Below are 47372 nucleotides of genomic sequence, written 5' to 3' on the forward strand. Positions count from 1 at the left end.
ACTACCTGCGCGTAGCGAAACGGGTCTGTAATCTCGCGGGGGTGAGCAGCGACATCACCGCGACGGCGGCCTGGCGGAAACTGCACGATCACTATTCGGCCGTGGCCGACCGGCATCTGCGCGAGTTCTTCGCCGAGGATCCGGAGCGGGGACGCGAGCTGACCGTCGAGGTCGGCGATCTGCACATCGACTACAGCAAGCACCGCATCACCCGCGAAACCCTGGATCTGCTGCTCGATCTGGCGGAGACGGCGGGTGTGACCCAGCGCCGGGACGCGATGTTCGCGGGCGAGCACATCAACACCTCCGAGGACCGCGCGGTGGGCCATGTCGCGCTGCGCCTGCCGCCCGGTGCCTCGATGACGATCGACGGCGCCGACGCGGGCGCGCAGGTGCACGAAGTGCTGCGCCGGATGGGCGATTTCACCGATGCGGTGCGCTCGGGACAGTGGCGCGGCGCGAGCGGTGAACGCATCACCACGGTGGTGAACATCGGCATCGGCGGCTCGGATCTGGGGCCCGCCATGCTGTATCAAGCCTTGCGGCACTATGCGGATGCCGGTATTTCGGCGCGATTCGTCTCCAATATCGACCCGGCGGATCTGATCGCGAAGCTCGACGGCCTCGATCCGGCGCACACCCTGTTCGTCGTTGCCTCCAAGACGTTTTCGACGCTGGAGACGCTCACCAATGCCACCGCGGCGCGGCGCTGGCTGGTGGCGGCGCTCGGCGAGGACGCGGTAGCCAAACATTTCGTGGCGGTGTCCACCCATGCGCAGCGGGTGGCCGATTTCGGCATCGACACCGCGAACATGTTCGAGTTCTGGGATTGGGTCGGCGGCCGCTATTCGGTGGATTCCGCGATCGGGCTGTCGATGATGGCGGTGATCGGCAAGGAGCGTTTCGCCGAATTCCTGGCCGGAATGCACAGTGTCGACCAACATTTCGTCTCCGCGCCGCCGGAGCGCAATGCGCCGATTCTGCTGGGTCTGCTCGGCGTCTGGTATTCGAATTTCTTCGGCGCCCAGTCGCGCGCGGTGCTGCCGTACTCCAACGACCTGGCGCGCTTCCCGGCCTATCTGCAACAACTGACCATGGAGTCGAACGGCAAATCGGTGCGCCTGGACGGCAGTCCGGTGACGACCTCGACCGGCGAGATCTTCTGGGGTGAACCCGGCACGAACGGACAGCACGCCTTCTATCAGCTGCTGCATCAGGGCACCCGGCTGGTGCCGGCCGATTTCATCGGATTCGCCCGTCCCACCGACGATCTCGCGACGCGCGACGGATCGGGCAGCATGCACGACATCCTGATGAGCAATCTGTTCGCGCAGACGAAGGTGCTGGCCTTCGGGCGCACCGCGGCGGAGATCGAGGCCGAGGACGGCGGCACTCCGGATTTCGATCCGGCCCTGGTGCCGCATCGGGTGATGCCCGGTAACCGGCCTTCCACCGCGATCCTGGCTCCGCAGCTCACCCCGTCGGTGGTCGGACAGCTGATCGCGCTCTACGAACATCAGGTCTTCGTCGAGGGCACCATCTGGGGGATCGACAGTTTCGATCAGTGGGGCGTGGAACTGGGCAAACAGCAGGCGCTCGCGTTGGAGCCGCTGCTCACCTCCGCCGAGGATCCGGCACCGCAATCGGATTCGTCGACCGATGCGCTGATCCGGTGGTATCGCGGCCACCGCTGACTCGCCACCCCCACGGACCGCGCTCGACGGCGCACTACTGGTACATCGGGCTGGAGCTGCTCAAGGTGGTGGGCCTGATCGGCCTGGCCCTCGCCGCCGCCCCGTGAGGCCGGCCGCGGTGCAGAACCGAGTGCTTGCGATCACCGCGGCAACAGGTCGGTGAGCGCGTCGTCCAGTGTCGGATAGCGGAAGGGTGTGCTTGCTCACCCGGCCTCGTTGACTTATGCAGGTAAATACCTGCATAATTTTCCCGTGCGACCCGAACCGGATATGGACGTGGTTTTCAAGGCATTGGCCGACCCGACTCGGCGACTGCTACTGGACCGGCTTCGTGAGCAGAACGGGCAGACCCTGCGCGAACTGTGCGAGCGGGTGGAGATGGCGCGCCAGTCGGTGACGCAGCATCTCGACATCCTGGTGCGAGCCGGCCTGGTCACCGTGCTGCGACGCGGGCGGGAACGGGTGCACTACATCAATCCGGCACCAATCCACGACATCGAACAACGATGGATCTCCGTCTTCGACAGGCCGCGACTGGATGCGATCCGGGCCATCAGAAATCAGGCTGAGGAGTACGCCATGAGCACGACCGTGCCCACCTACGTCTACGTCACCTACATTCACGCCGGCGCCGAACAGGTGTGGAAGGCACTGACCGACGCCGATCTCACCGCCCGCTACTGGGGACATGCGAATGTGTCCGACTGGCAACCGGGTTCGAGCTGGGAACACCGCCGCGTCGACGGCTCGGGCGCCGTCGACGTCGTCGGCGAGGTGATCGAATTGGATCCGCCGCACCGCCTCGTGGTGACCTTCGAGGACATGCCGGATGCCGACCGGTCGCCGTCGCTGGTCACCTTCCTCATCGAACCGCACCGCGATATCGTCCGGCTCACCGTCACCCACGAGAATCTGCCGAATCAGGAGATGCTGCAGGGCATTTCGAGCGGGTGGCCGGCGGTGCTGGCCAATCTCAAATCCCTCCTCGAGACCGGCGACGTATTGCCGCAGGCCCCGTGGGAGATGTCGAGCGAGCCGGTCGGCTGAGCCGGATCAGACGAAGGCGCGCTGCAGGATCGCCTCGGTATCCACCCCCACCGGGAGGGTGCCGAAGGCGATCCCCCAGTCGCCACCGAATCGGCTGGCGCAGAACGCATCCGCGACCGCGGCATGACCGTGGCGCACCAGCTGCGCGCCCTGCAGCACCAACGCCATCAGTTCGACCACGCGCCGGGCGCGGAACTCGATATCGCCGAGGTCGGTGAGCTCCTTGCCGATCCGGTCGATCGCGTCGTCGAGGTGGTGGTTCGCGCCGCGGGCCAGCGACACCTCGTTGAAGTACGCCTCGACCGTCTCCGGCTGACGGCCCATGGCGCGCAGCGCGTCCAGCGCCGCCACATTGCCCGAGCCCTCCCAGATCGACATCAGCGGCGCCTCGCGGTACAGCCGCGGCATACCCGATTCCTCGACGTAGCCGTTGCCGCCGAAGCATTCCAGCGCCTCGGCCGCATGCGTGGGGGCCCGCTTGCAGACCCAATATTTGGTGACCGCCAACGCGATTCGGCGCAGCGCCGCCTCGGCGGGGTCGGTCGCGGCGCGGTCGGTGGCACCGGCCAGCCGCATCATCACCGTCGTCGCGGCGTCGGATTCGATCACCAGATCGGCCAGCACATTGCGCATGGCGGGCTGGTCGATCAGCTCGGCGCCGAACGCTTCCCGATGACGGGCGTGATGGGCGGCGTAGACCACGCCGGTGCGCATACCGGTCGCGGAACCGATCACACAGTCGAGCCGGGTCATGTTCACCATCTCGATGATGGTCTTCACGCCCGCGCCCTCGGCGCCGACCAGCCAGCCGGTCGCGTTCTCGTACTCGATCTCCGAGGACGCGTTGGACTTGTTGCCCAGCTTGTCCTTCAGGCGCTGGAGCCGCAGCGCATTGCGGGTGCCGTCGGGCAGCACCCGCGGCAGCAGGAAGCAGGACAGGCCGCCGGGCGCCTGCGCCAGCGTCAGGAACATATCCGACATCGGCGCGGAGGTGAACCACTTGTGCCCGACGATGCGATAGGTGCCGTCGGATTGCGGTGTGGCCGTAGTGGTATTGGCGCGAACGTCGGAGCCGCCCTGCTTCTCGGTCATCGACATCCCGGCGATCAGCCCGGCCTTCGAGGAGGGCTCACGCAGGCCGAAATCGTAGGTGCGCGAACCGAGTAGCGGCTCGAAGCGGGCGGCCAGTTCGGGGTTGTGGCGCAGTGCCGGAACCGCGGCGTAGGTCATGGAGATGGGGCACATATGTCCGGCGTCGGCGATGCCCCAGGTGTAGAACTTCGCGGCGCGGGCGACGTGCGCGCCGGGCCGGTCGTCGAGCCAGGGGCTGCCGTGCAGGCCGTGCCGGACGGCGACGTCCATCAGGTTGTGCCAGTAGGGGTGGAACTCCACCTCGTCCACCCGATTGCCGTAGCGATCGTGGGTGTGCAGCACCGGCGGGTACTCGTTGGCCAGCCGGCCCCACTCCTGCGCCTCGACACTGCCTGCCAGCGCGCCCAATTCGCGCACCTCGGCTTCCGCCCAGCCGGCGCCCTCGCGGTGCAGGCCCTCGATCAGGGCCGGATTGCGGGAGAAGTCGAACGGGGTGATCGGCGGGACCTGGTTGAACACTTCGTGGGTGGCCATATGAGTTCTCCTATTCGTGCGCGCCGAGGGCCCGCAGGGCGAAGGCGACGAGTTCGGGCACCACGGATTCGCTCTGCAACTGCTCGGCCAGCGGGCCGACGAGCACCTCGCCGATGGCGCCGACCAGGGCGGTGGCGGTGGTGCGCGGATCCTGGGGCGGCAGCTGCCCGGCGCCGACACCGTCGGCGATCGCGGTCTCGAAGGTTTCGGCGAACGCCCGGCGGAAGCGCAGGCGTTCGGTGTCGACGCTCGCGTCCACAGGTTCGGCGAGCAGGACGTAGGCGAGTTTGGGATTCTTCAGCGCGCGCCCGGCGAAGGTCTCCACCGCGGCGGTGACGCGCTCGACCACGCCGCCCTCCGCCCCGGCCTGCGCGACCGCGGCGACCTCCCGGGTGACGACGTCGCGGAACACGGCGGTGACCAGTTCGGCCTTACCGCTGAAGCTCTTGTAGACGGTTCCGGTGGCGACCCCGGCCTCCGCGGCGACGGTGGCCATCGACAGCCCACCGAAGCCCTGCTCCGAGAGCACCTTCATGGCCGCGTGCACGATGGCGCGCGACTGGGCGTCCAGTCGCGCCTGCACGGCGGGGGTTCTGCGGTACGCCACGCAAGAAGTGAATCACACATTCATTTCTTGACGCAAGGGCCGGGGCGGGCCGTATGGTCGAATTCGTGAGCGTACGAATCGAGCGCAGCGGGCCGGTCTTCACGGTGATCCTGGATCGTCCCGAGGCACGCAATGCCGTCGACGGACCGACCGCACAGGCGCTGGCGGCGGCGTTCCGCGAATTCGATGCCGACGAGACGGCGGCGGTCGCGGTGCTCTGGGGCGCGGGCGGCACCTTCTGCGCCGGGGCGGATCTGAAATCGCTGGGCACCGAGAAATCCAACCGGGCGGCCGAGGACGGCGACGGGCCGATGGGCCCCACGCGCATGACGCTGACCAAGCCGGTGATCGCCGCGGTCTCCGGCTATGCCGTAGCCGGTGGACTGGAACTGGCGCTGTGGTGCGATCTGCGAATCGCCGAGCAGGACAGCACATTCGGCGTGTACTGCCGCCGCTGGGGCGTCCCGCTGATCGACGGTGGCACGGTGCGACTGCCGCGCATCATCGGCCACGGCCGGGCGATGGACATGATCCTGACCGGCCGTGCGGTCGCCGCACCCGAGGCGCTGCAGATGGGACTGGTCAGCCAGGTCGTGGCTCCCGGTGAGTCTCGCGCCGCCGCCGAGCGGCTCGCCGCCGAACTGGCCGCGCTGCCGCAGACGTGCCTGCGCTCGGATCGGATGTCGGCGCTGGAGCAGTGGGGGCTGGACGAATCGGAGGCGATGGCGCGCGAGTTCCGCTACGGCGTCACCGCGCTGGCCGACGGCGCGCTCGAGGGTGCGCAGCGGTTCGCCGGTGGCGCGGGCCGGCACGGATCGTCGGCCTGAGCGGCGATGGGCCGGCTCACCGTCGTCGACGAGATCTTCCTGCGCGCCCATCGCGGTCTGGGCACTCCCAGTGCGCTGCAAGGATTGTGGCGCACCGCCGATCCCATCGATCGCCGGCTGCTGGAACAGATCCACGCCGCCCTGCGCGTCGGCCCGCTCGGGCGCCGCGTCGTCCGGCCGCGGGTTCCGGGTGCCAGGCCGTACTGGCGGCGCAACGACGGGGCCCATCCATTGCGCATCGCCGGCGGCGGCATCACCACCGCGGACCTGCTGAGCTGGGCCGACGAACAGGGTTACGAGCTGGATCCGGAATTCGGGCCGGGCTGGCGGCTGTCCGCGGCGGCGCTGCGTGAGGGCGGTTCGGTGGTGGCGCTGACATGTTCCCACGCCCTCGCCGACGGACGCGGTCTGGCACTGGCCGTCGACCACGCCCTGTCCGGCACGCCGGTCACGGATTACGCTGCCCCGCAGTCCGATTGGGCCGATGCCGCCCGGCAGTGGTCCACGGTGGTGTCCGGCACCGCGCGCGCCCTGCGACACGGGGTGCCCAGGGGATCCGATGGCGGGCCGGGCCGCGGCGCCGAGACGGCGACGACATCCGATGCGGTGCTGCAGTTTCCGGCGGCGGACTGGGAGCTGGCCGCGGCGGGGCGGGGCGGCACGGCCAACAGCCTGTTCCTCCACGTCGTGGCGAAGATGCTGTGGGACAGCGGCTTCCCCGATCCATCGATAACCGCCGCCGTACCCGTCGACACCCGCGACGATCGCCGGGTCAACAACGACATGGCCATGACCGAAGTGGTGGTCGAGCGCACCGATACACCCGCGATCCTGCGCGAGAAGTGCCGTGCCGCATACGAATACCGGATGTCCGGTCCCCCGGGCATGCCCCCGGAACTGCTGCAGGTGCTCCCCGCGCGCGTCGCCCACCGGCTCTCCCGCGGTGCGGGCGAACGTGACATCCTGTGCTCGAATATCGGCACCCTCCCGGCCTCGCTGGCCCAGCTGGGTCCCCATCGCTGCACCGGCGTCGCCGCCCGGGCGATTCATCCCGGACTGCAATCGACGGCGCTGCCTCGCACCCGTCTCGCCGCCTACCTGTGCAGGATCGGGCACACGTACACCCTCGCGCTGGTGGGCCTCGATCAGGAATACATCCGATCCCCCGCTGCTCTGGTCGATGTCGCGCGCAAGGAAATCGAGCGGCTCGAGGTGCCGGTCACCGTCTGGTGATCCGGTATTACCGCCGAGGGGAGATCGCTCCCTCTGTTTCGGCGAATTCGCCGGTCCGGATACGCGCCACCACGTGGTCCGGGACAGCCACCGGGCGCGCCAGGTCGGGCGCCGGGGTCGGCGTGCCGAAGGCGTAGCGGACCGGAAGCAGACCCGCCCAGGCGTCGCTGTTCAGGTCGGCGGGATCGTCGGAGGGGTCGCCGGTACGGGTCTTCACCGAGGCTTCGGTGAGGTCGAGAGCCAGAACCAGGGTGGCCGCCAGTTCCTTCTTGTCGGGCGCACGGACGGTGTCCCAGGCGCCGGGGGCGGAATGTTCGACGATGGCGCGCAACGCGCGCAGCCGCTCTTCGGGATCGGTGACCTCGACCGGGCGGCCATGGATGACGGCCGAGCGGTAGTTCATCGAAAAGTGCATGGCCGCGCGGGCATACACGATCGCGTCGACCAACGTCACCGCGACCGAGATCTCGCCGGTGAGGGCGGCGCGCATATTGCCCGCACCGGTCGATCCGTGCAGATAGAGCGTGTCGTTCACCCGTCCGTAGATGGTCGGCAGCACGACGGGCGCGCCGTGCAGTAGCACGCCGATATGGCAGATCAAGCCGGCGTCGAGAACGTCGTCCAATGCCGCGCGGTCGGTCGCCGCGCGGTCCCGGTAGCGAGTGACGGTACTGCGGCGGGTAGGAGAAAGCGCAGGTCTGGGGACTGGTGTGGCGGACATGGGAACAGCATCGCGCGGCGAATGGCATTATGAAATGGCCAATACGCCGGCTTTCGAGAAGTCCACTTCGGAGCGGATCGGAGAACAACCGTGGACGAGCTGCCGCTCGCGGTCGATCGATCGGACCGGCGTCCGCTGTCGGTACAGATCGCCGACGAGCTGCGCAACGCCGCGACCGACGGGCGATTGCGCGGCGGTGACCGTATGCCCTCCTCGCGAGCCCTCGCCGCCCGCCTCGGCGTCAGCCGCACCGTGGTCACCGCCGCCTACGACCAATTACATGCCGAGGGCTGGATTTCCGGGCGGCACGGATCGGGGACATACCTCACCGCGGCACCCGCGCCTGCCTCGAACCATGCCGGCGCCCAGGCGGATTCGGATTCCGCCGGGGAGCTGCTGGACCTCGCGCCCGGCGCCCCCTGCGCGGAGGCGATGGACAGCGCCGCATGGCGACGAGCCTGGCGGGCTGCCGGCGATCGCGGCCCAGCGGTGCGCAAGGACCGCGCCGGCGATCCCGGCTATCGGGCCATGGTCGCCGAACATCTGCTGCGCCATCGCGGACTGCGCGTCGATCAACCGGCACGGATCATCGCGACCGCCGGAACCAGTTCCGCCGTGGCCGAATTCGCCCGTGCGGTGCTGCGGCCCGGCGATGCCGTCGCCATCGAAGATCCCGGATATCTGCGCGCGGTCGGCGCCTTTCGTTCCGCCGGAGTCGAGGTGGTCCCGGTGCCGATGGACCGCGACGGGATCCTGGTCGAATCGATTCCCGCTCATGTCCGCGCGGTGTATTGCACTCCGGCACATCAATTTCCACTCGGCGTACGGATGCCCGCAGGGCGCCGGATCCAGCTCGTGGACTTCGCGCGGCGCACCGGCGCGGTGATCATCGAAGACGACTACGACGGGGAACTGCGCTACGACAGCGCACCGCTGCCCCTGCTCGCCGGGCTCGCGCCCGATCTGGTCGTCCACCTCGGCACCACCTCGAAGATCCTCTCGCCCACCCTGGGCGTCGGATGGCTGGTCGCCGCCCCATGGATCGTGGCGGCCGTACTGGAGCACCGCGAGTCGACCGGCGCCTGGCCGGCCCCGGCCGGTCAGCTGGTGCTGGCCGAACTCGCTCGCCACGGCGATCTTGCCCGCCATCTGCGCCGACTGCGCCGGGAAGTGCCGCCCCGGCGCACCCTCACCGTCACCGAACTACGCCGCCACGGCCTCGATATCCGCGGCGACGACGCCGGATCCCACCTGGTGGTTCCCCTCCCCGATGCGGCGGCCGAAGGCCGTGCCATCGCGCTCGCGCGCCGCCGCGGTGTCCTCCTCGACGGGCTGGCCCGCCACCACGCCGGACCTCGGCAGGCGTTCGGCATCGCGCTGGGATACACCGCGGTGCCCCGTGACCAACTCCCCCGCGCCCTCCGGATCGCCGCCGAATGCCTCGCCGCCGCCGCGCACGGAACGCACACCGATGTGCGCGCCACTTTCCAGGGCTGGCAATAGCAGCCCGGTTGCATGCGGGCCTCGGTTACGAAATTCTCGATCCGAATGCGGCCCTGACGAGCGATAGATCGAGGCGGTGGTGGGAATTGCTTCTGCTCCTCCCGAGGCCGAGGTACGCAGCCGCGGGAGTGGCCGCGTATCGGCGTTTCGTGGATCAGGGAGTGTGCGGTGATCGGGTCCGGGAGTAGGGATCTCGCGGACGTGGCGGACCGGATCACCACGGGCCTGCGCGAGCTCGCACCGCCCGGATGGCAGCGGCTGGAGGCGGCGTTCGCGGTGACCGTTGTCACCGAGTCGGCGTTGTTCCTGGTCGATGACGGTGACGGGCCGACCAGGTGTCAGGTGTCGGACGAGGTGTGGGCCTGGGTGCGCCGGCACCGGGAGATCTCGGCCGAGCTGGAGAGCGAGCCGTGGTGGCGGATCGTGGTGCGCGCCGACGCGGAGGAGGCCGAGGTCGTCGTCGATCACGGAGCCGAGCCGTTTCCCGGGGAGCAGCTGTTCGCACCGCAGGCCTACCTGGCCGACCTGGAACATCATCCGCGCCGGCGGCTGCCGGTGTGGTTGGCGGCCTACCTCGGGCGCGGTGAATCCCAGTCGAGGCCACCGCGCGCCGCCTGGGACGGAATGCGAGCGGACCGGAATGCGGGCGTGCGGGCGGTGCCGGTCACGGGAGAGTTGCCGGACCTGCGGATACTGTGGGCACGGTGGGCGGTGCTGGCCGCGGCCTTCGTAGCGGTCGGCTCGGAACGGGGGCCACGAATCGGCCCGTCCGTGGGCATCTTCGAAAGCGCGACCCACAGCGGGTCGACCTTGACGTTGCTTCCCGGGGATCGGGCGGTGCTGTCGGGTGGCGTGTGGGAAGCCCCCGCCTTGGACGTCGCCTACAACAGGGGCGGCGCGATGCCGAATGTGTTTGCGGGAGCCCCGGATTGGGTGGCGGACCCGGTGCTCAATCCGCGGGTGCTGACCGGCATGCTGTCGTTCTGCTACTGGTGGGAGGAGGGGCAGTGGTACCGGGGCGAATCCGCTCCGGTGTCGGAATGCGCGGCGGCGCTGCCCGCGGTGTGGACTGCCGACACGGTGGCGCGAGTAGTCGCCGATGTGGTGGAGAATCCGTCGCCGGATGCCGCCGCGTTGCTGGTGTCGGCTGCGCAGGCCGCGGCGGTGACACGTGAGGCGATCGTGCAGGTGGTCGGTGCCGACACCGGGGCCGACGTCGCCGGTGCGCTGTTCCAGTTCGTCCTCGCCGATCTGGTGGCCGGCGAGGTCGCCGGGATCGGCGAAGCGGAGGCGTTGAGGCTGGTGCGCGATCACATCCGCGAGCGCGGGTACGACACCGCGGACTACCCTCCGTCGTCCTTGCGTGCCGACCGGCTCAGCGTGGGCTGGATGGTGCGATCGCCGGTGCCGGACAACGACATCGCCCTGGACCGTGCGGTCTTCTATGTCGCCGACGACGGTGTCGTGGAACGCTCGAGTTCGTCGGTGCCGCTGTCGGTTTTCGTGACCGACTTCGAGCGACGGCTCCGCCTGCGGGTCGGCGGCCGGATCTGACGGTTCGAGGCGGAATATGAGCGGCGAACTTCGACTGGACCTGGCCGGTCTGCGCGAACGGGGGGCACGGCTGAGCGAACTCGCCGACCGCGTCGGACAGACCTACGCGGGACTGCGGGATTGCCTGGACCAGGCTCGCGGCAGCTGGGGCGACGACTATATGGGCCGTCAGTTCGCCGAGCAGTTCACACCGCATGCCGATCAGATGCTGGCCAATGTGCGGGCGATGGAGAAGGGGCTGCACAGCACGGCGTCCGGAATCGTCGGTGTCGCAGACGAATTCGACGCCCAGGATGCCGGCAACGCCGCCCGGCTGGCCGACGCGGCAGAGGATCGGACTCCGGGAGGCGGGAGCTCGCCGACGCTTCGACCGGACAATGCGGCCGGCCCGACGGCGCCGGTCGATACCGGTGCACAGGTCCCGTACGACCCCGCCGCGTCCGCTCCGGCACGCAATTCCGCGGTCGCCGACGGTCCGGCGCGGCGCGCCGGACAACCCCCGGCCGGTGGCTCGCAGTCACCGAACGGTTCTCCGGCGCGGACCGTCCCGCAGGATGGGGCGCAGTCCCGCTCGCCGTGGAATCAGGATCGGCCGACGTCCGATCCGTCCGGGCAGGACGGGCGACACCCGGCCGGTGATTCCGATCGCCGGCCCTCCTCCGTGTCGGCGCCGCCGCCGTCCTCGTCGGCACCGCCTCCCGCCGACCGCCGCAACGCGCCGCGGGCCACGGACGCCTCGTCCGGCGGCCGAGCGGCACCGCCGAAACGGGGCGATACGCCGTGGGGAGGGCAGCCGCCTCGCCCTTCCGGCACACCGGGAAGGAGCGAAACTCCCGGAAAGACCGGATCTCCCGGCCGGCCGGAGTCGAATCCCCGGCACGGTTCCCCGCCACGATCCGGCCGTCCGTCCCGCGACAAGGCACGTGCGGATGATCGGCGCCGCTCCCGCGAACAGCGGGCGTCCGATCCGATGATCGGCTGGCTGGCACGGACAGTGGCCGAGCGCCACGGGGTGGAGGTGACCGGGTTCGACACACCCGGCCTCCAGCTGCCGCCCGTACGGGACTTTCTGGCGGCGGTGGACCGTGTTCTCACCGAGTACCCGATGATCCGGCTGAATTCGGTCGCGGTGGCGGAGCTCGGCGGTGAACGGGGCACGGTGCGATGGAGTCGTGAACCGGGCGACGAGGGCTCCCTCAGCTCGATGACGCTCGACCTGCGCACCGCGCGAGAACCGGCGGCCGACCCGACCACGGAATCCGGCGGCGAGCCGGCGCGATCGGAGATCTATCCGGCGACGCTGCACGAGTTGGGCCGGGCCCTCGACGACGCCGGTGGCGGCGCAGCGCGCAAGCAGGCGCAGCGTGTCCTGATCGAGGAATACCTGCGCCGGGATCCGCAGCCGGACCGCACACTCGCCGAAGTGGTGAGCGGTTACCGGGACTGGCGAGCCGGCTTGGCCGGGAAGGCCACGGCACCAGGCGAATTCGATGTAGGCCACGCGCTCGGAATCGCGTTCGCCGAGGTGGTGCAGCACGGTGCCGAGGCGGGCATCCAGGCGAGATTGCTGCATGCGGTGCTGGTCGCCGCGGCATCTCGACCGGTGTAGGTGGTGCCGGTGGACGGTTCGTTGTTCAGCCCCGTCGTCGAGCTGCGGAACACCTTCGAAAGTCTGCCCGACATGCTCCGGCGCCCGATCGAGATGGTGGTGTTCGGCGGCGAACTCCCGCGCGCCGACATCTCCGAGATGCGCCGGATGGCCGCCGAGCTCCGAGCACGCGGGGAGGAGCTGGACGGACACGCCAGAGATATCGAAGCCGTTCTCGCGGAGGAAGATTCAGTAGGCGAGCTGGCCGACCGACTGCGCGACGCATTGCGATCGTACGGAAAAGGCGCGGCCCAGCTCGGTAACGACGCGGCCACCCTGGCCGACCAAGCGCAGGCGGCCGCCAACGACGCGGAGAAGTGGCTGTGCGTGATGTTCACGTTCGGTATCCACCTGGCGTGGCGCATCTTCGGTGTGGTGAGCAGCGCCGCGGCGGCGGGACCGGCCGGCTCGGCCGCCGCCGCGCCCACCGTGGACGCCATGCTCGTCGAGGGACGCGGCGAGGTAACGGCCATGCGGGCGAGCCTGGAACGGGCGATCCAGGCCGGTGCGGCGAAGGCGGCTACTCGGCTGGCCGCGGCGGGCCCGTTGCAGTTCGCCACCATGCTGGGCAAGGCGGCCGCGCTGCCCGTGGGCGTGGACGCGGGGGTGCAGGCGCTGCAGGTCGCCACCGGCGATCGCACCGCCGACATCATCGGATCGGACGGATCGAATCCGACCGGCATCGATCTGAAGTCGATCGAAGTCGCGGCCTTGGCGGGGATGGGTGGAGCGGCGGGCGGCATGCTCGCCGGAAAGTTCGCGCCGATGGTATTTCCCGGGATCGGCAGCAGTCGCTTGGCCATGGGCCTGGTGCACGGCACCGCCGGTGCGATATCGGGTCTGGGTGCGGCCTCGATGGTGGCCGGTTGGCCGCAGCACTACGACCAGGTGCTCGCGCCGTTGCTCAACGGCGCATTCGCCGGGGGCGTGCATTCCCGCGGCGGCGCCCCCGTAAGGACCGTCGACGGCGGCGGGACCTTCACACCACCCGACGCGTTCGCGGCAGGGCAGGACGGGAAAGCCGGCACGCCGCGGCGGCCGGTCGAGGTGTCGGCGGAATCGAAACGGGCGTGGGCGGACGCGCGGAAGGCGTGGGGCCCGACCGCGGAGCCCACGAAGACCGCAGGTGAGCGCGGCGGGCCTCGCGCCGAGGTCACAGCGGAGACCGCGGCCGCGGAACCACGCCCACGCAGCGAACGGGGTGCATCGATCGGAGCCGATGGCCGCCAGTCCGGGCAACAGGTGCGTCCGCCGTCCTCCGACGCTGCCCCGACACGGTCGGGCACGCATTCCGAGACAGCTGCTCCGGGCGAGCGGCCAGCGGCCGAGAAACCGGTCGCCGCCGCGAAGCCGACCGCGCCCCGATCGGTCGACGCGCTGGGCGAAACCTCGCCGCCGCCGAAGCTCCCCGCGAGCGCGACGCCACGCCCGGTGGGCGAGGTTCACGAAAAAGCCGCCGCCCCAGGCGAAAACAGTGCGCACGCGAAACCCAGGCCGAGCCCGGCCGGAGAACACATCGCGGTCGCGGACGGCACCGCGACATCGGCACGACCCCATCCGGTCGCCGAGGGTGAAGCCGGTTCGCCGCCGACGGCTCGCGACGCGCACGAATCGCCTGGTGGTGCGGAGCGTTCGGTCCCGCAGCGGGAGGCGACCGCCGAGCAGTCCGGCCCGGAAAGTCCCGAGCACTCGGGCCGGACCGAGACGGACGGCGCTGAAACGCCCGTCGCGGAGCAACATTCGTCCTCGGCGCACGATGAGCACAGTGGTCCGGCCACCGATCACGACAGTCTCGCCGACGACGCCGGTCTGCCACGCAGCGACCGGGACCGGGCGGTCGATCTACTGATCGACTTCCACGCGGCTTCCGCCGACCATGTTCCGGAAAGTCAACGCCTGCACAATCTTCCGGACGACGTGCTGATGGCCGGCCTGCACAGCGGCGATGAGCACCAGTCGTTGCTGGCGACGATGGAGATCATCCGGCGCGGCACGATCAGCGAGAAGGTGCCCGGCGGCATGGTGCTGCGGGTCGAACAGGCCGAAGCCGTTTACGCGATGAAATGGCGTCCGGTGGAAATGAAACCAGGCCAGGGCAAATCGCTGGTATTCATGGCCGCCGCAATGCAACGGGCGGTGCAGCACAAATCGGTTCTGCTCGTCACGACGACCGATGGGCTGGCCAATCGCGAAGTCGACACGTATCGGAAGTTGCTGACCGACGATCGAGACGTCGCCGAAGTACGACAGTTGTTGGGCGACTTCGGGATCGACGTGTTTCGCGCCGACCAGCAGAACGGCTTCGGACCGATCACGGAGGGCCGGCCGGCGATCGTGGTCGCGACCGGCGAGACGGTAGGGCATCTGTGCAATGCCGGTAACAAGCCACCGCGACATGCGTTGATCGACGAGATGGACGGAATCATCGACCGGGGCGAACGGCAGTTCCTCCGGTCGGAAGGTGCCGAGCAGGCGGCGCCGGAGGCAACCGCCAAGCAGGTATTCGATGCCCACGATTTTCTCACCGAGGCATTGGCGAAAGGGGCTCTGTCACACGAGGATTTCGGCCTCCGGCGCATCTCGGAGGAAGTAGGAGAGCATGCCGACGGGACACCGGAGGTCATGCACTGGTACGACGGTCAGCCCGAACTCACGCCCGAGGGCCGGGCGAAGGTCGAGGCACTGCCCGGCGGAAAAGACTGGCTGGACGGAATGGGCGCCTCCCGGCTGGAGACCGCGGCCCACGCCGAATTCCTCGTCCGTGCAGGCGTCCACTACGAGATGGACGCGGGCAAGATCGTCATCATCGACCAAGCCGAACACGGTCTGCAACGAAACCCGAAGACCTCGAGCGAATCACGGTGGAGCGCGGAACCGGGCAAGGCGAGTCTCGCCCAGGCGATCGAAGCCAAGGAGTTCCGGGCGGCCGAGGCCCGAGGAGAGAAGGCCGAGGCGCATCGGATCGTGGTGCGCGCGGACGCGGAGTCCGCCAAACGCATCGATTCGGTCGAAATCTACCGCGTCGGAACCGAATCCTTCTTCGATGAAGTGACCGGTGCATCCGGCACCCTCACCGACCTGAACCCGGTACTGAAGAAGATCTACGGTCTGCAGGAGGCCCACGAGGTCGCACGGTCGCAGACACATCGGCTGGTGGAGGGACAGCATGATGTGGTCGAGAGCACCCATGCCAAACTGCGCGCGATCGCCGAATACGCGAACGAGATGCGGGCCGGAGGCGAGGGCCGGTTCCAGGAGATCCTGTGTCACCGCAACGATCTGGTCGCCCGGCAGGTCGAGGCACTGGTGCGCGCAGGAGTGCCCCGAGAGGCGATCGAAGCGGTCGATGCCAAGCGGATCATCGGCTGGGGTGCGGACTGGGAAGCCCAGTTGCAGAAGGTTTTCGACGAAGCTGGTGAGCAGGGCAAGATCCTGGTGATCAACCGGCAGGGCCAGCGCGGTGTCGACATCTCGGTGTCGGAGGCGGTGAAGGCCAAGGGCGGCATGCACGTCTGGATGACCGAGGCCCCCGAGCAGTCCTACATCCACGAACAGGCCAAGAATCGCACCGCGCGCAACGGCGACCGCGGCAGCGCGCAAGTGGTGATGTCGACGCAGGACGCCCTGATCCGCAATGCCATGCACCTGCGCGGGGTCCGTGAGGCGGTCGTCGTCTACGAACAGGCCGTGGCCGCCCACCGGGCCGATCCGACGCCCCGGACCCACGACGCGGTCGTCGCGGCGAGCCATGCCATCCGTGAGATGACACCGGAACTGCAGCAGCGTGCGCTGCGGCACTCCACCGCGGAGTTCATCCGCCATCACGCGAGCGCCACATACCTTCCCGCCCTCGCCGTCGCCGAGGCCGAGACCGGGCACTACCGCGACGACACCGACTTCGGCCGCCCGGACGGGCCGGTGGACCGGACGGCCCGCTTGGCCGGGCTGCTGGGCATACCCGCGCCGGTCGTCGCCGATCATCTGACCGTTCTCGAACGCGACGGTGCCGTCGATCCGTTGCGAGAGCTGCTGGAGCAGAACGGAATTCCGTCTGCGGCGGTGGAGGCCCTCCGTCAACACGTCGATGCGACCGCGCCCGCGACGGTCCTGCAACGCGCCTTGTTCACCGACGAACAAGCGCTGGACCACCTGACGCCCCTGCGGAATCGGCTAGCCGTCGAGCTCGGTGTGCCGATCGCCGATATCGACGGTGCCGAAGGTATGCGCACCCTCGATCCGCTGCACACTCGGGCACGCGATGCCCTGGCAGCAGCCCTGGGCTACCCGGCCGCCGGCATCACCCCGATCATCGCTCGCGACATCCTCGGCGAGGCAGTCGATGACAACCTGACCGCCGCGAACGCCGGACAACTCGCCGCCCGGGACGATCCGGCTGCGATGGATTCCGGGTCTGTCGATTCCGGGGCGGCGGATTCCGGGTCGGCGGAGCTGGACGCTCGGGATCCGGAGGCCGAAACCTCGCGCGCCGATGATCGGACGGACGCCGACATCATCGCCGCCGCGTCACAGTATCTGGCCACCGCGGCCCTGCTCGATCTGGTCGTGCAGATCCACCGCCGCAGCCCCAACAGTTGCGTCAACAACGCCGTGACCGGCATGCGAGTGTTGTGCCCCGGCAACGCCCGCCGTTTCGAGATGCCCGCCGCCACACTGGGGGGCCACGGACGCGATGTGGTGCGAAAAGTGTTCGGCGCCAAGCTCCAGGAAACGGATTCGCTGGAGCAGGTCGCCGAATCATTGAAGTCCCGGCCGGGTGGGATCAGCGTCCTGGTCTACAAATGGAAGGACACCCGAGCGTCCGGCAGCACCGATGCCGACGACCATATGGTCTTGCTGGTCAACGACAACGACTCGATCGACGAACCGAACCTGGTCGTCGTCGACCTGGCGGCCTCGCGCGACGGTGACACCGCGAACGACTACGGTCCCGGGGACCTGCGAAACCGCCGCACGTTGCTGAACAAAGCCGTCGGATTCGATGAATGGCGCCGCGAGCAGAAGAAGTTCATCGACCGGTTGCCGGTGGAGAAGCGGCTGTTCGAAACCATCGAGTTCGATCGCGACGGCAACCTCGTCGCCGATCCGCGCATCGGCGCCCCGGCCGCCGAGAGCCTGCCGCGATCCGAGCAGGTCGTCGCTCCCGCCGCCATGGTGGACGCGATAAACGCGATCAGCGCGGGACTACCGGACCTGGACATGGCCGTGCCGGTCCGATCGGGTGCCCCCCGAGACGGGGCGAACGACCCACGCCGAGACGAACGGTCACCGGCCGGCAGCAGGCCGTCGGAGAACGCGGCGGATCCGCCGTCGCCGACCACCCGCAAGCAGGACCCGGTGCGGGAGGCCGACGCGGCACTCACCAACCGCCAGGAGAGTTCGGCAACGCTGCATCGAGCACGGCGCGGTGACGCTGCGGCATTCCGGGAACTGCGGGAGCGGTACGGCGAGCAGACATTTCGACGCGTGCTCGATGCTCTGACGCCGGGCACCAAACCTTCGGCCGGCCCTGAAGCCGCTCGTCTGCGGACCGTGGCTCAGTACATCAACGGGGTGGTCTTTCGAATCGCCGAGACCCGGCGCTGGCCGGTCGCTGCGGAGGAGGACATCGGAACCTGGATTCGCGACGTTGCGCAGCTTGCCGCGGGGGCATGGTCCGGCCTGACCCCAGCACAGCGCCGGATCATCACCGAAGCGATCACCTCACCGCGACGAGACCGCACACCGTTGCAGCGCGGGGCCTTCGGGGCGTTCGTTCGGTCCGTCCAGGCGCTACTGCCGAGCGAGCTGGGTCCTGAAGCGCCGGCGCACGACCTGACCGATCATGAGCTCCAGCTGATCCGGATGGTCGCCGCCGGGTTGTCGAATGACGCCATCGCACGTCGGCTGGATCGCTCGGAGAGCCGAGTCAAGTTCTACCTCAAGCAGATCGGCGACAAGCTCGGGGACAACGGCCGGGCCGGCATAGTATCGGCCGCGCGAGAGCTGGGGCTGCTCGCGGACGACGACATCGCGGAGTCGCTCGGAAAACCCTCGAACCTCGAAGTGACCGCACGAGAAGTATCGATCCTCGCAAGCGTCGCCGACGGCATGTCGAACAAGGCGGTCGCGGCGCAACTCGGATTGTCACCGCTCACGGTGAAGGCCCATCTCGCCCGCATCGGCGGCAAACTCGGCATCAGTGATCGCGCCGGGATGGTGGCGCGGGCCTTTCACGCCGGCCTTATCACCACAACCGACAGCAGCCCGGGTATCGAGTGGTCCGATGCGGAACGCGAGGTACTGGGGCTGGTTGCCGAAGGGATGAGCAACAAGGAGATTGCAGTCCTTCTCGGGCTTTCACCCGATCAGGTGAAGAGTCGGCTGAACCGGCTCGGCGTCAAGCTCGGCATTCGGGATCGGGCGGGAATGGTGGGCAAGGCGCTGCGCACAGGTGGCCTCGTGCTTGCCTCCGATCCAGCGGAAACCGATTCCCGGGCGTTCCAGGGCAGGGATTCGTTGTCCGAGACAGAGGCCATGATTCTCGGGCTCGTCAAACAGGGCAAGACGAACCGGCAAATCGCGGCGGCGCAAGGGATCTCACCCACAACCGTCAATGCCTACCTGATCCGTATCGGCCTCAAGCTGCGCACGAGCGGACGAGCGGCTGCGGTGGAGGAGGCAGAGAACCGCGGCATCGACTTGACCGGTGAGCAGCTCGACGCCCGGTCTACGCCCGATGACCCCGCATCCGGGGAAAATATCGGACGTCGCCCGATCGGCAGTCGACCGCACGATGCGGAGGAGGCGGACGCAGGCGGTCCGAGCGAATTCCGTTCCGCGACAACCGCGCCCGACGGTTTCCGTACTGCGCTGTCGAGGGCGTTGTGGGGGTCGGGATCGTCGGTCGAATCCGCCGACGCAGCGGCGCCCGATACGGAATCGAGGAATCATTCACCGCAAGAGCGCAGCATGCTGGCGGTCCTCGACTACGTTGCCGGGGCAGCGTCCGGCTACGTCGCCGCTGCGGTGAGCGAAGGGCTCGAAGCGTCTGTGGTCGAGGCGATTCGAGGGCTCGACCCTGCGGACCTCGAAGCCATGCTCCTCGATCTCGGTGCGGCACGCTCGTCCGTCGAAGGCCTTGTGGCGCGGTTTACTCGGATCCAGATCCAGGGAGCGATCCCGAGTGCGGCACCGTCCGCGTTGCCCGACGTCGACGACTATCTGGTGCGGGTCAGCGCCCCGGACGGTTCGGACAGCTGGCGCACGAGGCGGCTGGTGCGCCGGATCATGGAGAACTGGTCACACGCCGGCGAGGTGGGATGGCCGGACACCGATCAGGTCGACTCGGCCGAGTTGCTGGTGTCGGAGTTGGCGGGCAACATTCCGCGTCACGCCGGAACTCACGGGTTCGTGATCGCGACGGTGACCGAAGGGCCCGACGGTCCGGTCATCCGGGTCGGAGTTCGCGACTACAACCGCACCCTTCCGGGGTGGCGCGACCCGGACGGTGACGCCGAATCGGGCCGGGGTGGCCCGTTGTTGTCGATGCTCGCGACCGATTACGGCGTCGTCGAGCATGTCGACGGGAAGACCGTGTGGTTCGAGCTCCGCGGTGAGCGACCCGGCGGTGACGATCGAGCCGGCGACGACCTGGACCGTCTGAGCGCACTGTTCCCCGACCTCGACGACGATTCGACGGACCCACCTTCCGGCGGTACGGACGGCCGGATCGGCAGCGCGCCCCACAGCCCGCGTGTGACCAGGTTTCCGGCGCTTCTCACCGAGGGCCTGAACGCCGGTGTGGTGCGCCGGGAACCGCTGTCGGGAGGGCAGGGGGTCAGCGTCGAGCGGGTCACGTTCGGTAACGGCTACCAGTGCGACCGGGAGGTCTACGACGACGCCGGCGATGCCGCGAAACAGTGGCTGACCTCACAGATCGCCGGTGGGATGGGCGCGCCGGTCGCCGCCACCCACCCCGCAACCGACGACCCCAAGGTGCTGTACCGGGAAACCGTGCCCGGCGGGGCGGCGAATACCGTTCTGCCGCAGCGGATGTCACGGGCATACGATCTGGGATTGGTCGGCGATGATCCGGCGAGCGAAGGACTCGCGGCGTTCGGCCCCGTGGATCGTGGATATCTGGATTCGGCTTCCGGTGAGCTGCTCGGCCTGCTGGACGCGGTCACCGGGACTCGGCGCAGCACACAGCACTGGAATATCGGCCCGGACGGTGAGGTGACAGGCGGGCGGACCGCACTCGACACCGAGCAGGCCGTGCCGAGCCCGTTCGCCGCCAAGTTCATTCGATATGTCGATGGTCGTCCGGTGTGGCAGAACCACCCGATTTCGCGGGCGGTCGTCACCGCGATGCGAGAACAGGTTTCGTACATCGCGGATCGACTGGCGGACTTCTCCGAGGCGCAGCGGAAGGTGCTGACCGACGCGCACCAACAGGTGCTGGCCGAACTGGTCCGAGCCGAGCGGCATGCGGCGCACACGCCGCAGGAGACGGCGCACGTCACCGGATTGAGCGCCGATGCGCAGGCCAAGGCCCGGTTGGTCGAAGCATTCAGTCTCGACCATCCGTATTTCGTGATCACCGGTTTCGATCATCCCGATGTCCCAGTCGATGCGGTCGAGGAGATTCTGGAGACGCTGGACGAGTTGCTCTCTCGATTCCGGTATGCCCCCGACCTGGTCGAGCACATGACCAATATTCGCGAACTGCGCATCGAATTCATGGATGCCCCGGGCGACAACGCCCAGACCTTCGGCCCGGCGGGCAGCAAACGGACCGTGTGGATGAGGCTGAACCTGTCCCGAGTGGCCGACCGAACCCGGGCGCTCGACACCGATGCGGAAGACCACAGGACCGGGGCTCACCCGACCAGCGGACGGTCCTATCGCGACGACGTCATCCACGAATTCGCCCATGCGATCGACCAGGCAGCCGAGGAGAGCCTCCGCCAGGACGTCGACGGCGTGCTGCGACGTGCTTGGGCGTCGATGCGAATCGAAGGACAGCTCACCGAGCCGTTCGAGGAATGGCTACGGCGCCTCCCGGGCGCGGCCTTCACCGATCGGACGAAGTCCACGCTCGACGTGGTGGAGGCGATCGCGGTCGGGTTCGCCGCTGTGGAGATCGACGGCCCCGTCGTCGGCAGTCCGCAATGGGTGATCCACCAGTTCGTCACCACCCTGCGCCCACCGGAGATCTCTCCGGACCTCGTGGTGAATCTTCCTCCCGGCGAAGCGGATTCGGGAGCCGCCGCAACGGACCAGACCGGACGCGACGACGTCATCGGCAGCAGGCCCTCGGAGAACGAGGCGAACCCGCTGCGCCACGACTCGATCGGTGCCACGCTCGCGGATGCGGGTTCGGCATACGAGCGTTACCGGCACCGGCTCGGTGAGCAGTACCGGGACCTGGCCGAACAAGTTGGTGCGGTGGCCGGAGGACCGCTGTCGACGGTCCTGCGGCCGGAGTTGCGGCCGGTCCTCGATCGCGCCGTCGACATGAACGGGGACGTGGGCGTGCCGGCCGACGCCGACCGGCTCGTCCGGCTCGCCTGGCGTCTGCAATGCCTCGACGAGCTGGCCGGTCGCGTGTGGGCCGAGGCGCGGCGCCGGTCCGTCACCGAGGCCGAGGGCAGCGCCGAGGATATGGCCGCGAGTCGGCGAGTCCCGGCGCACCGCCTGGAATCTCTGACCGCCGCGCTGATCGCTCACGACGACGCAACCGAATCCTCCACGCTCACCGCACAACTGGACGACGAACTAGCGCAGCTATTCGGCAGGCCACCGGGCTCGCTGGCGACGGACTTTCCGCGCGACGCCACCGTCCGGGATATCGCGGGAATCGATATCCGCAGTGTGTCCGGCGTCCTGCCGCCGGATGCGGGCGCGCTGGTCAGGCATGTCGACGCGACCGGTGTCGAACGCTTCCTGATGGTCAGAGAATCTCCCCGTCCCAGTGGTTCGCCCGCCGACTGGCGGTCGCCGACCGTCGCGGAGGCGGTGGCCTTGAATGTGCGGGCGACGGGTTCGGTGACGTTCACCGATGCCGGAGTGGCGGTGATGGAAGCCGCCGTGCGTTTCGCCGCCGGTATCACCGAGGGCCGGATCACCGACGCCCGGTGGCTGACGGCCGGTGAACTCGAGGTGGAAAAGACCGCAGACCGGTTGCACGCATGGTTCGTGGATACCCTCCCGGCCGCGCGGGACACGTACGACGAGGTGCCGCCACCGCGCGATGTTGCCGGCCGCGTCGCGCGATCCGCCTCCCGGTTGTCGTTGAACACGAACGATATCGAACGCCTGGTTCGCGCGGTGGCCGCACGGCCGGTGACCGAGCACGCCGATATCGTCGAGTTCTTCGATCAGCTCGTCGAGTGGGTCGAGGAGATCAGGATGGCCGACGCCTCCGCGGCGATCGGCGATCCCGAACTGCTCGACAGCTCGCACAAACACCAGATCTGCATCACCCTCGCCACCCATCCCGACATCCTGGACGCGCTGTCCACGCCGATAGGCTACGAGGCCGTGCTCGATGTCGCGCACACTCCGGGTTGGAGTATCGCCGGGATCGCTGCTCGAGTGGAATTCTTGGCGGAGGCCGAGATCCGTGCGGCTCTGCGGCGGGCCGATGCGAACAATCCAGATTTCGCTCCCGTTGTGCGCGGAAGTCTGGGTCTGCCATGGGTGGACGATCTCGGCAGGATCGGCCGGGAGCTGCGTCGCCTGGCTGACATACCGGCGGGGGCTCTGGATCAAGCCCTACTGATAATGATCCGCCAGTTCGTGTCGAAGAGCGCAGATCCCGACGCTCCGGAAACAACCGATCTGCGCAGCGCGAGGATGGTCCTCGATTACCAGGCCTGGAGTTATCTGGTTGCCCTGGACGACAATTCCGCGAGCGCAATCCGGCAAAGCATCGCAAACGACTATTTGCGGTCGGGGCGAATCGGAGAATTTTCGGAGGAAATGCAGGGTGAAGTAACGTTCACCGAGCAGCAGCTGCGCGAGGTCGAGGACCTGTACATCGACCGCGCGAGCCCTTTTTCATTCTCCAGATATTTCACTCTGGCCGCGGCGCTGTCGCCGAGCCGTCGGCCGCCGACGATCAGCGCGGCCATGGAATTGGTCGCTGACGTGCCGGTGGAACTCGCCCGGTCTGTGCGTGCCGTCTTGGCCGATGACGAGCAAGGCGGAGAACACACAGTACTCGGCTTGCGGGGCACCGGGGCGGCAGTGCTGCCCGAATTGAAGGCTGTTGCGCGAGCCTTCGTGGCCGAGGTGAAGACAGCGCATCTCTCGCGGGAAAGCTTGACGAAAGTGCGGTCGTCGGATCTTCTCGCCGGCGTTCTGATGGCCGTGACCAGATTTTCGACGTCCGAGTGGCACCGCGGCGATACCGCGTCTTTGCGGGAGTTGCTGGCGTATTTCGACCGGGCGACGGCCGACGGGCGTATCGCGGCGATGCCCGCGGAATACCAGCCGAGTGGCGTGGTGGAGATCGCCAAGCTGCGAACCGGGTCCGGGCCGCAATTCACCGAGGATCTACTGACGCGTTTCTCGCGGCTGGCGGCGAATCTGCGTGCCGCGCATTCGGCGATGACCGATGCCCGGCGTCCGATCACCCAACTACTCGGTGAGCTCGGGCGCGCCATCACCGAGCACATCTCTGCGTTGGAGCGTTCGCTTGCGTCGGGCAGGCTCACCAACGGCGCCGTGATGAACGATGTGGCGCGCCGGAAAATGGGAGCTCTCGCGCAGGAGCTGCGTCAACTCGTCGCATCAGAATCCGGTGGTGTGAATCCTTTTCCGGCATTGCGTTCACTCAAGGATTTCGAGAACAATTTCCAGCTGTTGGCCGGAGTCGGTGAGTTGCACGACCACCTGCGGACGATTTGTTTTGCGTGGGCGATGCAACAACAACCGGAATGGATCGATCGGCTACGGGATATCGGCACGGGAGAGCCGACGCTCGACGATATCGTCCTGGTCCAGGAATTTGTGGATCATATTACGAACCGCGAGGTGTTCTCACACTACTTCTCCAGCCGTAACGGCGCCCGCGCTTTCGGTCGAATGACCAGTGCTATCGCGCTCGAGGAGGCGATAGCACGCGCTCAGGGGGTCGGTGTCGCGAGCGCGACGACTCCGCTGCGGTTCATTCCGACACGTGGGCCGTTGCTCGAGCTTTCCGGACATATCGCCAGCGCCTGTTGGGCGGGCAAGTTTCGCTCTGTTGCCGAAGCGATGCCGAATATGACGGCCGCCTGCATCGTCCGCAATCCGGAAGACCCGGACCGCGCCAGGCTGGAGGGAGCGGGCCTGCTCATCGAAACCACCAGCACATCCGGTGTGCCCTTGCTCCTCATTCGCGGTCTCAATCCCCTGGAGACCTATATCAATCATGTGTCGATCGATGATTTCTATCGCGCATTCGTCGACTGGGCACAGGGTATTGCCGCAGCTCGCGGCCGTCACCTCGCAATCGTCATCGACGGCGCCAGCGGCCGAGCCGCGACCAACCGCCCCGCCCTGTTCCGGTACCTCGACGACATCCGCCCGACGCTGACTCCGGTCCAGGTGGATCCGGCCGACACGACCTTCATCGGTTACGACGTCAGCCGATCGGCCTACCTCGTCGAGCCCGCCGCCAACGCCGGTCGGCAAGGGCTGCCGCGGCCCGACGATCGCATCGGCAGCAGGCCGGCGGAGGAACTCGGATCGCCCGACGATACTCTGCGGTCGTTGTCGGAGCCCGAAGCGGTTCTCGGGTGGGTCCGTTCGGCAATGCCTGCTGCGGACAACGGAAACTCCGACCGCCGCGCGCTGATCGATCACCTGCGCGACCGCGCCGCCTTCGCCCATCCCGCCACAGGATTCCGGCCACCGGACGGGTGGCTCGCGGACAACCGCGATATGCGTCGCGGCCACGCCGCGAAGGCACGGGAGATCGCCGACCGATTGGAGTCCGATACGTCCTATGGGCCGGCCGAGGCTCATGACGATGCTCGGTTGCACGCGGCCGAGATGCGCGAGGAGTATGACGGTTTCCGCTGGCAACTGGTCGTCTCGGGCGCTGACGTTTCTGATCCGGTTGCCCTGGCCGCCGCGGTCGCGGCTCAACTGCCCGACGAGGACTCGAAGCCCGCGCACCGGGACATCATCGCCGCGGCGGCACGCCTGGCCGAACTCGCCCGGATCACTGCCGGGGACGACGCCGCATTCGTTGTCACGTCAACCCAGGACCCCGATGGCCGACACCGCTTGGTCGCCCAATTGGATTACACCCGAGGCACTCCCACCGACGCCGATCCCGGACTGACCGTCGAGGAGTTGCGTCGCGGACTGTCCGATGTGGACGGCCGCATCGACCTCGACACGGCCGAGCCCCTGCCGGAGGGCCAGATCTGGCATCGGGTCCGGCTCGACCTCACCAGACAGCGAATTCTGGTGTGCTGCGAGCTGTGGGGGCGGGGCCGGACCGGGATGGGCACGTTGAACCTGGCCCTCTGTGAGGGATTGGTGGCGGCCGGGCATGAAGTGACCGTGCTGCCGCGACAGGTCGATTCCGAGTTCCGGGTTCCGGGTGTGCAGGTCTACCTCCGCGACGAATGGATGCAAGATCTGCACCCCGAGCACGTGCGAACCTTGCCCGACTCGGTCGACATGGTGGTCGTGCACGTCGAAGCCGACGGCCTCCAAGCCGCGCTGGCCGCCGAGAAGCAGTATCCCGCAGCCAAAATCGTCGCTGTCCATCATCTGATTCCGATGCTGTGGGAAAGCCTCACGAGCGATCCCGCGCAGGGTCGCGGCCGCGTCGCGGCGGGCATCTATCTATCGCGGCGGGCGCATCTGGTGACGGGCTTGGGCCCGGCATTGGCGACGGATGCACTATTGCAGACCGCCATGGCGGGCCACGGATCGGTGCACGAACTGCAGCCGGTCCTGGACATGGCCGTACAGCCGCCGCAGCCCGCGCCCGGCAGTCCGGTACGGGTTCTGCTATTCGGCCGTGTGGACGACGCGTTGAAAGGTGGTAAGGAGATCGCCGAGGTGGTGTCGCGGCTACGCGCGCACGGCCATGATGTCCGGCTGGTGGTCCGGGGTTTCGAAAACGACATCAGGGCGGCCCACACCGAATTGGCGGAGATCGTCGGTGCCCCGGATGCGGTCGAGGTGCTGCCGCACACGAGGGATCGCGCTGAGATCCGAGCGGACATTCGCGCGGCTACCGTGGTCGTGATGCCTTCGCGCGCAGAGGGATTCGGCAGCGTCGCAACCGAGGCGATCGAACAGGGTGTGCCGGTCGTGGTGCCGTCGACGAGCGGGGCGGGCAGATACCTCGCCGCATTGGCCGGCCATCGCGCCGCTGCGGAACGATTCAACCTGGTGAAGCAAGACCAGGGTGCACCGGTGCCGATCGACGACTGGGTGGCCAAGCTCCTGGTCGTCATCGGCGATGTGCCCGGCGCGTGGGCGGCGGCCCGCAGATTGCAGGACCTCGTGCGGCCCCTGACACGTGAGAACAGCGCCAGGATGCTCGTGCACGCCACAGTGAATACCGATCCGCACGCTCGTCCCGAGATCCGGCCGTCGCGGACGCGAGTGTCGGTGGTGCAGGGGCGTGTCGTGGCGCGCGGGGAGGAAGAAGACTACCTGCGCATACTCGCCGTGGCCGACGTGATGGAAACCGATCCCGCCGTGCGCAATGCGATCATCGGTCGCAAGGGAATCGAACTGGCGCCGTCCTGGGAGCCCCTGTCGATCCGCCTCGCCGCGGCGGATCCTGACGAGTGGATGTTCGCGCCTTGGACAAGAACTGCGCAGCAGGACGATTCGCGGGCCCGCATCTTGGGTGCCACGGTGGCGACGGTCGCCGAGCGGGGATTCGCCGCGACGACGATCGACGACATTTGCCGCCGCGCGGACGTCACTCCGCAGGAGTTCGACGAGAACTTCCCGCGCACCTACGACGCCTTCGCCGCGGCGCACAAGGCGGCGCTCGACGATCTGCGGCAGCTGATCGTCGACGAAGTGAGTATCGCGCGGGCGCCCGACCGTACCGCCCGTCTGGCAACCATGGTCCACACCTATGTGAGCGCCCTGGCCGCTCGACCGGTTACCGCACGAGTCGTACTGGTAGAGAGATCCGGTCTCGACCTGGTTCAGCGCGCCGCCCGTGCGATGACCGCCACGAAATCGATTGCCGCCACCCTGGCGGAGGTGCTCGACGAGACCGCCATGTCCGTCGAGGGTCTGCGCGCTCTGGCGGCAGCAGTTCAGGGCCTGCTGGCGAACTGGGCGGTGACCGCGGACACGGACGCGGTACCAGCCCTGCACCGTGACCTCGCCGACCTCCTCCGCGTCGGTACGGCGTCACCGCAGGTGAAGCCCGTCGCCGTCGCACGACCGCCGCATCCGCGATCGGATGACGACGGCTCGGCCGAACAGGCGAAACCGGATGAGCGCGAACGTATTCTGACCGAGCTGGTGGCAACCGCCGCCCGCTACGGTTATGCCAAGATGTCGCTGGATACCGTCCTGCAGCGTGCCGGCGTGTCCGCCGAAACCTATCAGGAGTTGTTCTCCGACAAGGAGACCGGCTTCGAAGCAGCCTGCGCTGCGGCGATCGAGCGCCTACGAAGCGCACTCCGAGCAGCACTGCCCGGCCCGCTCGACGGTGAACTGCGGCCGCGGCTGGAGACCGCGTTGAGCACCTACCTGACGGTCCTGGCCTCGAGTGGGGACGAGACGCGGGTGCTGCACTTGGAGCTTCCCGCGACCGGCCCGCTGCGCGATCGGTTCCTCACGATGGTGTCCGCACATCTCGCCGAGGCCGTCGACGACATCGATGACCGCACCGGCCGGCTTCTCGCTACTGCCATCATGGGCCTTGTCGCCGACCGGATCGCCGCACGGCAATACGCCCGGTTCCATGATCTGCCGTCGGCCGATGTCGAGGCCGGAGCACTGACGCCGCTGCCCGGAGACGTTCCGATCGTCGCGGCCTGGGCGCACGCGCTGCTCGCCGGCGCCCCGTCGCCATCGTCCCCTGCGCACGAGACGGTACGCAATTCGCTGCCGCATGGAGCGACCACCGAGCAGACCGACCACGAACCCCCCGGGAGGCCTATCGGCTCACGACCGGCGCGCCCTGACCGAACACCTGCGTCGCAACAAGGTTCCGGTACCGAACGCACAGCCCCCTCACCATGGCGCCGCGGCGGTACCTCCCGTCCCGGGACCGGCCCGGCCGCCGTCGGCTACGGCGAGAGCGGCGATGACGAGGCGGTGGGAGCCACCCCCTCGCAGCGCAACGACTCGACGTCGGCCGCTACGCCGTGGGCAGCCACCCGAGCACGCAGCGGTACAGCGGGTTCCGATTCGGCGCCGCTTCTCGGGCGGATCAGGAGACACATCGACGAGGGGGCGCCAGATCGAGCGGCTGCACTCGTCCGCGCGGAGTTCGATACCGAACTTCGGTCTCTCTCCGCACGTTTCGACCTGCAAGCCGGCCCCGGCGTGCTCGACGAGATCTGCGGCGCTGCCGTCGCGCGGATCGACCGGCTCGGAGACCGGAGCCTGGGCGAGTGGGTGCAGCTCGTCGCTCACAACGTGCTGTCGCAACAACGTGAATTCGCCGATATGTGGCGGCGGATCCGCAAACTGCTCGTCGACGGCGCGGGTCTGACGGAATCCGATCCGATGGTGCACGCGTGGAGCAACGTGCCGCTGACCGACGTACGGCGGGCACTCGACGCGCTGCCGCCTCATCGCCGCGATCGCCTGCTCGCCGCCTTCCCCCCTGCCCGCCGCGGCAGGAGGCCGGCGCACATCGATCCCCTTGCCACCGACCCGCAGGCGCTGTGGTCGGCTGCCCGCCATCTGGGATCGGCGATCGCCGCCGCCGGTGGTGTACAGGCCGAACTCCCGGACCGGCCCCGGTCAGAGGCGGACGACGCCGAGGCGGTGGCGACGACTCGCGGCGCGCTCGATCGCGCACCAGCGGAAACACCGGCACCTGCGGCAACGCCCGCCCCGAGACGCGCAGCGAAGTCCGCCGCCGAAGCGGAGCCGATCTATATCGTCAATCCTGCCCGAATCACCGATGCGCTTCGATCGCTGCCCGGTCTCGAGCGGGAGTTCAACCGGGCCGGTGTGGCGGATCCGCTGGACGAGTTCGCCGCGGCCGGGGCTGATTACCTGCACACCTTGATCACGATCGCCGAGTACGAGCTCTCGCTCGGCCAATCCACGACCGCACGCACACGCCTCTCGGCGGCATTCGACGCCGGTGTAGCACTGCTCAACCGGTTCACTGCGGACGCGGAGATCAAAGCCGTCTTGGCGCCGTTACATCAACTGCGGCGCACGCTCATCGAGAACCCGGCGTCGGCCGTGACGCTGGCCGACGAGCTCGCGGACAACAGTCCCACCCGCCGGATTCTCGACCGAACCGTGTCGCATCTCCGGACCATCGGCCGGACGGGGCCGGCTGCGGCATCGAAGTCCGTTGCGAGCCAAGCGTATCGGGGGTTGCCGGGAGCGCCGACCGATCCTGGAACGAATGCGGCCGATGGTCCGATCGGACACCGGCCGTCCGACGCCGGATCGACTCCGCTCGACGTCGATCAGGTGCTGCGGTGGATCCTCGACAGCCCGTCGACACCGGTGGACTGGCAGCAGGTCGGTCAGGTGCCGGACGATGTTCTGCTCGCGTCGGCCGCCGATGCGGATGTCGACCTCGACGCCATTCGCCGGAGGTGGGGCGCGATCGCGGAGGACTATGTCCGATCGGGGTGGCGCACCGGCGGGGGCCTGCTGTTCCGGGGCGACACGCGGCCACTTTCCGTCCCGGCGGCGGACGGATTCGTCCCGCTCTCCCAGCGCGACGGCAAGGTCGTCTACACGACGGTGCGGGTGAATCGCGCGGGCGACTACGGCGAGTCGGTGATGGTGGACCCCGCGACCTCGCAGTGGACCGTCGTCCACCGGATCTACGTCATCGACGCGCCCGGCGGGTTCGGAGTGGTGGACGAGAACGGCGACGTCGTCTCCGTGCACTGGCCGGGAGGCCTGCGCAACGACCGCATTCTGGGCTGCTTCGAGATTCCAGCCGAAATCTGGCAGCGCGATTTCGCGGCCCAGGCCGACCGGTTGCGGCAGTACTGGCGGCCCAACCCCACCTACCGGCCACTGGACACGACCGCCGCCGAACTTCCTGTCGCCGAGGCTGTTTCGGCCGAGGCAACTCCGACGCAATCGTCGGCAGCGATCGACCGAAACGATCCGCGGCCGGCCCGACCGGAGAATCCCGGGACACAACCCGACGACCCTGTGGGAGCCCGCCCCTCCGCCGACCGCGCGGCCGGGTCGGCCGCTCGGCAAGTTCTGGCCGAATTGCTGTCGGCGCCCGTACCTGTCGTGGTCATGGGAGCGGTTCGCTCCGCCGTGGACGCCGTCCGGCAGCGCATCGCCGAGGCCCCCGACGACGTTCTTGCGGCAGTGAACACCTCGGAGCTGATCGCCTGGATCGCGGAGTCGCTCGATCTGCACCACCGAATCGAGGCGATGACCAGGAAGTCCGCGAGCACCGATGCCCTGCCGCCGGACCAGCAGGACCGGCTCGACCATCTTCGCCAAGCGTTCGTCGCGACGAGCGAGGCGCTGTCCCGGCGCCTGGACCGGATGTTCGGCTCCGACTCCACGGCACCGCTCGCCACCCCGGATGCCGATGACCCCCTGCGTGAGTTGCGGCGGTTGGCCGAGGTGTCGAACTCGGCGCATGCCGCCGCCCTGGTCGATGCGCTGACGCACTACTTCGCGACCGCTCGCCTCGGCGACTCCCGTACCGGCGAACTCGCGAATCCGGAATTGGCCGCTGCCGCTGCCCGATACCGCGACCTACAGGCAGCCGGATTCACCGGACGAGCGGCTCAGAAAGACGTCGCGAAGGTCGCCGGAACGTCGCAGACGAAGGTCAGCCAGATACTGCGCCGACCGGCCGCCGAGATCACCGCCGACCAACGAATCATCCTCATCGCCGCGCGCTGGCTCGACTACCCGATGCCGGAGGATCTGGTACGCGCCGCCGCGCAGTACGAATCGGACATGCGCGGCGAAGCCGATGGGACCCAGCCCGGGTCCGCACCGGCGATTCGGGCAGCGGAAACCAGCCGGTTGCGCGACGAACTCGCCACCGCGTACCGAGAACTCGAGCATGCCGAAGACTCGAACCCGCTCGCCGAATCAATCTCTCGCGCCACCCCGTCACGGTTCGACGAGCACTTCCGCGCCCTGAGCCCGATTCAGCGACGCATCCTGAAGCTGCGGTACCAACAGGGTTTGGCGCCCACCGAGACAGCGGAGGAGTTGAACTCGCGGGGCTGGGCGGCCTCTACGGTGACGCCCCACATCGTGCGGGCGGCGGAGGCCGGTGCTCTTCGTCGGCTGGCCGGATTGCTGTCCCCGAACGAGACGCCGGCGGTCAGCGATCACTCGCGCGAGCGGCAGCAGACGCTCCTCAGGCTGATCGCCCATGGCGTGTCCTGGTCGGGGGTCATCGAACAGACCGGCTGGTCACGCGCTACGGGTCGCACCACCTACTCCCAGCTCCTGCGGACTCTCGACGTCACGAAGCGCGTGTCGATGGTGCCGGAGGCGGTCCGCCGCGGCTTGCTGGACATCACCGAACTTCCGGCGGTCCCCGTGCGGACTCCGGCCGTGTCCCCCGACGAGCACACCCTGCTGTTCCTCGTAGCCACCGGATTGTCGAACCGCGCGATCGCCGAGACGCTCACCGCCGTACGCGGTGTGCCCGTGGGGAAGGACGCGGTGACCAAGCGCGCGCAGGCCCTCGGACGGAGGATCGGAATCGGCGACCGCGCCGGGATGGTGGCCGCCGCCATTCGCGCGGGATGGCTGGATGTCAATGCCGACGACTGGCCGTCTCGCACCGGCATTCGCGGCACCGCCGTACCCCTCAGCGCACAGGAGCTCCGGACCCTCAGCCTGATCGTCTCCGGTCGCACCGACGATCAGATCGCGGCCGAGCTGAACACGACCCGGCCAACAGCCGTGACCTATCGCAACCGGATTTTCGTCAAACTCGGTGTCCACTCCCGGGAGGACGCGGTAATTGCCACGTACACGAATCCGGAACTCATTGCCGCACTGCCTGATTCGGCGAGCGCCGATATTCGTGCCATAGCCGACGTTCTGCGGATGGTCGAGCAAGCTACCGAGGGCCGCGAAGCCGGTCAGCCACAGTGGCGTCGGACGCTCGTGCATCAGTTGCGTCACGCGATCCTGTCGGGCGACGTAGCTGCAGGCCGGGCCCTGCCCTCGGCCCGCCTGCTGATGCAGCGGCTGGACCCCGAGAAGATACAGGCGTCCACGGTCCGGGGGGCGTACCGGCAATTGCGCGATGAGGGCTACCTCGCCGTCGTCAGGGGTCGACCGACCGTCACCCCCCGAGACAGCTGGCCCGTCACCACCGAGACAATCCGAACCCACTTCGCCGACCGGATTTTCGACCTGGCTACCAGAACTGTCGGGGCCGCCTCGGGATCGGTGATCGTCGCGCAAGTGTGCGCACGGGCGGCGCGCGGTGCCGAAACGAGCGGCCGGACGGTGGCGGAACGGGTTGATTTCGTCGCACGCAATGTGATCGCCGAACACCGCCCGGCCGCCGAATTCCTGCGCCGTCTCGGAGATTTCGTGCTACGCGGCGCGGGCTTGTCCAAGAACGACGCGCTCGGGCTGGTGTTGGCGAATGTGTCCACCGACGAAGTGCGCCACCTGCGCGCCGAACTCCCCCTCAATCAACAGCTGCGGCTCGATAAGTTCTGGCCCGCACGGCGCGATTCGACGGCGCCACGCGCCATTCCCACCGATCCGATGGCCGAACCGCTCGAACTCTGGTCGGCCGCAAGGATTTTCGCCATCCTGCTCGCCGAACGACACGGCGTCACCGTTTCTCTGCCGATGGAGCCCACCGGCCGCCTGCCTTGGCGGATCCTCGACAACCGAACAGGCGAACCATCCGCCGTGCCGACCGTGGATTTCCGCCTGACGCCGGGCCAACGGAGACTCGTCCGTTTGCTCGCACAGGACCTGACGTATCGGGAGATCGCTGCCGAGTTGGGCATTTCGGTGAACTCGGTGAAGTCGCGAGTGGCCGATGTGGCCCGCGAACTCCACGGCGAGGGTCGTGCCGAACTCGTCGAGATCGCTCGTCGTTCGGGCCTGCTCGACGACACGTCATCGGATTTCCGCGCCGCGACGGCCCCGCAGCGACGGACCGCCTCCCCGGTCGCGGAGCCATCGAAGGTAGCACGCCGGGCGGGGCTGTCGAACCGCGAGAGCCACGTGCTCGCGTTGTCGGAACAGGGGCTGTCCAAGCGCGAGATCGCCGCTCAGCTGGGTATCGCCCCGCATACCGTGGAGGACCACCTCGGCAGCGCGCGGCGAAAGATCCGAAGAACAGCCGACCTTGCGTATCCGAATGACGTTGTGGCCGAGTCCAACTCAGAACAGGCTCTTGCGACGGACGAAACGGGCCGCGAGAACAGGACCGGCCGCACCGACCCGGAAGCCATTGCCTCGGCCGACGAGGAGCCGGATACCGAGCGACCGGACCAGGGCGCGATCGGCGCGAAGCCGGCACCGACCACGACCGGTTCGGAAACGAACTCCGCCGTCACACCGGATCCCCTGCCGGCCGACACCGATCCCACCCCGTCCGAGAAGAGCCTCGCCGATGCGGCGCTGGCCGGACTACAGGCGTACTTCGGGTCCGACGCGGACGCACGCACACTGCTGCAAGAAGTCGACACCACCGACGTCGTCGGCGCCTCACGCGCCCACACCGGCAAGGTCGCGCGGTGGTGGGATGCGATGAGCACCGGCCTCCCCGACCGCCCGAACCTGCCGTCACTCCAGGTCGAGCTCGGACTCTCCGATCAGCAGTACGCGCTGCTGCGGGTCCACCCGCACGCGATCGGCAACGCCGACGGTATTCCGTTCACGGTGCGGGACAAGGCGAATCGGCTTTCGATCGCCCGCGACATCCGGCGGTTCCTGCAACGGCGGCCCAAGGTCGCCCCGCATGCCGTCGCCGAGGGTGCGGTGGGTATCGCGCGCGCTCGCGCCCTGTTGCGCCGCGCCGGTGCCGATTTGCAGGCGAGGATTCCCAATCCGGTACTCACCAGGTCCGAATTCGAGGAACTGCGCAATCTGCTCGACACGGGCCGGCAACTGCGCGACATCGAGGCCGAGGCCGCGCGCCTCACCGGTCGGCCGCCGGTACAACTGCTCGCGTACGACGCCGCGGCGCACGACGGTAACGGCCGCGTGATCCTGTCCATCGGCGACGCCGACCGCGCCGAGATCGTGAACCGGATGACCAACGGTCTGGGTTCGACGATGCGGAAACTGCACCACCGCTCGCAGTATGCGCAGAGCCTCTACGAGATCACCACGCGGCGCGCGGACGGCGCCGCGGTGGCCGCGATCGTCGATATCGGCTATCGCTGCCCCGTCGATCTGTCCGTCGCCTCACCGCAGCTGGCCGAGGTCGGCGGCGACATCGTGGCCCGTGACATCACCGCCTTCAACGCCACCCGCGAGTTCTACGCCGAGCAACCCGGCGGGGTATCCGTGCCGCGACTGCGCAACGTCATCGGCCACAGTTACGGCTCGACCACGCTGTGCTACGCGGCGCAGGATATGCGGCTGGCCCGCGAGGTCGACCGAGTGATTCTCACCGGTTCCCCCGGCGCGGGCCGTCGGATGCGGCATGCCGACGAGTTCGGTGCACCCGTGTTCGTCTTGAGCGAAAAGGCCGACCCGGTAGCCAATCTGGGTGCCCACAAACAGGGCCGGAAGGGTCGCTACGCGAATGCGGGCCTGGGCATCAGCCCGGCGGCGGCCATCTTCGGCGCCACCGTGCTCGCCACCGAAGTACCGGTCCGTGGCAGGTACTTCGCGCAGCGCCCGGGGCTGGCCCACCGCCTGTTGGTGAAGCCGCATGCCTCCTACTATCTCTGGGCCGATGAGACCGAACAGGTGCCGGGCCGCGGCCTCGACAACCTGGGGTGGGTGCTCGTCGGCCACCCCGAACACGCCGAACGCGCCGAACACCCCTCCGCGCAACGGCCGCACGGTAAGCGATGGCGACGGAAGCGACAAGGGTCCTCGGCCCTCGAGAGGGATGTCGACGCCGAAGCGCAGTCCGCGCTCGAATCCGGTGGGGCGCCCGTGGTCCCCGTCTCCGAGAGCGCCGGCACCGATCGGACGAAGGCCGGTCCGACCAACCCCATCGGCCGCGCGCCCGCAAACGACAACCCGCAAGCCAGCCAGGTCTACCACCGCCTGCTGGCCCAACTCGGCGACCCGCGCATCGCGCGCGACCTCGCCGCCAAAGCCCACGCCCGCGCCGAGCGAGAACAACCCACCGACCCCGACACCGCCGCAGACCACCTGCTCCACATCGCCGATGACATCCTCGCCGAACACCGCACCGCCATGGCACAACTCGACGACGCCATGGACCACAAACCCGCCCCCGGAAGACGACAACGCCTCACCCACTTCCAACACGGCGGCCTCTTCTTCCACAACCAACCCGATGAGCCCCGGGACAGTGCGGGCTCGGACGATGTTGCGGCGGAACCGAATCCACATCGCCCGACCGACCGCGAGATCGAAACAGAACACGAACCGAGCGAAACCGAGCGTGCGCGTGTGGATCTCGCGAGGGTACTCGGCGTAGACCCGCGCGTAGTGGGACTACGAGGGGCACTGCTACAGGTCCTCGATCAGGTGCAAATGGAGTTGCGCCTCCTCGACGACGAGGACTGGCCCGGGATTCGAGCCGAGGAACTTCCCGGCTGGCTGGGACGAGCTCTCGACCGTGAGTACCGCGCCCAGCGCGCAATGAGCGACGGAGCCACCGCGGAAGAACTCGCCCGATTGGATGCGGATACCCGCCAACTCGAAGCAGATCTCCCCACGATTCTCGGGCAAGATCAATTGGCCCCCGGCTGGCGCGCCGCCGACAGCGACGACAAGCTACACGAACTTCGGCGGCTGGCCACGCGCGCGAACGCGCCGCGAGAGATCGCAGATCTCGTCGATGCCGCGGAACGCTACCTCGGCGTGGCCCGGCCGACACCGCCTGCCACGGATTCGCCAGGCGTGGCAGGAGCGCGCCCGAGCATCCGTGAATTGCTCACGGCCGAAGCCGATATCGCCGCGGCCGAGGAAATGCTCGATGCTCTGGTTCGCACGGCGGAAGGGCCGGTCACAGTCCGGGTACGGCCGGAGGGATCCGACAGCGTGCGGGTCGAGGTGCTCGACCACAGCCGGAAGTTGCCGGTGCGCGACGAGCCGGATGAGGCGACCGGGGAGGTGATGCCGACCGAGGCGGGTAAGGCCACCGCGTTGTTGGACAAGTCCGGCCGGTGGGGCTTCCGGATACACACCAACGGGTCGCGCATTCGATGGTTCGCTGCCGGGCAGACCCAGTCGGTACCGGTGTCGACCGAACCGGCGGTGCGGATGAGGTTCGAGCGCGGGCAGGTTCGGCAAGGCGTGGCGCGGGCTCGCAGGGATGTCGGCCGATTCCTTTCCCACAACACCCGGCTGCCCCAGACGACGATCGACGCCGCGGTGCTCGCCCTGTCGGAATTGCTGGGGAACTCCGCACAGTACGCGAAACAAGGTGGAGCGGAAGTCACCGTCGAGGCGGACGACACCCGCGTGCGGATCGGCATCACCGACACATCACTCGGATTGCCGAAGTGGCGCATCGAGAGCGACGTCGATGCAGCCGACGAGGTCGCTCCCTCACCCACCATCGACCTCGACGACATCGACGCCTTCCTGGCCGGTATCGACCTGGCGGCGCTGGACTCCGCCCGCACCGATCCCGACGAACTGGGGATCCGTGCCGATGGCGAGCACGGACGGGGCGCGCGGATCGTGCGGGACAAGGCTTTTGCCGTCGGGACCGATGTGACCCGGCACGGCAAGACCGTCTGGGTCGAATACCGAACTCCCCCAAGGAGCTACCCGGCATCCCTGGACGACGCGCTCGACCTCCCCCGTGGGAGCGCGAACCGCGCCGACGGGGGTGTGACGGCCCCGTCACCATGGACGAAACGAGGCCAGTCCGTAGAAGGGCCTTTCGCTTTCAGCACACCGCCGGGGAACACACCGGGCGTCGGGTCCGTGGGCTCCAGACCGCATGAACTCCGAGACACATTGGCCCGTGTCGATGAGAGTGGCGTCGATCCGACAACCGCCGCGCAGGTCGAACAGGCCATCGTGCGCCGCTACGAGCAGCAGCACCGGAAAAACACCGGGAACGGTCGATCGCAGAATTCGAGAAGTAGTGAAGCCGTAGCACAGACCATCCAGTGGCTCGATGACCTCGGGCTTTTTCGGGCGCTCGAAATTCTCGCATCCTCTGGCCGAGGGTTGGCGGCGCCCCCGTATACCGGTCCCACAGCCGAGGACCTCGCTCGTGACCCCAGTCGATTGCCGACCACCTTGGCGACGACACTCTCCGACCTCGCGAACGCCAATTCCGATACCACGGTGGCCGAACAGGCAAACCTTGCCGTTCTCAATATATTCAGCGAATACGTGCAGTCGGCCACCGCGTCGATATACCGCGATCACCAGCTGAACAAGCACAACTCTGCGACAGACCTCGGCTTCCCGGAAAATGTCGCGGGCGTGCTGGCCCAGCTGTCCGCCGATTCTTTTATCCGGACACAGAAGGCCCACGCACTGGTCGCGGATATCGCTGCGAATATCACGACCCAGTGGCTCGACAAGACCCGCAGAAGGGCCGAGCGGAGCGAAAGCGACCTGGCAGAGCTGCTGGCCGACATCTACCGGCGCAATCACATGCCGCTGTCCCAGGAGCGGCGAGGCGAACTCCAGGATCGGTTGCGCGGCATACGAGCCGAATTCGAGGAACTTGCAGCCCGCCGAGCGGCTGTATTGGCGCGGATTCCGGATGTGGTGGACAGCGACGCGGCACGCTGGCCGGCGGGTTTCCTCACCGGACTCGCCGAGGTCGAACAGCTGTCCATCGCCGTCGACACTTGGCTCGCCGGCGGGGTCCCGATCACCCCCCGCATGCTGAAGGAGGTCATGAGCAGCGACCTCGCCCAGCTCGGCGGAGCCAAAGGCGAGGTCGCATTGGCCGAACAGCTCCGGGAAATCCACGCGCTGGGTGCTCCCGTCCATGCCGAAACGCCGGGTGGCGGTCGTCTGGAGAGCGAAGTCGACGTCTCCACAGACGGAGGCCGAATCTGGCACGAGGCGAAGAATTACACCCTCGAGCGGCAGCGGCAGCGCCAGAGCAGGCTCGAGGCACAGGCACGCAAGCAACTCCGCATCGCCTATTCGAATCGCGATTACTGGGTGGATGGCGTTCCACCACAGGTCAAGTGGCACTTCACAATCGGCGTCGACCCGGCGGTCCGGGCCGCCCTGGAGGCCATACGGATCGAAGACGAGAACGGGCGGACCCTCGACGATCACCGCATCGAGGTGATCGATGGTTCCAGCGCCGCTGAAGTCTCCGCCGGACCGCGGTCCGCCTCCGGAGCTCGCCAAGGCCCCGCGGCCTTCAGCACACCGCCAGGCGGTGTGTCCGGGATCGAGGATGCCCTCGACCTGCCCCGCGGTGCGATCGCCCGCGCCGAGCGCACCGGACTCGTCGCCCACCTGAGCAAAGACCCCACCATCGTCTTCGCCGACGATCCGCGGGTCGGCGACGAGGGCCACGCCAACCCCGCCCGCCGGAAGGGCGAGCGGCCGAACCCCGACACCTCCGCCGAGCGGACGACAGCCGCTGCCGAAGCGAACGGCTCGCTGCTCCGCCTGGTCCGCAACAGTGCCGAGGCGCGAACCCTCTTCTCCGGCCAACTGGTAGCCGAGATAGGAACCTCGGCGTCCCAGAACGCCCTGACTTTGCTGATGATGGGCATCGATCCGCAAACCGCGGCCATCGTCGCAGGGCTATCGGATGTGCCGAGAATCGTTCTGGCCCCCTACATGGGCTACCTCGCCGACACCATAGAACCCACCAGGATGATGCGGGGGGCCAAGCGGGTCATGTTCGGCGCCTCCGCCGCAGCCGCTGCCATATCCGGATTCCATCCGCCGTACATGGTTCCGCTCCTGATCGGCGCCAATCTTGTGAACACCGCCGCCGACACGCTGTACGCGCCGGCCGCATACCGGGTGAACCGCGCAATCCTCGGCACCGACAAACGGTTGCAGCAGGGATTCAGCCAGTACAACGCCTTCGTGACCAACCTCTCCCGGACGATCGGAAACAGTCTCGCGGGGGCGTTGCAACCGTGGTTGCTCTTCGGACTCGACTCGGCGGCCTCGGGCATCAACGTGGCGGGGCTGCGTAGGGTTCGCGAGCTGCCGCCCGCACCGAAACAGACTGAGCCACAATCATTTCGAGACCGAATGCGCACGGTGTTCGTACCCGGTTTCGAAGCGTTGCATCAAGACAAGATCCTGCGCAACTACACCTGGAATCTCGTCGTCACCAACGGATATCTGGGCGCACAACACTTCTTCTTCATCCACTCGCTGACCGCGGCCGGACTTTCCGGCGCCCAGACCTCCGCGGCATTCATCCTGCCGTCGATCGGCGGCATCATCGGCAATTCCTTGCCCAAACGATGGTTGAGCAAGGTCGACATCCACAAACTGCTGGCCGCGAGGTACGTCGGTTTGACCGGGATGGCGGCCAGCGCCTTGATCACCGCGTTCACGAACGACCCGTACATCGGCGGCGCCGGTTACGCGGCGGGCTGGGTGGCCCTGGGAGCCGCCGGCGTGCACACCAACGCCTACTTCAACCGAAACGTGCCCGAGGATCGGCTCGGCCGCGCGTCATCGTTCCTCAACGTCAGCCGAATCGCCGCGTACTCCCTGGCCGGTCTCGCGGGCGGCACGCTCATCGCCAACCAAGGAGCGACACCCACCGCGATCGGATTGACGGCGGCCATGGGCACCATCACCGCCGGATCGGTGATCCGCCGATTCGATGTACTGGGCAGGGTGAGGTACCTGGCCGCATCGCTGGGGGGCACCTTCGACACGTCGGCTCCACCGATCCACCACCAAGTCCCGACCCAACTCGCGGAACAAAGCACCCGCGAACAACTCGCCCGAGCGCGCGTCCGGTCCGTCGACGGCACAGTGGTGGTGGATCCGGCAGGCCGGCCCACCATCCCGGACGGCACCTATACGGTGACCTTCCCCACCCGTGAGATTCCCGGACGCCAACCGGGGCGACAAGCGCCCTCGACTGTCGAGACGGATGTCGACGCCGAAGTGCGGGCCGCGCTCGAATCCGCGCGGACACCCGGCGAATCCACCACACCGGCGCGATGCGGCCTGGCGGAACTGACCTTCGCGCGGCAGCGCTTCACCGGACGCACCCCGATCGAGCTACCCGACGAAGACACCGTCACCATCGTCGAATACCGCGGATTCCACCCGAAGGAACTCGCCCAGTACGCCCACGGCAAGTGGGAAGAGGTAACTCCCGATAGTGAATTCGTTTCGCGCATAACGAATTCCGAACAGTCGACCGATTTGGCCCTGCTGCTCGTGCAGAATCCGAATGCGGCCGAAGACCGTATAGACGGACACCTCGTCAGCCTCACCACCGACGCGAACGACGAACTTTGGCTTCACGAGGTGGTCCCGGGGCCGGGCGAGACGACGGGCGAACACAACCTGCACGGCGACGCCGCACATCAACGCTTGTCGGACCTGCGAAACCAGAACGGCGCGAGCTTCTTCACCATCACCTATCGAACCGACGGGCGACCAGAAAACCCGATCGACACCGCATCCTCGACCGGCACCGAATGGGCAGAGGGCGCCGCCCCCGCCACACGCATCGGCCGCGCCGACGACGAGCCGCCCGAGGACCATGCGGCATCGACGAGGAAAGCTCCGGTACCGAATCAGAGTGCGTTGACCGATGCGGAAATCGAAGTTCTCGCGTTGCTCCGACGGGGCATGACCGACGACGAGATCGCGATGGTCGCCGAGCTCCCTGCGGCGGATGTGCGGGCGCTCCGTGAAAGTGCCGTGCACAAGCTCGAAACCGACCGGCGCCCGACGCAGGAGGTGGCATCGGATGACGCGGTCACCCGCGAGACCCTGCCGTGGTCGGCGGACGACCGGTGGTGGGCCGGTAGCCAGGTCGAGGCGGTGCGGCGGTTCACTGAGACACTCGCCCGCGAAGGTCGCCACGGCCGCGGTCGGGTCGAGGGCCTGACAACCGACGACGGACGGCGAATCTTCCATGTGCCGCTCGGCTCCGATCGCCTCGTTCGGGTCGACTTGCAATCCGGCCGCCGGACGGCGATCTCCCTGGTGCTGCGGGAGAGCGACCGAGGACGAAGCTACGACCACCGCTCCGAATTCCAGGAGCTGCTTCGCAATCTCACCCGCAGTTCCGAGCCGGAACCGGGTGCAGACATTCTCGCCACCTTGATCTTCGATATGGAGTCGACGCAACGGCGTGCCTATCGGGACGGATTGTCCGGCGTTCGATTCGATATACACACCGACATACCCGTCACCCTCGAGGTGGCGCCCGGCCGGTTCGGACCGAACGTGAGGGCGACGGTCGAGGCATCCGGCCTTCGGGCCGGCATCGAGCTGAGTTACGGCGACACCTCGCATCCGACGATCCGCGCCGATCTCCCACTGAGAACCGGCACGGATATGTATTGGGTCTCCCACCTCGTGGACCAGGTCGTGCGGGAGGGTACGTTGCGCTGGGAGGGATTGCAGCGCCCCGCCGAAGCGGCGACGGCCTGGCTGCTCGAGGTCGCCGGCACCCACACGACGGCCGTTGCGCGGACCCCAGCCATCTCGCGGTCGATACAGCTGTCCGCCACCATGTCCGGTGTGCCGGGCGCTCGGATCGTGCGTCTGACGGCAACCGATCCCGCGACCGGCCGGACCGACGAGTTCGAGGTTCGGGAGAAGTTCGCCCTGGCGGAGGCCGTCGTGGCCGAAGCCCGACAGCTCCCGCCGACGGGCCCGATTCGGTCGGGTGATCCCCGTTCGGGTCGACCGGTCGAGTATCCCGATCGTGCGGCATTGGAGGCCGAGCTGTGGCGGACACGCGATTCCTGGCTGCGGGTGGTAGAGCATCGCCCCGACGGCCCGGTGGAATACGAGATCCACCGGCCGAACGGCATGCCCGTGCTGGTCGATTCCCGGACCGGTGCCACTCGACGATTCACGGACTACGCATCCTCGAACTCTTCGCGCTGGCACGCCATCTCGTTCGACAGTGCCGGCGAGCCCCTGCACCCGACCGCCGACTACGTCCGCGAGTTGCGGCAGCGACGCACGGAAATGTGGGAGCGGCTCGGCTTGGAGACCCCGGAGGACAATTCCCGCGCCGCATGGCGGCGGCTCGTCCGGGCGCATCGCGAGACCGCCCGGACCGAAATTGCCGAAATCGATGCTTCCCTCGCCCCGCTGGGTTCCGACGATCCGGCTACTCAGGCCGCGCTGGCCGAGCCGCTGTTGGTGCGGCGTGGTGCGGCGACAGATCGGCTGAACGATCTGGCGGAACTGGACGCCCTGGTGGTGCGATACGACAGGGCGGCGTCTCGCCTCATCGTTCCGGCATCGGAAGAACTGTTCGCGCGCGAGTTGGAGCGTCGCGCCGGTAAGGTTGTCACGCCGCAGGTGGTTCGCTTCGCACCGAAATCCGGTGAACCGCAAGAAATTTGGGTGGTCGCGAACGAGGGCGGGCACATGCGGGCGCTCGAAGCCGCGATCCAGTCCGACCGGAGTCTGGCTCCCGCGTTGTGGCGCGGCTGGCGCATCCGCTACATCGAATTGAACGCCGGGCCGTCGGGACTCGTGGATTCGACGCTGGAGCCCGCGGATGTGGAACGCACCTACCGGGCGACGTTCCGCCGGGAGCTGGAGAAGCACCTGATGGCCGCGTACCTGAAGTATCGGCGCGGAACCGAGGCGCCCGATCCCATGTCGAAGTGGTTGAAGCCGCTGAGTGCGGACCTCTCGACCGTCCCCGACGACGGGAACACGACTCATTCACCGGCACCGATCCGGGTGGCGGTCGATCTGATGCGAGCTGGGATTCCCGGCTGGGAAGACGCGGCACCGGTCACCGCACCGGTGGCGAAGCAGCAGGTGGTTCCGATTCGGGCCGGCTGGTTGGAAACCGTTGTCGTTCCGGTGGAGTTCCGGGAAGGAAACGAGTTCGAACCGAAGGCCGGATGGCGAGTCGCGCAGCCCGGCGGCAACGAAATGGCCGATGTGATGGCCTGGGACTTCACCCTGGTGCGCCCCTCCGAGCGCAAGTTGCGCTCGACCTTCCGGTCCACTGCACAGCTCAAACGTGTGATCGAGAAGATCCTGGCCGGCACCGGCCGCCTCCCGATGGTCATGACGGGCTTCACTCCTATCGAGCTCACACCACCGGACCCGACACCCGAATTGCCCATTGCCGCAGCGGTGACGCGAGCTCACGAACTGCCCACGGCCGAGGAGTTGGACCGCCACGAGAGCGAACGAAGCCATGCCGTCCTGCGCTCGGCGTTCGAATTGTGGCAAGCGCACGCACTGTGGCAACTGACCACAGAGGGCACGGCACATTCCACGCTGCGCGAACTTCCGCCGGACACACTGCGGCAATTGCGGCAGCAGCTGACGGATTCGGGCCCGTGGATGCGCGCGGCGGGTCTGGGCCACCGGTACGCGCAGCTGAGCACGGCGTTCGATCGGCTGCTACGCGAGGTCTCAGCGGATTCGGCGTCGTCGACCGCCGCGGAGTCGTACGCCGACGCGGCAGTGGACGCCGAGGTGCGGTCGGCCCTCGAAACTTCCTCCGTACGAGGTACTTTCACGCCGGCGAGCTGCGGAATCGGCGAACTCTCCTTCATCCGTGAGTATTTCGGCACCACACCCGTCCAGCTCCCCGATGCCGACACACTCGTCATCCTCGAATACACCGGCTTTCATCCTCGTGAACTGGCCCAGTACGCCCACGGCCGGTGGACCGGAACCAGCCTCGACGACATCGTCGCCCGCATCACCACCGCCGCGGACCCCGCTCGGCTGGCGCTGATCAGCATTCAGCAACCCGGCGCTCGCGAGGACCACATCGACGGACACGTCTTCACGCTCACCACAGACAGCGACGGTGAACTCCGGCTGCACGAACGCCGTCCCGGACCGGACGGCGAGCTCGTCGAACACGACCTGCGCGGTGACCGAGCTCGCGAGCGCCTGGCACAGCTGGGGCGACAACAATCGCAGGGCGCCGGCTTCCACAGCATCGCCTACGACGCCGACGGCACGCCCGAGAATCCACTCGACCCGCGGGACCGATGGATCGGCGAAGACTCGGAACGCGCTTCCTCGCCCTCCACCCGGCTGGGCCGGGCCGAGCCCGGCGGTTCCGAGGTGAGCACCTCCGATGATTCCGATGTCGTCAGCCCACAGCCGAATTCAGCTCAGTCGTCGGCCGAATCGGAATCCGCGAAAGCCGGAATGGACGCGGTCACAACACAGCGCCCGAGCGGGACGCGAATCACGCAGCAACCTGGCGCCTCACCCTCGTTCGCCCGCATCGTGATCCCCGGACCGCGACACACCGCGGCGTTCGCCGCCACGGCCGACAGCCGCGGGGATATCGAACTGGCGGCCGCGGTGCGCAACGGCGACGTGCACGCCTTCGGCGCACTGTTCGAACGACATATCGACGCCGTTCGGCGATACGCCCGAAGCCGCTTCCGGCATGCGGATGCCGACGAACTGGTGTCGCACGCGTTCGAGGCAACGCTTGCCGCCCTGATGAAGGGTTCGGGGCCGGACTCCGCGTTCCGGGCATATGTGCTGACAGCGCTGCGTAACCGCGCGGCAGCGATGAATGTCTCCTACAACGAGCGAGTCATGTTGAGCGACGACATGACTCGTTACGACGATCCGGTCCACTTCGACGATCCAGCGCTCGAAAGTCTGGACCGAGACCTGCTCGGACGGGCGCTGGCCATGGTGACCGAACGCGCACGGCTGATCCTGCACAACATCGAGTTACCGGCGACCGAACTGGCGGGGCTCATCGGTGCGCCCTCCGCCAACGCCGCAAATGTGGCCCGACATCGGGCGATGGAGGAACTGCGAGCGGCATACCTGCAGGCGCACCTTCCACAGGAACCGAACGAATCATGCAGGGCCACAGTGGAAAAGCTCGGACCATGGGTTCGAGGGCCGCTGCGCAGCAAGCGTGCCGAAATCCGGGTGAACGCCCATTTGCAGGACTGTGCTTCGTGTCGCGCCACCCTTGCGCATTTGGTCGACGTGAGTGGCGGGCTGGCCGTACGCACTCGAGTTCCCGCTCCGCGCGCCGACGGGACCACACCCGAGGGCACAGCCGGGCGCGTTCGCCCGCGGCGACGTGGTTCCACCCCGCGTCGCGAAGAACGGTTCTACCGATTCGGGGACTTCGGCCACGACCGGGCCCCTGCCGTGCTCCCCGGACAGCTGGACAATCCCTGGTTGGTATTCGCGGACGATCCGCGTGGCGGCGAGAACATCAGCGCCGTCCGCTCGCAGGGCGACGTCCGGCCTCCGCCCATCCAGCCCACCGGCCGGCCCGAGCACGAGGCCTCGCTGTCGCGGATCCACGCCACGATCACCGAAACACTCCGCGATGCCGACGGTCCCCTGCGCGCGCACCTCGGCCGCATCCTCACGCACCTGAACAAGCTGATGCCAGGCGACGCGCCGATCACCACGAACCAGCGCACCGAGTTGGAGACTTTTGCCCGGGCGGTCGGCCGCTGGCTGGATATCGCGCATACCGAACTCGACGATGATCTGTCCGCCGGACAGCTCGCCCACGATGTCACCGCACGTCGAAGCCACCTGGCCGAAGCAACCCGCAGATACCGGGCCGCCACCGTGGCCCTCGCCTCCCAAGCGGCGAAAGTCGATACCGCACCGGCGAATGCGTCACCGTGGGGCCGGGGCTCGGCGTCGCTCGACGGCGTCGACATCGCCGAACTCGCACAGACCATCGAGGGTCTCGCCGCGGAATCGGCTCGGCTGGAACTCGATTCGGCGCGAGCCTCCGAGCTCCAGCAGATACGGCACGCTTGGACCGCGGCCTACGAACTGTGGAAGCTCGCGCAGAATCCGCGATCAGTGCCCGCCACCCCGCGCGTCGAAGCACTGATCTCCTATGCCGATGCGGCACGGCACTGGCTGGCGGCGCTGCTGGATCGGAACAACGCGGCGAACCAGCTGGCGCGAGAACAGCGAATTGCTCAGGCTGTCGAGGACTATCGCCAGGCCGATCGCCGGGTCCGCGAGTTGCTGCGAACGGTGGAGGCACAGCCGGTCGCCGCACCGGACACGGCAACGCCCGGACCGGACGAGCTGCCGCCGGTGGCACCGTCCGAAGGGCAGACCCCTGTCACATCCGCATCGGCCGCGCGTCAGGAGCCGTGGCTCGACCTGCCGCCTCCGGCGCCGCACAAGGAAGTGGACCTCGGCCACGCCGCCGGTGTTACCGATGTCGGCCGCCGGAAAACCAACCAGGACGACTTCGCCATCGCGACTGCGGTGATCAACGGTGAACGCGTGACGCTTGCCGCGGTCTGTGACGGCACCTCCGGTGAGGCGATCCGCAGTGACCGTGCCGCTGCCGCCGGATCCGCCGCGGCCTGCACGGTCCTCGAACAGGAGGCCGCCGCCGTCGCGGCGGGCCGGACCTGGGATCCGGCGGCTGTGCTGGCGAAAGCGACGCAAGCGGCCCAGACTGCCGTGCTGGACCTGATCTCGC

Annotated in this window: 12 protein-coding genes; 9 read left to right on the plus strand and 3 right to left on the minus strand. The window is 68.1% G+C overall.

From position 1 onward, the window contains the following. The first annotated feature begins 41 nt into the window (after positions 1 to 41). The 3 genes from pgi (at position 42) to ON23_RS23595 (ending at position 2741) form a co-directional block, all read left to right on the plus strand. On the plus strand, positions 42 to 1694 hold the full coding sequence (gene pgi, locus ON23_RS23590) for a glucose-6-phosphate isomerase (protein ID WP_039780864.1): 1653 nt from the start codon (positions 42 to 44) through the stop codon (positions 1692 to 1694). Then, positions 1673 to 1801 carry a hypothetical protein gene (locus tag ON23_RS39610; RefSeq protein WP_275942043.1) on the plus strand — a complete coding sequence of 43 codons (129 nt, stop codon included), beginning with the start codon at positions 1673 to 1675 and terminating at the stop codon, positions 1799 to 1801. The genes pgi and ON23_RS39610 overlap by 22 nt, the downstream gene beginning before the upstream one ends. A gap of 169 nt (positions 1802 to 1970) precedes the next feature. After that, positions 1971 to 2741: an ArsR/SmtB family transcription factor gene (locus tag ON23_RS23595; RefSeq protein WP_218001115.1), complete on the plus strand. Its 771-nt coding sequence runs from the start codon at positions 1971 to 1973 to the stop codon at positions 2739 to 2741. A 6-nt stretch (positions 2742 to 2747) separates the two neighbouring features. On the opposite strand, the gene ON23_RS23600 is transcribed toward ON23_RS23595, so the two are convergent. Next, positions 2748 to 4367 (minus strand): acyl-CoA dehydrogenase family protein, encoded by a 1620-nt coding sequence (locus ON23_RS23600; protein WP_039780857.1) that lies wholly within the window; start codon positions 4365 to 4367, stop codon positions 2748 to 2750. Between the two features lie 10 nt (positions 4368 to 4377). Beyond that, positions 4378 to 4974: a TetR/AcrR family transcriptional regulator gene (locus ON23_RS23605; RefSeq protein ID WP_039780858.1), complete on the minus strand. Its 597-nt coding sequence runs from the start codon at positions 4972 to 4974 to the stop codon at positions 4378 to 4380. A gap of 53 nt (positions 4975 to 5027) precedes the next feature. On the opposite strand from ON23_RS23605, the gene ON23_RS23610 reads away from it, so the two are divergent. Both ON23_RS23610 and ON23_RS23615 read left to right on the plus strand, forming a co-directional pair. Then, positions 5028 to 5801, plus strand: a complete 774-nt coding sequence (locus tag ON23_RS23610; protein WP_039780859.1) for a crotonase/enoyl-CoA hydratase family protein — start codon at positions 5028 to 5030, stop codon at positions 5799 to 5801. Between the two features lie 6 nt (positions 5802 to 5807). Then, entirely contained in the window at positions 5808 to 7034 is a 1227-nt protein-coding gene (locus tag ON23_RS23615; RefSeq protein ID WP_039780860.1) for a WS/DGAT/MGAT family O-acyltransferase, read from the plus strand. 7 nt (positions 7035 to 7041) lie between these two features. On the opposite strand, the gene ON23_RS23620 is transcribed toward ON23_RS23615, so the two are convergent. Beyond that, the gene (locus tag ON23_RS23620) at positions 7042 to 7755 is read right to left on the minus strand and encodes a pyridoxamine 5'-phosphate oxidase family protein (RefSeq protein WP_051043207.1); all 714 of its coding nucleotides are present in this window, start codon (positions 7753 to 7755) and stop codon (positions 7042 to 7044) included. Positions 7756 to 7845: 90 nt separating this feature from the next. Between ON23_RS23620 and pdxR the strand changes: the two genes are divergently transcribed. From pdxR to ON23_RS23640, 4 genes are all read left to right on the plus strand, one after another. Further along, a complete protein-coding gene (gene pdxR / locus ON23_RS23625; RefSeq protein WP_051043210.1) occupies positions 7846 to 9258 on the plus strand; it encodes a MocR-like pyridoxine biosynthesis transcription factor PdxR in 1413 nt (470 codons plus the stop codon). A gap of 168 nt (positions 9259 to 9426) precedes the next feature. Then, positions 9427 to 10812, plus strand: a complete 1386-nt coding sequence (locus tag ON23_RS23630; protein ID WP_039780861.1) for a hypothetical protein — start codon at positions 9427 to 9429, stop codon at positions 10810 to 10812. A 16-nt stretch (positions 10813 to 10828) separates the two neighbouring features. Then, positions 10829 to 12421: a hypothetical protein gene (locus ON23_RS23635; protein WP_039780862.1), complete on the plus strand. Its 1593-nt coding sequence runs from the start codon at positions 10829 to 10831 to the stop codon at positions 12419 to 12421. Positions 12422 to 12430: 9 nt separating this feature from the next. Continuing rightward, positions 12431 to 47372: MFS transporter (locus ON23_RS23640; protein WP_157170272.1), on the plus strand; the 34942-nt coding region annotated here is incomplete at its 3' end.

Source organism: Nocardia cerradoensis NBRC 101014 (assembly GCF_000308535.1).
Classification (GTDB): domain Bacteria; phylum Actinomycetota; class Actinomycetes; order Mycobacteriales; family Mycobacteriaceae; genus Nocardia; species Nocardia cerradoensis.

Excerpts from the sequence above, each read along its gene's own strand:
- ON23_RS23600 (WP_039780857.1), bottom strand. The coding sequence starts at position 4,367 with ATGGCCACCCACGAAGTGTTCAACCAGGTCCCGCCGATCACCCCGTTC.
- ON23_RS23610 (WP_039780859.1), top strand. The coding sequence starts at position 5,028 with ATGGTCGAATTCGTGAGCGTACGAATCGAGCGCAGCGGGCCGGTCTTC.
- ON23_RS23615 (WP_039780860.1), top strand. The coding sequence starts at position 5,808 with ATGGGCCGGCTCACCGTCGTCGACGAGATCTTCCTGCGCGCCCATCGC.
- ON23_RS23620 (WP_051043207.1), bottom strand. The coding sequence starts at position 7,755 with ATGTCCGCCACACCAGTCCCCAGACCTGCGCTTTCTCCTACCCGCCGC.
- ON23_RS23635 (WP_039780862.1), top strand. The coding sequence starts at position 10,829 with ATGAGCGGCGAACTTCGACTGGACCTGGCCGGTCTGCGCGAACGGGGG.